We start from the raw sequence: 57,671 nt of genomic DNA on the forward strand, positions 1-57,671 counted from the left end.
TCGTCGTTGTTAAACATTGTAGCCAAGTAGGATAAAAATGACCCCTTTTCTTTTTACACAATTATACGGACTTAATCAATTCCTCCGTCTATTTAAGCCTTTTTTAATAATAATTACTAAATAAGCGGAATTTCTCCGTCTATTTATCAGCTCTGGTCCTTAAACTAACTTGATATCCCCCCACCGATTGTAACTGTCCGCCTGAGGTGGACAGTGTCCACGGACGGTGACAGGCACCGAGAAAGGCACCGAGGCGGCGGACCATAACGGCACCAGCCTATTACCTTTTTAAATATCTATCTTCAACGATTTTTCGGTGATGCATTTCGTGGCCAACTATGATGTAGGCGATGGCTCTGGTGGTGATTTCCATTCCGTTTGCGTTGCCTATATTTGCCCACGCCCCGGCAGGGATGTTTTGGATGAGGGTGATGGCGGCGTTTCTTGTAGCTTTGAAGTCTTCAAGGATTGCCTCCATTGATAGGTTATGGGTTTGGGCTGCTGCAACATAATCGGTTTCATTAAAGCCAGCTAAAGGGGTTTGATCTCCGCGGCTGACACGAAGCAGGCGATAGGTCATGATTCTTTCCGTATCGATAATATGTCCAAGCACTTCTTTCACACTCCATTTTCCCGGAGCATAACGACAGTTAGCCTCTTCTTCGGAAAGCCCCTTAAAAAGCGTAACCACCGCTAAAAGATTTTCCTGCAAAATCTGTACAATCTCACCATTCGGAACCAGTTGAATATAGGGCTGATAATAACTTGGATATTCGTTTTCTATTGGACGTTGAAGCATTGGTTTTCCACTCCTCTCAATTCTGTAGATTTTATTTGGAAATATATTCATTACTAAATTTATCCTATCACATTATTAAAGCTGAATAAATTGATAAACACAGCAGTTCATTTGTTTAAAGAGGGGAAATTCATAAAATGAAAAAAAAAATTGTTTTACGCTTACAATATTTTATTGACGAATTTTGTCGACGGTGATATTCTATGTATACAGTTAATTTGTTAGTTCATTAAACAAATTAATTCCGATATTCAAACACTCTCGAGAAGTTGAAAAATAAACATTGAGTATTTTTGTAAAGGGATTCACAAAATAAGTAACAAATCGTCTTAGCAATTATTTAAAGTTTTTACATTAATTATTTTAGAACGATTTAATAGGAGGGGTAATCATGGCTAGAGCAATACAACAAAAAGTTGAAACCAATAGCGGGGAAGCAAAACGTCCATTCGGCATGAGAGATAAATTAGGTTACTTATTTGGTGATTTTGGAAACGATTTCTTCTTTATACTAGTCGCAGCTTTCCTTATGGTTTATTACACGGATGTCTATCATCTTAATCCAGCTGCTGTCGGGTTCCTTTTCTTAATCGCACGTTTATGGGATGCAGTTGCTGATATTACTTGGGGCCGCTTCATCGATTCAAGGAAAGCAGGAAAGAATGGAAAGTTTAGACCTTGGATCTTTAGAATGTCCTTTCCACTTGTCATTACCGGTGTGTTAATGTTTGTTCATATTCCAGGAATGTCTGATGGATTTTACCTTGCTTATGCATATGTAACCTATATTATTTGGGGAACATTATATTCCACTGTTAATATTCCTTATGGCTCAATGGCTTCTGTAATTACAGCTGATCCTATTGAACGTACTGCATTATCTAGCTGGAGAACATTAGGGGGAAACTTAGCTGGATTAATCATTAATGTTGTTGGACCAATGATTTTGTTTGTTGACAATAAAGCAGATGCTAATCGATTCCTATTAGGTGCAATCATTTTCGGTGTTCTTGCGCTTGCTTGTTATATGGCTTGCTATAAATTAACTGTTGAACGTATTGTCATGGATGAAACAAATAAACCAAAAGCTAACTTTGGCAAAACAGTTAAAGGTCTTGGTAAAAACAAACCACTTATTTGGTTCCTTATTTCTTCATTATTGTTCATGATTTGTTTTATGTTAATTAGTACTGTAAACGTATTCTTATTTAAAGATTACTTTACAAACGCTAAAGCATTAAGTATGGTTGGTCTTCTTCAATCATTAGCGGTATTTGTAGGTATGCCTATGGTCAAACCATTAGTTTCGAAATTTGGTAAAAAAGAAGTGGCTTTAGGTGGTTTATTACTTGCTGCTCTTGTATACGGTGTTTTATATTTCCTACCAAACTTAACAGCCACACAATTTATTGGAATCTTAACTGTTGCTATGTTTGGTTATGGTATTTTCAACCTAGTTATCTGGGCGTTCGTTACAGATGTAATCGATTATCATGAGTATTTAACTGGTTTGCGTGAGGATGGTACCGTTTACTCCATTTACTCAATGGCTCGTAAAATCGGACAAGCTGTTGCTGGCGGCGTTGGGGGTGCAGCGATTGCATCAGTTGGCTACGTTGCAGGTGCCGAAGCACAAACAGCTGAAACTCTATCAGGAATTCATACACTGGCTACTTTAGTTCCGGCGGTTGCACTGATTGTAGTATTCCTAATGATTCTATTCCTATATCCATTAAATAAAAAGCGTACAGAACAACTTACAGCGGATTTAGCTGCGAAAAGAACAGCTAACAAATAATAAAATATAACAAAAAGATAGCTAAGAAATTTTAGCTATCTTTTTTATTGCAGAAAAATAATCCCTTAAGCTATGTAAGCTAAAGGGATTATTGTCAGAAAATAAAGAATTAAATGTTAACGCTTGCATTATTTTTGGTTTCAATTTGATATTTTAAATTTAACATCGGGACATCCAGGAAATGTTTGATTGCAAGCGCGCAAGCACCTAGAACGGCAGAATCCCTGCCAATTGTAGATATCTGAAGTGCACGGTAATGGCTGATGGAAGAATTCAAATTTCCACTAATTTTATCGAGTGAATTTGGATATAAACGCAAGAGCTCACTATCAAGCACCAGTACATCAGGGTTATACATATTGATCATGTTATTTAAGCCAATTGAAAGGTAATAGATAAATTGTTCCATCAATTGAACTACTTCTTCATCGCCTTCGTCAAGCCATTGTTGAATATGCTCATAGGTAATAGGTTTGATATTACGTTTCTCTGATAAAGTATTGAAAATAACATTCTCAGAAGCATATCTTTCCCAGCAGCCTTTATTTCCACAATTGCATTGGATTCCATTTGGTACAACAATCATGTGGCCAATCTCACCAGCGAAGCCATCATGTCCTCGGAAAAACTCATTGTTCATCATCATCCCAAGGCCAATACCAGAATAAAGAGTGGCAGCTAACAAATTATCTGTTTCGTGGTTCACAAATACTCTCTCCGCGAAAGCACTTAGATTCGCATTGTTTTCTAGGTAAACATTGATGTCGATTTGTTTTTCTAAGTCAGTTTTAAGGCTAATATTCTTCCAGTGTAAGCGTGGTACATAATGAATGGTTTCATCTTTTCCGACAAGTCCATGAATAGCAAAAACAATTCCGATAATTCCATATTGACTGAAAGCGTATTCACTTTTAAATATGTTAATTTGCTCTACTAAAAGATTTAATATCTCCTGATAGTCTGAAGTATTTGTTTCAATCCTCTTAGAATGGACAGGATTGCCGATAAGATTAGAAACAGTAAACGAAATATGGTCATAATCAAGGTCAATGCCAAGAGCAAAGCCCACCTCACTGTTTAAGGAAAGCATGATCGGCTTTCTGCCAACAGCATAGTGCTCAAGCTGTGTCTCTATTATTAGACCTTCGTCGATTAAATCTGCTACCTGTGCTGAGATGGTTGCACGTGTGAGAGCAGTAACTTTTGATAAATCTGCTCTAGAAATTAAACCTTCTTTGACTATTTCTCTTAGAATAATTGAGCGATTAATTTTTTTAATGTATGCCGCGTCACCGGTAATCATGTGTGTCCTCCATTTCGAGCAAGCGTTTATACTATAATCCTAGTATAACAGGTTATTAAAGCAAGGTCTCTTTGTTTTTAAAAAAATTCATAATCTTTCAATTGACTTAACAAAATAAACATGATAAGTTGGTAATGTATTTAATTTGTTTACTAAACAAATTAAAAGATGAAGTTTTATTGGAATTTCTTAATATATTTGTAAGGGTTTACAGATAACAATAAAGTAAGTTAATTCAGGAGGGTTTCGAATGAAAAAATTTTTAGACAAAGACTTCTTGTTAAATACTGAAACAGCTATTAAATTATTTGAAAATGCAGCCGATGGACTGCCGATATTTGACTTCCACTGTCACTTAGATCCGCAGGAGGTTTGGGAAAATAAGTCTTATGAAAATATTACCCAATTATGGCTTGGGGGAGACCATTACAAATGGCGTACCATGCGTATGAACGGTATTGGCGAGAAGTACATTACAGGTGATGCATCCGATTGGGAAAAATTCGCTGCGTGGGCAGAAACCGTACCAAACTTAATCGGTAACCCGCTGTATCATTGGACTCACATGGAGTTAAAAATGTTCTTTGGAATCGAAAAGCTGCTAAGCCCTTCGACCGCTCGTGAGATATACGATGAATGTAATGAGAAGTTGAAAACTTCGGATTATACAGCTAGAGCTTTTATTGCAAAATCTAATGTGAAGTTTATCGGCACAACAGATGATCCTAATTCAACATTGGAATACCATCGTTTATTGAAGAATGATGAGACCTTTACTACAATCATTGCACCGACATTCCGTCCGGATGGAGCTTTATTTATTGAGCGTCCTACATTTGTCAGCTGGACCCGGAAATTAGAAGAGGTATCTGGAATTAAGGTTGATTCACTTGATGGATTCTTGAAGGCATTGCAGCAGCGTGTTGATTTCTTCCATGAAAATGGCGGACGTGCATCCGACCATGATATTCAAAAAATGGAATATGTAGAAACAACAAAGGAAGAGATTGAAGCTATTTTCAATAAGCGAGTAAGCGGGGAACAGCTTTCTAATGATGAACTGGTTGCTTACCGTTGGTTCTTATTAACAGAGCTTGGAAAAATGTATGCTCGAAAACAGTGGGTGATGCAGCTTCATATGGGTGCCATTAGAAATAACAATACCAAAATGAAAGAGCTTATTGGTCCAGACACAGGCTTTGATTCTGTAGGTGAATCTAATTTTGCAGAAGGTGTTTCTCGATTCCTAGATACTCTTGAGCAGCAAGATGCATTACCAAGAACCGTATTGTTTAACCTAAATTCTAAGGATAATCCAGTTCTTGCAGGTATGATGGGCAACTTCTATGAAGAAGGCGTTCCAGGTAAAATTCAATTTGGTTCTGGCTGGTGGTTTAATGACCATATCGATGGAATGGAAAGACAAATGAAGGATCTTGCAAACGTTGGTCTTTTAAGCCACTTTATTGGGATGTTAACAGATTCTCGCAGCTTCCTTTCTTATGCTCGTCATGAATACTTCCGTCGAATTCTTTGCAATATACTAGGTGAATGGGCAGAAAGCGGACTAGCACATAATGATATTGAATTCCTTGAGAAAATGGTTAGAAATATTGGCTACAATAATGCAGAGAAGTATTTTTTACAGCGCTAAGAAATTAAGTTAAGATAAAGGGGCGCCCTTTATAAGGCTCACCCCTTTATACATAGTTATTTTGTGTGAAATATTCTGATTTGAGCAAGATAAAGTTGGAGCGAAAAAAATAGGATTAGGGAAGAAAGAGGGATAAAAAATGACTCAACAGCAAATTGGTGTAGTTGGTTTGGCCGTAATGGGTAAAAACCTAGCGTTAAATATTGAAAGCCGCGGTTATTCTGTCGCTGTATTCAACCGTTCTTATGACAAAACGGAAGAATTTCTAAAGAACGAAGCTGAAGGAAAGAACTTTGTAGGCGCACGTACTGTTGAAGAATTTGTAAATTCTTTAGAAAAGCCTCGCAAAATTTTGTTAATGGTTAAAGCAGGTACTGCCACAGATGCAACCATTGACTCATTAAAGCCATTTCTTGAAGAAGGCGATATCCTAATTGATGGCGGGAATACATTCTTCCAAGATACAATCAGACGTAATAAGGAACTAGAAACAGCAGGATTCCATTTCATCGGAACTGGAGTTTCTGGCGGGGAAGAGGGCGCATTAAAAGGTCCTTCTATCATGCCTGGCGGTAAGGAAGAAGCTTATAATCTTGTTAAGCCTATCTTAGAAGCCATTTCTGCAAAAGTAGAGGGCGATGCATGCTGCACATATATTGGCCCAAATGGTGCGGGTCACTATGTGAAAATGGTTCATAACGGAATCGAATATGGAGATATGCAGTTAATTTGTGAAGCTTATTTTATCTTGAAAAATGTCCTTGGTTTAGATGCTAAAGAGCTACATGAGGTCTTTGCTGAATGGAACAAAGGCGAATTAGACAGCTATTTGATTGAAATCACTGCAGATATTTTTACAAAGGTAGATGAAGAAACAGGTAAGCCAATGGTTGACTTAATCCTCGATACTGCTGGTCAAAAGGGTACAGGTAAATGGACAAGCCAAAATGCACTTGATTTAGGTGTTCCACTTCCAATTATCACGGAATCCGTATTTGCCCGTTTTATTTCAGCGCTGAAGGACGAGCGCATTAAGGCAAGCAAGGTTCTTAGTGGGCCAGAGGTTAAAGGCTTTGATGGCAATAAAGAAGAATTAATCGAAGCAGTTCGTAAAGCATTGTATATGAGTAAAATTGTTTCTTATGCACAAGGTTTTGCACAAATGCGCGCTGCATCTGAAGAATATGATTGGAATCTTCGTTACGGTGATATCGCGATGATTTTCCGCGGAGGATGTATCATCCGTGCGCAATTCTTACAAAAAATTAAAGACGCTTATGATCGCGATCCTGAACTAAGAAACCTATTATTAGATCCATATTTTAAAGATATCGTTGAAAACTATCAACAGCCGCTGCGTCAAGTACTTGCTGTTGCCATTGAGCGTGGAATCCCAGTTCCATCATTTGCAAGTGCAATTGCCTACTATGATAGCTATCGTACAGAAACGCTTCCAGCAAATCTTCTGCAAGCACAACGTGACTATTTCGGTGCACATACGTATCAACGTATTGATAAAGAAGGTATCTTCCACACTAACTGGATGGAATAGGATTCCTCGATTTCCCTAATAAGAGACAAAACTGCCAGAAAAGTGGTCGGTTTTGTCTCTTTTTTTACTGGTACAATAAATAAGAAAGCAATATCAGTCAAAAACCTCGAAAATGAAAGCAGTTTCAGAGAATGTTTTTTTACTATTGCAGGGGTAAAATATAAGTAAGCTTTAAATCGCTTAAGGAAGGCGTGAGGGCTGTGGAAGAACTAAATAATTTGCCTAATAAAGGAAGAGTATTGGATGAATGGATTACTGCATTTTATCGTATGCAGGGAGTGGAATTCTATACTTTTCAATTTCACTCACATCACGAATATGAGATTTATTTCTTCTGCGGCGGAGATTGCAAGTATTTAATTAACAATCGGATTTATGAATTGGTGCCTGGTGATATTATTCTCTTGGATGGAATGACCCTTCATAAGGCTAATCCTGGAGGCGAGAGTACCTATACGAGAAGTATGGTTCATTTTTCACCTACCTGGCTGTCCGAGTTGATATCTACACTGGGAATACCGAATTTATTAGATCCTTTTAAAAAACTAAATAATCCGCTTTTGCGTACGCACTACGATGAAAATGGACAATACGTGGATGGGCAGTTAAGAAAAATTTCGGGGCTTTTATCCGAAATCGATGAAGAACATCAGCGTACAGGTAAAAGAAATGAATTATTTGAGGCTGAAGTTAAACTCGAGCTGATTCAACTGTTACTCTGTGTTTATAAAATGAGCCTGCAGAACTTAGCACGAATTACAAGTAAGAAGACCGATAAGGAAGTACATGCGGAGGAAATAGCTTCGTGGATAAGAGACCACTATAAAGAGAAAATTAGCTTAGACCGGATTTCGTCTGAACTTAATTTAAGCAAGTATTATGTCTCGCATGTTTTTAAAGAAGTTACAGGTTTTACTGTAATGGAATATGTAATGGGCTGCAGATTAAACCAAGTGAAGTTTTTATTAGAAATGGAGCCAGACCTTTCCATAGCTGAAGTATCTACCACTTCAGGTTTTGAAAGTCTTGCCCATTTCAGCCGCTACTTTAAAGAGAAAGTTGGGTTAACCCCTTCAAGGTATCGGAAAAATAAACTCACTGCCAGCAGCTAGCAGTTAAGGAGGAATTAGTCTAAATGAATCAAGATTTACTGATTTCAGGATTTTCAGATGAAATTTCATCTGATTTTGATACCCAGCTTGAGGTTGTCTCAAATTTGGGGATGAAATATATTTCGTTACGCGGCATTGATGGGAAAAATATTGGTGATTTTACTGTCGATGAAATCAAGGAAACAGTACAGCCAAGACTGAAAAAAGCTGGAATTGGGGTTTCTTCCATCGGCTCGCCTATTGGTAAGGTATTTATCAATGATGAAGAGGGCTTTGCGAAACAAAAGCTTATGCTGGACACGCTTTGCCAAATTAGCAACTTGCTTGATTGCAAATATATGCGAATCTTCAGCTTCTATATTCCAAAGGGTGAGGATGCAGACCAATATCGTGGTGAAGTGGTTAGTAAACTAAAGGAATATGCTGCTATTGCAGAGAAATACAATGTGATTTTACTTCATGAAAATGAAAAGGATATCTTTGGTGATATCGGTAGACGCTGTCATGAAATTTTAACACAAGTTGGTTCTCTGTATTTTAAAGGGATTTTCGACTTCGCTAATTTCGTACAGTGCGGTGAGGATACACAGGAGTGTTACGATCTCTTAAAGGATGAGATTGTTTATATACACATAAAAGATGCTGTAACATCTGATAGTCAAAATGTTGTCTGTGGAACTGGAGAAGGGAAAATACCTGAATTACTAGCTCAGTTTATTAAGAGCGGCTACAAAGGCTTTTTAACCCTTGAGCCACATCTTGTTCTCTTTGATTCTCTAATGGATTTAGAGCTTGAGGATGCCACCGAGATCATAAAGGACGATAAAGGGCTGGATGGTGCCGGCGGTTACAAGCTTCAATATGAAGCACTTTTAGAAATTCTAAACAAAATTGAAAGCGAGGAAATTTAATTATGGCTGATGTAAGATTAGGGATTATCGGATTAGGTGCAGAAGGCGGTATGTACGCAAATTTTATTACCGAAGGCAAGGTTAAAAACATGGTGATTGGTGCGATCTGTGATAATGATCCTGCTAAAAAACAAGTAGCAGAAGAGAAGTATCCTGGTGTTCCTTTCTACGATAATTATATCGATATGCTTGAAAGTGGTGATGTTGATGCAGTCGTTACCACTGTACCGCATTATCTCCATCCTGAAATGGGAATCGAAGCACTAAAAAGAGACATTCATGCATTAGTGGAAAAACCAGCTGGTGTTTATACAAAACAAGTGAAAGAGCTAAACGACTTTGCAGCTTCAAAGCCTGAGCTTAAGTTTGCAATCTTCTTTAACCAGCGCACAAATCCACTTTATAAAAAAGTAAAAGAAATTATTGATAATGGTGAGATTGGCAGCATTCGCAATACCAACTGGATTATAACTACCTGGTGGAGACCTCAAGGATACTACAATCAAAGTGAATGGAGAGCAACTTGGGGCGGAGAAGGCGGTGGTGTCCTTGTAAACCAAGCGCCGCACCAAATTGACTTGCTTCAATGGATTTGCGGTATGCCGAAAAAGGTTTATGCAAAAGTAAACTTTGGCTCTCAAAGAGATATTGTGGTTGAAGACGATGTGACTGCAGTATTTGATTATGGAAATGGTGCTTCAGGTGTATTTGTAACTCGTACACACGATGTTATGGGGACAGACCGTTTAGAAATATTAGGCGACAAAGGAAAAATTATCGTTGATAACAGTAGTAAAGTAACCATCAAACGCCTGAATAAATCCGAAAATGAAATGAGCTCTACCATGGATATGTCAGATGTTATGAAGCTGTTTATGGGCGGCGGTGCAGGTGAGATTTTCACTGAAGAAGTACTTGATTTTGGCAATGTTTGGGGCGAACAGCACATTGCTGTTTTAGAAGACTTTGCTTCTGCGGTTGTAGAAGGTACACCATTATTAGCTCCAGGCAGCGACGGTATTAATGGTGTTAGACTTGCAAATGCTATGCACCTGTCAAGCTGGTTAGGCAAGGAAATCGAAGTACCATTTGATGAAGATTTATTCCTAGAGGAATTAAATAAACGAATTGCCGAAGAAGGTAAATATCCGGTTAGAAAGTAATAAACATATGAAACGAACTCATCGCTATAGCAGCTTTGAGTTCGTTTCAAAAGGGAGGAACAAATGCTAAAAGTAGCAGTAATAGGACTTGGAGATATTTCAAAAATTCATATTCCAGCTATACAAGCTAACCCAAATGTAGAGCTAGTGGCAGTATGTGATCTTGATGAATCATTTGAAGGAACCGTGCCAGGTGTCAACTTTTATAGCGATTATCACGTGATGCTCGAAAATGAAAATCTTGATGTTGTCCATAATTGCCTCCCTCACTATCTCCACTACCCTGTAACAAGAGATTGTGTAGAAGCGGGAGTAAACGTATTTCAAGAAAAGCCACTGGGGTTGAACACGGAAGAGGGCAAGGCACTTGTAAAACTAGAGGAAGACCACAGTGATGTTAAAATTGGTGTCTGTTTGCAAAACCGTTATAATGAGTCATTTGAAATGCTTCAGGAGATTGTTAAGAGCGGCGAATACGGACAGGTCACAGGGGTAAAAGGTTTGGTGGCTTGGTATCGGCCAAAGGCGTATTATGATGTGAAACCTTGGCGTGGAAAAATGGAGTTTGCCGGCGGCGGTTCCATGATCAATCAAGCGCTTCATACCCTGGATTTAATACAGCTAATGGGCGGAAAAATGGAATCAATAAGAGGTTCAGTGGACCAATTATTGGATTATGGAATTGAAGTAGAAGACACTGCCTCTGCACATATTCTCTTCAGAAACGGAGCAAGAGGATTGTTTTTTTCAACGAATGCCAATGCTGAGAACTCCAGTGTAGAGCTAGAGGTGTATCTTGAAAAAGGTAAATTCATCATTAAAGACAGTATTCTTTCTAAGATAAATGAAGAGGGAAAAAAGGAAGAATTGGTAGAAGACGCTAAGCTGCCTGGCTCAAAATTCTATTACGGTGCCAGCCATGCGAAAACGATCAATCAATTCTATAACTGTATTTTACAAGACAGTGATGATTATGTTCATGCACAGGATGCTCTCGTATCCATCCAAATGATTGATGCGATTCGGCTTTCTTCAGAAACAAAACAAACTATTAAGATGGAGGGATAACGATGAAAAAAGGTAAAATCGGCGTTCAAATGATGATGCTAAAAGGTAAGGTAGAAGAACTGGGTGTTTATGAGACTTTAAGACAAGTAAGAGAGCTTGGTTATGGAGCTGTAGAAGTATCACAAATTCCAATGACTGCTGAAAATGTTGCCGAGTTAAAAAGAGCGAGTGAAGACTTTGATATCAAAATCGCTGCCCTTTCAGCCGCTCTAGAGCCAATGATGCCTGGTATGCCAGGAGAAACCTTATCGAACGATTTCGATAAAATTGTAAGCGATTGTAAGACGTTAAACTGTAACTTCCTGCGTATCGGTATGCTTCCTTTTACAGTAATCGGACATAAAGATAAGATTATGGAGTTTGTACAAAAATGTGATGAGGTTGCACAAAGATTAGCTGAGCATGGTATTGAATTGTACTACCATAACCACCATATCGAGTTCCAAAAATATGATGGGGAATACCTTTTAGATATTATCAAGAACAATACTTCTAAAATTGGCTTTGAAATGGATGTCCACTGGATTCATCGCGGCGGTCTAAATCCTATTGAAGTATTAAAAAATTATGCAGGCCGTATCTCTTTAATCCACTTAAAAGACTACCGCATCGGACAATTTGATGTAAGTGTATTAGAGGGCGGATTTGAGCCTGCTACGTTCTTCCAAGCCTTCAATAATGTAGTACAATTTGCTGAACTAGGTGCAGGAAGCCTGGACCTTAAAGCAATCATTGAAGCTGGCCTAGAAAGCGGCTCACAGTACTTCTTAGTAGAGCAGGATGACTTATATGGACGCGATCCATTTGATTGTCTAAGAGACTCTGCTAATCACTTAAGAGAGCTAGGATATGCTGATTGGTTTTAATATATTGAAAAAGTAAAAAAACAAAAAGGCAGTGGGGGTCCGCTGTCTTTTTGTGTTGGGTGATTTTCACAAGGTAGAGGGTTTCCTGTATATTTATCTAGGAGAAAAGGTATTCTATCAACAAAATATTTAGAAAATTAAAAATCTGTTGACTGGAGATAGAAGAGATGATATTCTTTATTTAATTAATTAGTTCATTAAACTAATTAATTAATTTGATAATTGTTTAATAGGAATTTTTATTTTTCAATCGAAAATGAAAGGGGTTTCACATGTGGGTGTTCCTTAAATCTTCCAGAAAAATTAGTGAAAAAAGTATTGCATATGAAAGCGGATTCAATTATTATAAAAGTGTGGGAATTAGTTAGTTCATTAAACAAATTAAAGGGTAAAATTTCCACAGGGGTATAATTTAACATTAACTTTAATGAAAGCGGTTAAACCGCCTAGGGGAGGATGCTGGGATATGACAACTTCAGCAGTTAATAATCAGCAATACAATCGGGCTAAGCTTTGGGAAATTGGCTTCTTCGCTTTAAATAACACAGCAACCAATCTTTACATGTTTATTTTAGCTTTTGTTTCCTACTACGCAGCGGGAGTTGCGGGTATTGCAGTAGTTGTAGTAAGTACTATCCTAATGAGTATGAGAATTTGGGACGGAGTTACGGATCCCATCATTGGTTTCTTGGTAGATAAAACAGAAGGCAAGTTCGGAAAGTTCCGGCCTTATATGGTGATAGGAAATATCATCTTAGCAGCTACTATCCTCGTATTATATAATGTTACACACTTATTGCCGGAATCATTCAGACTGCTATTCTTTATCTTAATCTATGCCATTCATATTATCGGATATACTTGTCAAACTTCCGTTACAAAGGCTGCACAAACGGTTTTAACAAATGACCCTAAACAGCGTCCTTTATTCGCAGTATTTGATGGAATATACAACACACTGCTTTTCACAGGCGGACAAGTTTATGTAGCATCCTATTTAATTAAAAAACATGGCGATTTTAATATGGGCTTATTCACTGAATTAAACACGCTGGCTCTTATTCTTTCAGGGGTATTTACCGTATTAGCTGTAATTGGAATCTCAAGCAAAGATAAAAAAGAGTTTTTTGGATTAGCAGAGGATACAGTTCAAACGAAATTCAGCGACTTCTGGCCGCTTCTAAAAGGTAATAAAGCGTTACTTAAACTAATTTTTGCTGTAACAGTTGACAAATTAGCATTCTCACTTTTGCGCCATTCCGTAGTAATGGTTATGATATTCGGGATCTTAATCGGCGATTATGCGTTGAGCGGTACAGTATCGATGATTACGATTGTTCCAACCTTATTGATTACATTCTGGGCAGTGGCAAAAGCAAGAAAAACAGGTATGAAAAAAGCATTTCTTTTCTCAACTTGGATTGCATTAGGTGCTTTCGTTGCATTAATTGCAATGTTTACTCTAATAGATGGTTCAAGCATCTCAATGAGCAACCTTGGATTCACAACCATCTTGTTCTTTGTTTTATACACAATGGCAATGGGATTTGGCGGCGTTCCATCAACGCTTGTTAACCCAATGATTGCGGATGTATCCGATTATGAAACAGATAAATCAGGAAGATATGTACCGGGTATGATTGGAACATTGTTCTCTTTCATTGATAAATTAATCACATCTTTAGCACCTGCAATTGTTGGTTTTGCAGTCGCGTTAATCGGATTTAAAGAGGCATTCCCAACTGTAACGGATACGTTAACACCAGAATTAAAACTTGTAACGATTATATTAGCCTTTGTTATTCCAGCTGTTGCATTGACCATTTCTGGACTAACGATGTCTCGCTATGAACTTGATGATCAGAAAATGGCAGAAATACAAGAAAGTATCAATGCGAAGAAATCAAAGAGTAAAGTTGCCTAAGAAGATAGACTATTTCATTTTAAAATGTAAACGTTTAAAAACTTAATTTATTTATTGCTTAAAATTCCCTTTGGCAGTAATCCAAAGGGTTTTTTTTTGCATAAAAAAACCAATTCACTATTATTTGCGTGAATTGGTTTCTTTTTGTTTATGACTTTCTTGTGGAAGGTAGTTAATCCATTCAATTGTCTCTACGATAGCTTGCCATAATTTTTTCATGTTCATTTCCCCCTATTGATTTGTTACCTTTATTATGGGGGATTAGGGTATTTCTAACAATGCTGCTGAAAACGGAAACAACGGGAATGAAAACGAGAACAATGTTGATGAAAACGTAAATCATCGGCAATTTTCTTACTTTTTCACAGTTTTCCTCGTGTTTTCATATTAGTTTATCATTTCACTTCCGTGTTGGTTTCATCAAAAGCTAAGCTTAACTCAGAAACATCCAAAAAGTTCTTAATGGCCAAGGCGCACGCACCCAAACTGCACGCCCTTTTACCGAAGTCAGATATTAAGAGTTTACGATAATGACCAACTGTTGAAGTAAGGAGAACTTTTATCTCAGCTAAAGCGTTCGGATACATTCTTAGCAGTTCACTATTAATCACTAATATCTCAGGATTATAAAGGTTAATAATATTATTTAACCCAACGGATAAATATTTAATATATTGTTCCATTAACTTACAGGTAATTGGGTCCTTCTCCATTAACCAATGTTGGATGTCTTCATAGGTTATATTTGTTTTATGGTGGCTCTCTGTCAATTGACTTACAAAACTCGATTCAGAGGCGTATTGTTCCCAGCAGCCTAGATTTCCACATCGGCAGGGAAGACCGTCAGGAACGATAATCATATGACCAATCTCGCCTGCATAACCATCGCAGCCTTTAAGTAATTTACTATTTACCATAATTCCCAGCCCAATTCCCGAATACAAACTAACAGATAATAAGTTTTCACTTTGATAATGTTTATAGACAATCTCAGCGAATGAACACAGGTTAGCGTTATTTTCGACGAAAATATTGATTTCGGTTTCATTTTTAAGGTCAGTTTTCAAATCTTTATTATGCCATTGATGGTAAGGTACAAAATAAATGGTTTCATCATTATTTACGATTCCGTGAATCCCAATAACTACGCCGATTAAGCCATATCGTGCATGTGAACATTGTTCTTTATAAATAGTAATCTGTTCTGTTAACAATTTTAGAATCAAATTATAATCAGATGTTTCCAACACGATTGAATGGGTGTCGAGGGGAGTACCGCTGATATCAGCTAAGGTAAACGTAATATTATTCTTATCCAGGTCAATTCCTAACGCAAATCCTGCTTGTTTATTAATGGAAAGCATGATAGGTCTTCTGCCTAGGTTTTTATGCTCAGCTTGAGTTTCTATAATTAATTCCTCAGCTAATAATTCAGCTGCCTGCACTGAAATGGTTGCTTTATTTAGGCCGGTAATCTTTGCTAAGTCTGCACGAGATATAAGGCTGTGTTCAATTATTTTACTAATAATTAATGAGCGATTTATCTTTTTTATAAATGAAGCATCTCCGGTGACCATATAAAGCACCTCCTTGGTTAATTTCTAATGAAAAATGGTTAATTGCAGTTCATAACAATTGACGTAAATAATCCATAATGTTATTATACAGGTAATTAGTTTGTTTGGTAAACAAATTAAAATACATTTTTAAATTATTTTCCAAACAAATCATTTTTATTTACTTATGAAAGGGATTACACGCTTTTTTACCAGACAGAAAAAAGTAGATACATGGAATAATATCCCTTGAGGAACACTTAAGTAGAAAAGGAGTGAAACAGATAAATGGGTATTCTGCAGGACTTATTAAAAGATATTCCAGTGCCAAAAATGGCAAAAGTGAAAGTGAAATTTGATGATAAGAAAATTGATAATTTAGAACAGGCTTTGATGGAGAAATTACAGCAGGAGCATATTCGAGCATCGGTTCAGCCTGGAATGGAAATTGCTTTAGCTGTTGGAAGCAGGGGACTTGATCGCCTTGTGGAATTAACGGCAGTGACAGTTAAATTTCTAAAAGAACTTGGAGCAAAGCCTTTTATTGTTCCTAGTATGGGCAGTCATGGCGGTGCAACAGCTGAAGGACAACGCGAGGTATTAGCTCATCTTGGTGTAACGGAAGAAAGTGTCGGCTGTGAAATTCGTTCTTCTATGGAAGTGGTAAAAGTCGGGGAACTTCCTAATGGCTTACCTGTATATGTTGATCAATATGCTGCTAACGCTGATGGTATTGTTGTCATCAATCGAATCAAACCTCATACTGCATTCCGCGGCCCCGTTGAAAGTGGCATTATGAAGATGATTAGTATTGGTTTGGGTAAGCAAAGAGGTGCCGAGGCATGTCATCAATTAGGCTTTAAATATATGGCAGAAAACGTACCGGCGATGGCTAAAATGATCATGGAGAAAAAACCATTTCTTTTTGGTGTGGCAACGGTAGAAAACGCATTCGATAAGGTCGCAGTGGTGGATGTGCTTTCTCCTGAAGAAATTATTAATCGAGAGGCAGACCTTCAGGCAAAAGCGAAAGAATTATTACCAAAACTTTTCTTTGAACAATTAGAGGTCCTTGTTATTGATCAAATTGGTAAGAACATTTCGGGTGATGGTATGGACCCTAATATTACGGGTCGATATCCCACTCCATATGCGCACGGAGGACCAGATGTAAACAAAATGGTCGTGCTCGGTTTAACTCCGCAAACAGAGGGAAATGCCAATGGCGTGGGAACGGCAGATTTTACAACCCAGCGTTTAGTGGACAGAATGGACCTGGAAGTTACCTATGCCAATGGATTAACTTCAACCGTTGTGGCACCAACCAAAATCGCTACTACTTTACCAAATGATCGTGAAGCGGTACAAGCGGCAGTAAAAACAAGTAATATTTTAGATTTCACCAAAGTAAAAATGGTCCGAATTAAAAACACTTTAGAGTTAAGTGAAATCGAAGTATCTGAGGCATTAGTTGAATATGTGAAACAGCATCCAAATATGGAGTTGGCTTCAGAACTTTATGACTTACCATTTGACGAAAAAGGAAACTTATTTTAAAACTAGGGAGAGTTGAAATATGAAAAATTTATTTGATTTAACAGGAAAAACAGCGGTTGCTGTTGGGGGAAATGGCGTATTAGGATCAGCAATGGCGAAAGGTTTGGCTGATCACGGTGCCAAAGTAGCGATTGTTGGCCGTAATTTGGAAACAGCGGAAGCCGTTGTGAAAGAAATTATTGAAAATGGCGGAGAAGCCAAGGCATTCCAAGCAGATGTTAGTTCAAAGGATTCTTTGGTTCAAGCTGCAAACGAAATTGAACAATGGTCTGGCGGCTGGGATATTCTCTTGAATGCACCAGGCACCAACAGCCCAACACCGTTTTTTGATTTAGATATGGACGAGTACGATAAAATTATGGATATTAACTTAAAAGGTATTGTCATGACTTGCCAAATCTTTGCTAAACGAATGATTGAGCAAGAAAGAAAAGGAAGTATTATCAATATTTCATCTGTTTCTTCTACAACTCCTTTATCAAGAGTATTTACGTATTCTGTTTCAAAAGCAGGACTTAATAGTGTCACTCAATTCCTAGCTCGTGAATTTGCAACCAGCGGGATTCGTGTCAATGCCATTATTCCAGGATTCTTCCCGGCAGAACAAAATCGTAAAATTTTGGACAAAGAAAGAATTGCATCCATTATGGGTCATACTCCTATGGAACGCTTCGGGGAGGCTGAAGAACTTCAAGGTGCTACAGTATACCTAGCGTCAGATAAAGCTTCAAGCTTTGTTACAGGTGCTTTACTTCGTGTTGATGGCGGATTTGGAGCTATGACGATTTAATTTACACATATAGACCTATGCCACTCAATATCTTGTATAGTGGGTGGCTTTTAAATGGCTCTTTTCCTAAGGCTCTGATAAAACAGAATGTTGATTTCACTGTGTTTGAAAAATAAGCGGAAGAATTCCGGTTAAATTGGGAAATACCCATATTTCCTTTTAAATAAGCGGAGTTTTTCCGGTTATATAATCAAATTCTATAGATTTTTTCTAATTTTGAGCCGTTAAGCGGAAATTCTACGCTTATATCTGCTTCTTTAGCTTCATCTATATACATTAACCGGAATTTCTCCGCTTATGAATTTCCGAAAAACAGCAGTGAATAATAACAGAGCCATTCTAAAGAAAAGAGCCTTTATAAATGTACGGGGAAGGGAGATTAGACCATGTTAACAGAGAAATATAAGAAATTACAGTCGATTCTCCGAGAAATGGAAACAGTGGTTGTAGCATTCTCAGGCGGTGTGGATAGTACCTTTTTATTAAAAGCAGCTGTGGAGACATTAGGTGAAGATCATGTTCTTGCTGTAACAGCCGACTCGGAAACCTATCCCTCTAGTGAGCTTTTAGAGGCAAAAGCATTAGCTGAAAAAATCGGAGTCAAACACCAAGTAATTGAAACCTCTGAATTAGCGATTCCTGGCTACGCAGAGAATAATAAGAATCGATGCTATTTTTGTAAAAGCAGCTTATTTGATCATTTGATTCCGGTAATGGAAGACAAAGGATTTAATAATGTTATTTATGGTGTTATTGCAGATGACATGAACGAACATCGTCCAGGTATGCAAGCGGCTAAAGAAAAGGGAATACGCGGACCACTTCTTGAAGCGAACCTATTCAAACAAGAAATAAGGGAGCTTTCTCAGCAGTTTGACTTGCCAACCTGGGATAAACCTTCTTTTGCCTGTCTATCTTCAAGAATTGCTTACGGCGAGTACATCACAAAAGAAAAGCTGACCAAGGTTGAAAAAGCAGAAGCTTTCCTAAAGGGCTTGAAAATTCGTCAAGTACGAGTAAGAACGCATCAAGAAATTGCCAGGATTGAAGTAGAGCCGAATGATATGAAGGTCGTGCTCGAACATCACGATTCAATTGTCAAAGAACTCCAAGATTACGGCTATAAATATATAACATTAGATTTAATCGGATACAAGAGCGGCAGTATGAATAAAGTTCTAACTAATCTAGGTTAGTATGGTACTTAATATTAGGGTGTGTTAAAGGTAAATGTTGATTCTAGAACTCGTTGATTTGTGCGGAAGGCGCGAGACTCCTGCAGGAGGACGGGACAGGGGAGACCCCGCAGGCGCTTTAGCGCCGAGGAGGCTTCCCGAACCGCCTGCGGAAAGCGAAGCGCCTGGAGCACAAATCAACAGACTAATTTAACACAGCCTAATTTTAATGGTGGCTTTGGGGAAAATCCAAAGCCTTGTCTATTAATGTAATAGATATGACAATAATAGACAATTATAATTGACAACATATATATTGTTATTTGAAAAGGAAGATGAGTATGCCAAGAGAGTTTGTAATTGGGCTTGATATTGGAACAACTAGTGTAAAAGCCTGTGTATTCCACTTAAATGGAAAATTAGCTGCAGAAGCAGAAAAAATGAACAGCTTTCAATATCCTCAACAAGGCTGGTCAGAACAAGATCCAGTTGAAATTGAACGGTCAGCTGTCCTCGCCATTCGGGAAGCGATTAATAAAGCAGGTGTTGAAAAGGATGAATTGATCGCTTTAGGATTTTCAGCTGCGATGCATTCCCTTATTTGTGTTCACGAAAACGGAAAACCTCTTTCTCCAGCAATCATTTGGGCTGATGGCAGAAGCACAGGGCAGGCAGAAACCATAAAGAAAACGATTGGAAGCAGTGTTTACGCAAAAACAGGTACACCGATCCATCCGATGACTCCGTTTTTAAAATTATTATGGATGAAAGAAACAAATTATCAGCCTTACCAAGAGGCAGCTTTCTTTATGTCGATAAAAGAGTATTTAATTCAGTGCTGGTTTAATGAACGTGTCATCGATTATTCCATGGCGTCTGCGACAGGATTGTTCAATCCTCAGACTCTTGAATGGGAACATGAATTGCTCGAGTTAACAGGTATTAGGAAGGAACAGTTATCCGAGATTGTTCCCCCAACAAAAGTGTTAGCGGGCCTTAAACGAGAAATTGCTGATGAAATGGGAATTAATCCAGAAATGCCATTTGTAATGGGTGCTGCGGATGGTCAGTTGGCGAACCTTGGGATTGGTGCGATTCTGCCTGGAGAAGTTGCGGTTTCCGTTGGGACAAGTGGTGCCATCAGGCAAATCAATCAAGGTGTAAAAATTGATGAAAATCAAGAAACATTTTGTTACTCCTTTACAGCAGAGTCATCGATTGTAGGCGGCCCGACAAATAATGGCGGCATCGTTTTACAATGGTTAAAAGATCTTTTAAATGACCAAAGGGATTTTTCAGATTTCTTAGGGGACGCAGAAAAGGTTGCTCCGGGTGCGGAGGGAATACTATTCCTGCCATACTTAAATGGTGAAAGAGCGCCAATCTGGAATCAGCAGGCGAAAGGCAATTTTTATGGAGTTTCGATTACTCATAAAAAGGAGCATTTTATCCGTGCAGTTCTGGAAGGAATCACTTTTAATCTCTATCAAATCGGGAAAGCGCTGGAAAGACTGGCGGGCGAGCCTAAGAAAATTTACGTTAACGGTGGATTGGCAAGATCACCACTCTGGCTGCAAATGATGGCTGACATTTTTGAAGCGGAAATCTATGTCTCCGAAAGTCATCACAGTGCCGCATGGGGAGCAGCATGGACTGCTTTAGTCGGTATAGGAAAAGTGGATTCCTTTGAAGAAATCAAAAAGAATATCCCAATGGGCAGTGGTGTTGTACCTAATAAAGAAAATAGTTTACGATATAAAGCGATCTATGAAAACTATGAAAAGCTTGCTAAGGATATGGTAAAGTACTTTTAATATAGGTCTCTGAAGGACAAATCCGGTGGAGGAACCAGAAGATTTGTCCGTCATCAAGGCAATGAAGGACAAAACTGATGGTGGAACCAGAAGATTAGTCCGTCATCAAGGCGATGAAGGACAAATCTGGTTAAGGAACCAGGAGATTTGTCCTTCACCAAGAATATGGGATAGAATCATAATAGAAATAAAAGGGGGGAATTGAATGCTTGAAGAGATTTTAAAGCAAGTTCAAAAAGGTACCCTCAGTATTGACGAAGCCAAAGACCAATTAGCTACGTTTGAAAATCTAGGCTTTGCAAAGGTAGACCATCATCGCAAGAAACGACAGGGCTTTCCGGAAGTCGTCTATGGTGAAGGGAAATCGGCTGATCAAATTATTTCGATTATCCAAGCACTTAGGGCAAGGAATAATCAGGTAATGGTAACTAGAATTTCGGAGGAAAAAGCAGCAATCGTCCAACAATCTTGCCCTGAATTTACTTATCATGAAATCGCTCAGATCCTATTTTGGAAGGAGCAAACAACAAAAGAAAATATGCATGGATACATAGCAGTCGTTGCTGCAGGAACCTCCGATTTAAGGGTAGCAGAGGAAGCAGCAGTTACAGCCGAAATCCTAGGAAGTAATGTCCACCGTATTTACGATGTAGGTGTAGCTGGGATTCATCGTTTACTTAGTCATGCTGAAGAAATTCAAAAGGCGACGGTGTCTGTTGTGGTAGCAGGGATGGAAGGAGCACTTCCGAGTGTTGTGGGAGGACTCGTTTCCCATCCTGTAATTGCTGTCCCTACAAGTGTCGGCTATGGTGCTAACTTTAACGGGTTATCGGCTTTACTGACGATGCTCAATTCATGTGCTTCCGGAATTAGTGTTGTCAATATTGATAATGGTTTTGGCGGAGGGTATAACGCCGTATTAATTCATCAACTTGCACAAAAAGGGGAAAGAAATGAAGACACTTTATTTTGATTGTTTTTCAGGAGTAAGCGGGGATATGGTCATTGGGGCTCTCATTGATGCAGGTGCAAACCCAGACAAATTAGTAGCAGAATTAAAGAAGTTAAATATTGAAGATGAATATGAATTGACATGGAAAAAGGTCATCAAGAATGGAATTACGAGCACAAAGTTTGATGTGATTCTAGTTAATCATAAGCATGGCCACACGCATAGCCATAACCACGAACATGAGCATGGCCACACGCATAGCCATGACCACGAACATGAGCATGGCCACACGCATAGCCATGACCACGATCATGAACATAGCCACATGCATAGCCATGACCACGATCATGAACATGTACATACGCATAGCCATGACCACGATCATGAGCATGGACATACGCATAGTCATGACCACGATCATGAGCATGAACACACACATACACATGATCATCACCACCATCATGATCACCGCTCGTATAAAGATATTGTTAAACTAATTGAAGAGGCTGATTTTTCCCAACAAGTGAAAGAGACTGCCTTGAAGATTTTTAAAAAAATCGGTGAAGCGGAAGGGCACATTCATGGAGTACCTTTAGAGAATGTTCATTTCCATGAGGTGGGTGCTGTAGATTCAATTATCGATATTGTTGGAGCAGCTATTTTAATCCATCAGTTGGAAATATCCGTAATTAAATCCTCACCCATTCCGGTGGGAACCGGGAAAATCCGTATCGACCATGGTATCTATCCAGTACCTGCACCTGCAACTCTCGAGATTTTAAAAGGAATCCCTATTGAACACTCTGAGGTGAGATTCGAGCTTACCACTCCAACTGGAGCAGCGATTATCGCGGTTCTAGCCGAGGAATTTTGCGCTATTCCTTCGATGAGAGTTAACTCAATAGGTTATGGTGCCGGGACCAAAACGTTTAAAGACCGTCCTAATGTTGTTCGGGTTATCATAGGCGAATAGAAATGGAGGAGCATACCAATGAGTTCTCACCCTCCTAATTATGAACATCTTGACGACCAAATGATTAAAATGGAAGTTAACCTAGACAATATTCCTGGAGAATGGCTGGGTTACGTAATGGACTTGCTATTTGAAGCGGGGGCAAATGACGTTTTTTATACCCCGATCTATATGAAAAAAAACAGACCAGGCATCTTGCTTCAGTTGCTCTGCTCTAATCAAAATCTTAATAAAATGAAGGAAATACTTTTTAAGGAAACAACAACACTTGGTGTGCGCTATTATCCGTTAACGGTTCACCGGTTAGAAAGAGTATTCAAAAAAGTGGAAACGGAGTGGGGTACTGTAACTGTAAAAGAAGGTATCCTCAATGGCCAAGTTGTGCAGCGGGCACCGGAGTATGAGGAATGTAAGAGCCTTGCACGACTTCACGATATTCCGTTAAAAAAGGTCTATGAAAAGGTTTGGAAGGAAATAGATAGCTAGAAGTAAATGTTTGCCTATCAATTTACCGCTTTTGAAGGGTCTATTGCCAGATAATTTCGGAAATCGATAGCGATATCCGTCCTTGTTGGCTGCTTTGTACGTTTATTATGGCTTGAAATTTACAATTGATGGGTTTTTAGAGGAATATGAATGATTTTGAACGACCTAAATTGGGTCGTTTTTTGTTATGGACTTTTTTTAGGGTGTTATGGACTTTTTTTGATAGGTTATGGACTTTTATCTTAGGGTTATGGACCATTCTAAAGTGGTTTTGGACTATTATCAATAGCTTTTGGACTATTAGACATTTTTTGGAAACTCTAACTCTAACTCTAAAAATAGTTCCCGTCAGACCATATTGACGGTATAGAGCGTGAATGTTAAACTGAATTAAAATTAATTAGTTTATTAAACAAACAAAATAGCTACTTAACATCTCGATTCTTGAAAAAGTATGATTCATAAATATGAAAGGGCTTACCTGAAATTCGTAATCCTAAAAAAATCACAAATTTATCTAAAAAAACAACATTTTAAATCATCCTCCCGATTCGTAAAATTATAGGTGAGAAAACGTTTTCAAAAAAGGGGGGATTCACTTGTATTATATTAAAAAGGTGCTTAAAGCTATCGACTCTATTTTCGAAAAATTCACTTTACTATTTTTAGTAGCGTTGATTTTCGTTGTAACAACACAAGTCATGACACGGAAATTATTTAATTTTGTATTCTTTTGGTCCGAAGAAATTACACTGTTACTGCTTGCATGGTTCGCATTCATGGCCATTGCGATAGGGTTTAGGGAGTATATTCATTTAGGTATTGATTCATTTACCAACCTGTTTCCTAAATCTTTTAATAAAGTCTTAGATAAAATCATTAATGCATCTGTTTTTGCTTTTGGTTTTTACCTCGTAGTCCAGGGGTGGGAATTTACATTGTTGACGTCGGAATCGACTCTGCCAGCAACAAAACTTCCTAGTAGTATCACATATTTGGCGATGCCAGTCACAGGTATTATGATTTGCGGTTACTCTCTCCTGCAATTCTTCAATATTAATACTACAAGACATAAGGATTTGGAGGAGGAACTGTAAAATGGACACGAACACAATCGGAATTATCATACTACTTTCAAGCTTTGTTATTCTAGTCCTGCTGCGTTTTCCGATTGCTCTTACGCTTGTGGCATCGTCCTTGCTAACAGTAATCTATATGAAAATCCCGCTTCCGGTTATTGGTCAGCAAATGGTTCAAGGAATGAACTCCTTTTCCCTGCTAGCTATCCCATTCTTTATCCTGACAGGACAAATTATGAGTGAAGGTGGACTAGCCACAAGGATCGTGAATTTTGCGAGTTTACTAGTAGGAAGAATACGCGGTGGACTTGCAATGGTAAATAGTGTGGCTGCCTTGTTTTTTGGGAACATCTCAGGATCTGCGGTAGCAGACGTTTCATCTGTTGGGTCTGTCATGATTCCGATGATGAAAAAGAAAGGATATGAAGCAGATTATGCTGTTGGTGTTACCATTGCTTCTGCTATCCAAGGTGTAGTTGTACCTCCGAGTCATAACTTGGTCCTTTACTCGTTAGCTGCCGGGGGCGTATCCATCGCAAGTCTTTTTATGGCAGGTGTTGTGCCTGGATTCATTATGTTAATTTCACTTATGATTACAAGTTATATTATTGCTAGAAAACGAGGTTACGGAAAAGCAGATCCAGTGCCTAGATCACAAATCGGCGGAATTCTCATACACGGTCTTTTATCGTTAAGTCCTGCCGTTATTATCCTAGGGGGAATTATGAGTGGTTGGTTTACGGCCACTGAGTCAGGTGCGTTAGCTTGCTTGTATTCTTTTATTCTAGCATTTGTCATTTATAGAGAAGCACCAATCTCAAGTGTTTGGAAAATACTAACAAATACAATGAGAACGGTTTCGATGGTATTTTTCTTAATTGCAGCATCTGCATCATTTGGATGGATACTTGCTTATTTGCAGATTCCTGCTATGGTAACCGACCTGTTCTTAAGTATTTCCGATAATCCACTTATCATTTTATTGATCATTAATATCTTATTACTGCTTCTTGGTGCGCCAATGGATATGGCACCAATGATTTTAATTATGACACCAATCCTTCTTCCTGTTGTAACGAGCTTTGGTATGGATCCTGTCCATTTCGGGATTGTCCTAATCTTAAACGCTGGAATTGGCCTATTGACACCACCAGTTGGAACCGTTTTATTTGTCGGCTGTGCGATAGGTAAGGTCTCAATCCAGCAAGGTACAAAAGCCATGATGCCATTTTTCTATGCTTTACTAGTTGTTCTGTTAATTATCACCTATATTCCAGAGGTTGTTATGTGGCTTCCAAATATGTTAGTCAAGTAACCTGTGGAATGGTGAAGATTATATAAAAATTAAAAGGGGTGTAGATTTTGATAAGTAAAAAGTTTACAGGTATTTTAGCCGCAACACTTTTAATGGGCACAATCCTTGCTGCATGCAGTGGGAAAGAAACAACTAACACAAAAAGCGGGGGTAACAAGGAAGAAGAAAAACCATCCTATACGTTCCGCTTAGCCGACAATCAGCCGCCAGATTATCCAACTGTCCTTGGTGACAAAAAGTTTGCTGAATTAGTAGAAGAAAGAACAGATGGTCGTATCAAAATTGAAGTCTATCCATCTGCACAATTAGGCGATGAAAAATCAGTTCTAGAACAGGTGCAGCTTGGAGCCATTGAGTTTACTCGAATCAACTCCAGTCCACTTGCTGAATTCAATGATCAGTTTACGCCGCTAGGACTTCCTTATGTATTTGAGAGTGAGGATCATCTTTGGAACTTCTTAAATGGAGACATGGGAACGAAATTACTAGATGGACTTGAGCAATCGAAGATGAAAGGATTAGCCTATTACGATTCTGGTTCACGTAGTTTTTACTCAACAAAACCTCTTGAAAATGTAGAGGATTTAAAAGGACAAAAGATTCGTGTTCAACAAAGTAAAATCAATATTGATTTCATGGCTGCATTAGAAGCTAGTGCTACTCCGATGCCTTATGGAGAAGTATTTAGTGCCCTTCAGACTGGAATTATTGATGGTGCAGAAAATAACCTGCCAAGTTTAGATTCATCTAACCATTATCAAGAGGCTAAAAACTTGATACTTGACCATCACCAACGTATACCTGAGGTTCTCTTAATTAGTAAAGTAGCATGGGATAAGCTTTCTGAAGAAGACCAAAAGATTATTAAACAAGCTGCTCTTGATTCTGTTGAAACACAAAGAGCAGAGTGGGATAAATATGAAGAACGTTCAGAAAAGAAATTAAAAGATGCAGGTGTAACATTTACCGAAGTCAAAGATCTTAAACCTTGGACAAATGCTGTAAAGCCTATGGTTGACGAGTATACAAAAGAGTATAAAGAAGTAATGGATGCTATTGATAAAGCACGTCCATAATCTCTAGGAACAAAAAACACCTAGCTGGTAGGTTTATCCATTTACCAGCTGGGTCTTTTCTGTTTTGATCATAGGTAAAAATCAGAAAACTTATTAGGAAGTGGAAGAATGCAGCAGCGATGGAGAAAAGCAGAAGAATTTATTGCACGATATATTCTCTTAAAGAATCAATCACTAATGATGAAGCTTTGCATTTTTTCCAGCTTTCTCGTTATCATTCCTTTGCTTTCAGTGGGAATTATATCCTATAACCGCTCTTCCGTAGAATTGGAAAATGAGCTCCGCCAACATAGTGGACAGGTTATTGATCAAGTAGAATCACATATTGAATATTATTTACAAGATTTTGAGATTACAAGTTTAAAAATTATCAACTCCCCTGAATTATCCAGCCTTTTTAAAAATGAAAAAAGTGATCATGTGGTGGAATCAGCCAGGAACACACTAAGAAATGCTGCGTATTCTCGAGCAGATATTTCCAATATAACGGTGTTGGTGGATGATGATATTGTCATTGATACTTTGGGGCTGCGGAATTACTATCCTTCGACCAAAATAAAAGAAGAATATTGGTATTCATCCGTACCATTAAACGGAATGACCATGCTAGTAACGAGAACACTTAAACTTAAAAATAAAGAGCAGCCGGTTATATCACTAGTCAGGAGGTTATACAATCCGGATACTCTACTGCCTGTCGGAATGCTCATTATAGATATAAATTTCAGAAGGATTGAGGAAATTTCAAATAAAGTAACAGTTAGCAGGAATGGCTATTTTTTCATTTTAGATTCAAAAGGGCATTATGTATATCATCCCGATTATTCAAAGCTTGGAAAAGAGGTAGAATTTAGCCAGCTATCACAACTCCAAAATAACGAAAGCAGTACACAAATATTAAAGAACGACCGGAAGGATTTTGTAACCTACACTTATTCCCCGAATATAGGCTGGAGTTTCTTTACGGCGGTGCCCTATAAAGATTTAACGGGGGGAATTATTCAAATTGGAAGAACGATCGTTATGACAATCATCATCTCATTAATGATTGCCTACACAGTGGGATTCGGTTTTGCAACAAGTTTGATCCGCCCGATACGACGACTCCAGAGGTTTATGAAGGAAGTTGAAATCGGAAATCTTAGCGGTAGAGTACCAGTGGAATCGAATGATGAAATTGGTCAGCTTACGGCTGGTTTTAACAAGACAGTTGAAAAACTATCCAATTTATTGGAAGAGGTTTATGTCTCAAAATTAAAAGAAACAGAAATGTCACTCAAACAGAAAGAAATTGAAATAAAGATGCTGCAGTCTCAGATGAACCCTCATTTTTTATATAACTCCCTTGAGACGATTAGGGGGATGGCATTAGAAGAGGGTAAGGAAAATATTGCAACCATGTCCTATTCTCTGGGAATGCTGCTCCGCTATAATCTTAAAAATGATTCAGCCACCGTAAGTCTGGGGGAAGAAATTAAGTTTTGTCATACGTATCTTCAGATTCAGAAATTCCGTTTTGAAGATCGATTCGAGTATAAGATTGATATTCCTCCATGGGCAATGGAACAAGAGGTAGTTAAGTTTTCACTTCAGCCGTTAGTTGAAAATTGCTTCGTTCATGCCTATGGGCAAAGCTTTCAAAAATTTAAAATTACCATATCAGTAGTTCCCCATTCAGAATCTTCTTTTAAGATTCGAGTAGAAGATACAGGTGCTGGTATTCCGAATCACAAGTTAGACGAACTTATTAGGAAGCTTGAACAGAAAATGACAAACTCAGATGGGAAACATATTGGATTATTAAATGTCCACCAAAGGATTCATTATGTATTTGGCGCAGAGTATGGACTTGGAATTAGAAGTCAATTGGGATCCGGCACAGTAGTCGAGATGCAGCTGCCAATGAAGGATATGACAGAGGGAAGGGAAATTGGATGAAAAAAGTCTTGTTAGTTGATGATGAGAGATGGGTACGAACCGCTCTTAAGTGGACGATAAATAAATTGAATCTTCCCTTGCAGGTTGTCCATGAAGCCCAAAATGGATTAGAAGCATTAGATTGGATAAAGATGAATGATGTGGACCTGATATTAACAGATATCCGAATGCCGATTATGGACGGACTTGCTTTGGTTAAGGAAATTAGTAGTCTAAACGGGACATATGATGTGATTGTTATTACTGTCCATGATGAGTTTCAGTTTGTCCAGCAAGCTATTCGGAGCGGTGTTACAGACTACCTTCTTAAGCCGATTGAGGAGAATGAGATAAAAGTTTGTCTAGAGAAATGGTTAAATCAAAAAAGTAACGAAGATAATACGAATAATCAACCTCTTCCTGACAATGATAATGTACCGTTATCAACGATTGAACGAGTACTGGATTATATAAATAAAACGCCTCTTGATCAAATAACATTAAAAGAAGCAGCAGAGAGTATTCACATCAATCCAAGTTACCTCAGTCAATTGTTCAAACAACAGCTCAATAAAAAATTTGTTGATTATATAACGGAGCTGAGAATTGAGGAAAGTAAACGTTTACTGCACAATACAACATTAAGAATGTCGGAAATTGCTGAAAGAGTCGGATATTCTGATTTAGCCTACTTTAGTAATAATTTTAAGAGAATAGTGGGATGTTCTCCATCAGAGTATCGGAATATCAATATCAAAACCCGCGATGATAAATTAATAAAAAGATAAGATGAATCAGAAACTTTTTATTTCTGATTCTTTTTTTGTATAAGAAGGAAGAAAGTTGTAGGTATTTTTAACTGAAAATTCTAAATATAAAAAAATTACAAATATACCTAAAAAAACTCACTATTTGGTAGACTATTTTGAATTATATCATTAAACATAGAAACGCTAACTTAGTTTTGTAAACGCATTCAATTTAAAAAAGGAGGAAGAAAAATGGCATCAATATCAAAACAGTTTAGAAAATCTTCAAAACTAAGAAAAACAGTCATAACAAGTGCTCTTGCTTTATCGCTATTAGCTCCAGTCATGGTCCCACAGGTAAACGCAAATGAAGATTTAGGGTATGTAGACCCAACTACGACTACTAATCCTGGCAACTCTGGGGCAAACACAGTGACATATCGTGTACAAGCTGATCCGGCTACTGGGCAACCGGAAATCGAAGCGGCAAAAAAAGGTGTCCTTAAAATTGATGGAAAGCAGTTCAGAGATTTGGATGGAGACAGGGTCCTAGATATATATGAGGACTGGAGATTACCTATTAATCAGCGGGTAGCCGATCTAGTATCAAAGATGACACTTGCTGAAAAAGCAGGATTAATGCTGATTAACACACATACTCCAATCTCGAATCCAGCAGATGGCAGATATGTAAAAGCAGATGATTCGATGATTGTCGGCAAAAACATGCGCTACGTCATCTTCCGTCAAACCCCGACTGTAGATGTGATCGCAAAATATACGAATCAGCTCCAAGAATTAGGAGAGGCATCAAGATTAGGAATCCCGGTTGTTGTTACATCGAACCCACGGAATCATGCCTCCACAGATTACACGAATATTGCTGCAAGTGAGGGTCAACATTCTTTTTGGCCAGGACCATTAGGTTTTGCAGCAGCAGGTGATACGGAAGCTGTAAATGAATTCTCTGAAATTGCTGCACAGGAATGGAGAGCTGCCGGAATTCGCAAAGTCTATGGGTATACGGCAGATATCGCTACAGACCCACTATGGGCAAGAATTGAAGATACATTCGGTGAGGATCCAAAAGTTGCTTCAGATATGATTTATAACGTTATCAAAGGATTTCAAGGAGAAAAACTTGGTAAAGACAGTGTGGCAATAACCGTAAAGCATTTCCCAGGTGGCGGAGCACGTGATAATGGTTTGGATCCTCATTTTATTGAAGGTAAATTCAATCCATATCCAACTGAGGGAAGTCTGCTTAAGTATCACATTCCTCCTTTCGAGGCAGCTATCGCAGCGGATGTATCGTCTATCATGCCTTATTACGCTTATCCAAGCAATGATAGTGCTGATCAAGGATTGCCATGGTACAGTGAAGACAAGCAATTTGAAGAAGTTGGCTTTGCATTAAACAAAGCAATCTTAACAGATTTCTTACGCGGCCAGCTTGGTTTCAAAGGATATGTTAACTCCGATACGGGTGCTGTTGGAAATAATGCTTGGGGTGCAGAAGCTTTAACACCGGTAGAAAAAATGGCGAAAGCAATAAAAGCAGGCACAGATATTATCTCTGGATCTTCTAATCCACAGCTCATTATTGATGCAGTTAATTCTGGTATCCTTTCAGAAGAGGAAGTTAACGAATCTGTATCCTTATTGCTAACAGAAATGATGAATTTGGGTCTATTTGAAGACCCATATGTAGATCCACAAAATGCTCTAGATGTGGTAGATAATCCAGATGTACAGCAACTAGCAGATGAAGCACATCATAAGTCCATTGTTCTATTACGCAATGATAAAAATCTATTGCCTTTGAAAGATGCAAAGCTTAAAGGCGTAAAACTATATGTCGAGATGTTCCCTGGTGGAACGGATGGAGCGAGCACTAAGGGATTAATCGAGACCATTAAAAAGCACGATCCTTCTATTACCATTACTAATAATCTTGCAGAGGCTACACATGCATATGTTTATGTTAAACCAGTTCAGTCAAACTGGGATAATAATCCAAGAATCACTGTGGGTCCTGAGACAGGAATCACTAATGTCGATAGAATTATCGATATTCAAAAAACGGTTCCGACTATCACAGCTGTAAACATGACCAATCCATGGATACTTGATGAAATTGAACCAAATGCAGCAGCATTAATCGGCACTTTTGGTACAAAGGCTGAGGCTATCGTTGATGTTATTCGTGGAGAATTTAATCCTATCGGAAAACTTCCATTTGCGCTTCCTGCTAGTATGACAGCAGTAGACAACGAAGTCGGAGATGTTCCTAGTTTTGCACCAGAAGAAGATCCTGCATATGCTTATGTAAATAAATCTGGTAACGCATATAAGTATGGATTTGGTCTTTCCTACAATCAAGGTAAAGCGATAGGAAAGCCCGATCATGGTGGCGAAACAGGAAAACCTGATTATGCCGGAAAATCCTCGAAAGAATAAAAATTTGCACAATTTAAGATTGATATAAAAAGAGATGCTGCTTGATTCCCTCAAGCAGCATCTCTTTTATCTATACTCTTTTTTCGAAATTAACTCGTTTGTTAATGAAATAAATAATCGGCATACCTACTGCCATCACAACAAATTCCCCTACAGCCACAGTCAGCCAAGTAAATAAGAATGGCAATTCGAAGGCAAGGTTTAATTCCCAAGCAATCAAGAACATAGTGAAGGTGAAGACAACGGTATTCACAATCATACGAGCCCAGATTCCTTTAATGAAACGTGCGGATAAAATTGTAATCGATAAGGCTAATAGTGATTGGCCGACACCGAAAACAAGGTCATAGGCGACCATCGGTGAAAAGAATAGGTTTGATAAAAATACTCCAATAATGATTCCGAAGATATACTTCTTATTGAAAACAATAAGATGATTGAACATTTCGGAAACACGGAATTGGATATTTGTGAAACCAAAGGGTGCGATTAAACCGGAAACAGCAATGTATAAAGCTGCCAGTATCGCGTTAACAACAAGTGTTTTTATTTTCATATTCAGTTCTCTCCTTAGTTTTTTTACGTGGGAGGTTTTCGAACCACGTTTTTCTGACAAAATAATATATTAATCTATCACAATAGACTCGTCAATACAAAGCAAGCACTATCGCCTGTGATTAATAAATTATTATCAGTAAAGTATATATTTATGGATAATATTTCCCTTTTTGCACATTCTAATAGTAAAAAAAGGGAAGTCTACTTTATGGATAATAAAAAAAAGTATTTATTAGTTATTATGTTATTGCCATGGCTGACGGTACCATTCCTTGGAAAAAAAGCGATAAAACGCTTTTCCATAACCTCTCTGTTTATTGGTCTCTTGGTAGGTGCACAGTCTGTTTACGCCCATAAAAAAGGCTGGTGGCGAGTTTATCCACAATTATTTCCAAACATGATAGGTGAACTTCCATTTATTATCGGACCCTTTTATGTTGGAGCTATTTGGATTTTGAAATTTACATATGGTAAATTCCTGCGGTACACTTTAATAAATCTTGTTGTAGATACTTTCCATATTTATATATTTGCGGTTTGGTTAAGAAGAATGGGAATTGCTTCGCTTATCCGATTGAAAAATTATCAGGGGTTACTTTTATTCTCGGTAAATGCAGTCATTATGTATGGAGTTCAGCGGCTGATTGATAAAAAAGTAAATCCAGAAAAACCTAGATCATTAATAAAAAGAATTTTATCCTAAATAATTTACGAAAGGCCAGACTCTGTAATTGTGTTCTGGCCTAGATTTATTATAAAAATAGATAAAATAATGCTAGAGGATATCCCCATCTAAAACTTCATGCTATTATATTTCTTGTATATCCAATACTATGGTTGAATAATATTCAGAATATTAATAAAATAGAGTGTGAGGGGGGTTTGGATGAAACCCATTATTGCTTTAGAAAATGTATCATTTTCATATAAAATCAATGAGAATAGTTCGGTAGAAGTTCTAAAAGATATCTCTTTTTCTATTTTCCCAGGTGAATATGTTGCTATTATAGGACATAATGGTTCGGGAAAATCAACATTATCCAAGCATTTTAATGGACTCCTGACACCTGGCTCAGGGGATGTTTGGGTTCATGGGTACAATACGAAGGACGATAGCAAGAAGCTTGACATTCGTAAAGGAGTTGGGATGGTCTTTCAACATCCCGACAATCAAATTGTTGCGACCATTGTCGAGGAAGACGTAGCTTTCGGATTAGAGAATATCGGAGTACCGAGAGCAGAAATGAAGCAAAGAATCGATGAGGCTTTAGGGGTCGTGAAGATGTCGGAATTTCGGAAAAGACCTCCACACCACCTATCAGGAGGACAAAAGCAAAGAGTGGCCATTGCTGGAGTGCTGGCAATGCGGCCAGACTGTATTGTTTTCGATGAGTCCACGAGTATGCTTGATACCTTTGGCAGAAACGAAGTCCTTCAGGTTATGAGAAAAATGAATGAAATGGGCATGACGATTATTACGGTTACCCATCGTATGTCAGAAGCGGCAGAAGCAGACCGTATTATCGTAGTGGAAGACGGGAAAATTGTGATGGATGGAATTCCTCGTGAAATTTTTAAACATAAAGAGGTTTTAATGCAATTGCAATTAGATATTCCCGCTGTTAGTCAGATGGCTGAAATTATTCATAATAAAATTCCAACATTTTCGAAAGAGTTAATCCATGAGAATGAACTGATTAATGAAGTTAAGAGAGTTTCAAAAGAGAGGACCGGGGAGGTAGTATAATGCCGATCATCGAAATAGAAAACCTATCTCATACATACATGAAGGGAACTCCAATGGAGCATAAAGCTTTAAGGGGGACAAGCATGGTGGTAAATGAGGGGGAATGTATCGCCATTATTGGGCATACCGGTTCAGGGAAATCTACCCTTATCCAGCATTTTAATGGCCTGATTCGGCCAGATTCGGGGAAAGTCACCATTGATGGAGTAGATTTATCGAAGAAACGAATGGATATAAAAGCCTTGAGGAGAAAGGTTGGCCTCGTTTTTCAAAACCCGGAGGATCAAATTTTTGAAAAACTAATTGGCGATGATATTGCATATGGACCTTTTAAGCTTGGTTTGCCTTTAAAAGAGGTAAGGGAGCGGGTTAAATGGGCAATGGATATGGTTGGGTTGGATTTTGAGGAAATGAAGGATCGACAAACCTTTGCTTTAAGCGGCGGACAGAAGCGAAAAGTTGCACTTGCCGGTATACTGGCGTTAAAGCCGAAGATACTTGTTCTTGATGAACCAACAGCAGGACTTGACCCAAGGTCCCGCAATGAATTGTTGGATAAAATAAAATCCCTTAATAAACTGGAAAATTTAACGGTTATTTTCGTTTCGCACAATATGGAGGAAGTTGCCTATTTGGCGGACAGAATTTATGTAATGGCAAATGGGACGGATGTGCTAAATGGTTCTCCAGAGGATATTTTTACAGACAAGGTAAGTCTGCAGCGTTATGAAATCGGAACACCTGAAACGGTACAAGCTTTATACAGGCTGAAAGACCTTGGATACAATGTAAATACTTCTGCGTTCGCGATTTCGGAAGCAGCTAATGAAATCATAAAGGTTCTTGCCAATGGAGAGGGGGAGAATCGTGGCTAGTGAATTTGAGTTATCAAGAAATATTACGATTGGTCAATACGTACCAACGGGTTCCTTTATACATCGTCTTGACCCTAGAATAAAGCTGTTAGTGTTCACTATACTTGTATTAGCTATTGCCCTAAACACTAGTTATCTAGGGAATGCTCTTGGACTCTTATTATCCATTTATTTATTCTGGACATCCAAAATCCCTGTCAGTTATGGGTTATCGGGCATTAAACCTGCTATTCCCTTTATCATTATATTGGCTGTGCTGCAGCTTATCTTCCAAGGGAATGTATTTTCTGGCGGGACGGTATTTTTTGAGTATGGATTTATCTTGATTACGAGTGAGAGTATTCGACTTGTGATCGTTTCAGCCGTACGTTTTGTGGAAATTATTTTATTAAGCAGTGTTCTTACGCTATCCACATCAACAACGGAGTTAACCCATGCCATTCAAAGTCTTTTAAGTCCATTAAAAAGAATAAAATTTCCTGTCCATGAAATTTCATTAATTATTACCATTGCGATTCGCTTTGTACCAACCTTTGCGATTGAAATGGAGAAAATGATTAAAGCACAAGCCTCAAGAGGGGCGGATTTCGGATCGGGAGAATGGTGGAGAATTATTCAGAGGACCAAGGATATGCTGCCAATTATTATCCCCTTATTTAATATTGCGTTATCTAGGGCAGAGGATTTAATTTTGGCGATGGAATCTCGGTGCTATACTCCTGGGAATGATAGGAGTTCCTATTCCGTTTACAAAGCAATCGGACGAGATTACTTAGTATTAATGATTGGGCTATTATTTTCAGCACTACTACTTTTTTATCACTTTCCATATTAGATAAATAAAAGGGGGAGAAATAGAATGAAAGGTTCATTAAGTGTTCGTAATATTGTCATTGCTGGGGTGCTTGGGGCAGTTGCTATCCTTTTAGGTGTCACTCGGTTAGGATATATTCCCGTACCTACTGCTGCTGGAAATGCAACAATTATGCATATCCCTGCGATTATTGGCGGAATCATGCAGGGGCCGGTTGTAGGAGCCATCGTCGGAGTTATCTTTGGTGTTTCCTCTTTCTTAAATGCTACCGTTCCGCTGTTCAAAGATCCATTAGTAGCTATTCTTCCTAGACTTTTTATTGGTATTGTCGCGTGGCTTGTATATGTGGGGATTCGTAGAAAGAGTGAATACCTTGCGATTGGGACTGCAGCATTCTTAGGGACCTTGACTAATACCGTCCTTGTTTTAACCATGGCCGTAGTTAGAGGTTACATGGGTGCTGAAGTAGCTTGGACGGTTGCGATCACGAGTGGAATTCCAGAAGCAGTCGTTGGGACGGTTGTGACATTAGCAGTTGTTTTAGCATGGAAGCAAATTGGTAAAGGCAAGAAATCTAAGATATCAGAAGATCTATAGCCTTATTACATTGAAATCAACCCATTGAGGCTTAGGCATCAATGGGTTGATTTAATTAAGTACATTGTAAAGGGGAATAATATGTTACATCATGTTGAGATATATGTTTCAAACCTTTCTAAAAGTGTAGAATTTTGGGGCTGGCTGCTGCCTGAATTGGGATATGAACAGTATCAAAAATGGGATTCCGGTATTAGCTGGAAGTATCAAGAAACCTACCTTGTATTCGTACAAGCCGAAGAACGATATTTGGATGTTCCTTTCCATCGTTGCAGAGCAGGGCTGAATCATCTTGCCTTTCATGGCAAATCAAGGGAACATATTGATGAAATAACACAGGCTCTACTTGAGAAGGGAATACAAATTTTATACAAAGACAAGCATCCGTATGCCGGTGGAAAAGACTATTATGCTGTTTTTTTCGAGGACCCGGATCGTATTAAAGTAGAACTAGTTGCACCAAGCATGGCTTAAGGATTTTTCGAAAGTGTGATATACATCACGAAAGTCCATCGCTTTTATCTTTATAATCGAAAGAAAGTAAAAGGGGTGTAGGAATGGAATATAACTTTAAATCACTTTATAGTGAAATTGGCGGTCAGGAAACGATTGATAAGCTCGTTGCAGCCTTTTACCCTCGGGTATATGCAGATCCAGAATTAAGACCATTGTTTGAAGGGGACATGGAGGAAATTATGAGGAAGCAAAGAATGTTCCTTCCACAATTCTTAGGAGGTCCAGCGCTTTACAGCCAGGAATTCGGCCCGCCGGCAATGCGGCATCGTCATCTTCCTTTTGAAGTAACACCAAGAAGAGCACAGTGCTGGCTTCGTTGTATGAAGGAAGCCTTTCAAGAGATTGGTCTTTATGATACACCAGCAGGGCTTGCTTTTTATGATCGGTTAACACAAGTTGCTGGGATAATGGTTAATAGTCCGGATAGAGAGTAGAGCAGCAAAAGGGTGTCCACAAACTGGGCACCCTTTTGCTGCTCTTTTTTTTACAATAGGAAAAAGAATGAAACTTTTGTAAATTTATATATGAATATTTCACTATCTTTATTTACAGAATGTTAACCAAGTCTAAATGGTGACTACATATGGGCTAAACAATTTCCCTATACAATTTTATTTGTAGTAACAGACATATAAAAGGGAGATGGAGAAAAATGAAAAAGGCATTTGTGATTGGAGCAGGCCTGGCTTTTAGTTTATTATTTAGTCCTTTTCAACAGGCTTTTGCAGCAGAAACAACTGGGGAGCTGCGAAAAGTGGATAATGTTGCTCACCGTGGTGCAACAGGTTATGCACCGGAAAATACGATTGCCGCTTTTGATAAAGGCGTGGAAATGAAAGCTGATTACATTGAAATTGATGTCCAAAGAAGTAAGGATGGGGAATTGGTCATCATTCATGATAATACGGTTGACAGAACAACAGATGGTACTGGCTATGTGAAAGACTTAACCTTTGAACAGATTAGAAGTCTTGATGCAGGCAGTTGGAAGGGCGAGCAATTTACAGGTGAGAAAATTCCTACATTTGATGAAATTCTTGACCGCTATCATGGTAAAACTGGTATTTTAATAGAATTAAAATCACCTGAACTTTATCCTGGAATTGAAGCACAGGTTGCGCAGAAACTAATAGAGCGAAACCTCGATAAACCGCAAAATGAAAAAATTATTATTCAATCCTTTAATTTTGAATCTATGAAAATAACAAACAGCTTACTTCCAAAAGTGCCGATTGGTGTCCTAACATCCAATAGAGCCCACACAACAGAACAAGCTTTGAAAGAATTTGCAACGTATGCGGATTACTTTAACCCAAGCTACGGAATCGTAACAAAAGAATTGGTTGATCAAGTGCACGCGCTTGGAATGAAAATTCAATCTTGGACAGTTCGCAGCCAAGAAGCAGCTGATTTTCTTTTAGAAATGAACGTAGATGGAATTATTACCGATTATCCTGATTACGTAGATCCAAGAAAATAGGACAAACTATCACCAAAAGAGGGAAAGCTTTCATTCCTCTTTTTTCTATTATTCCAGACATCTGTATTGCTCAGGAGCAACACTATACCTATTATGAAATACGTATCCATTTATGTGATACGAATGGCCGCAAACTAAAATATTTGTTGCCATAAAAATCTACCAAATGATAGAATTTTGGCTCGACAAAGGAAGCGCCTGAAGCACAAATCAACAGCCCAATTTAACACAGCCAATAAATATAAAAGGAAAGGGCTGCTAGAGCTCTTTCCTTTTTACTTAGGCTGTGTTTTTATTCATTGTTGATTTTCGTGTAAGGTTGATCATTCATAGGCGGAGAATTTCCGGCTATTGTAGATAAAGGAACCTTTAGAAGCCGATATAAGCGGAAATATTCCGGTTAACTGCTTTAAATAAGACAAAATCCAATGATTTGGATACCATAAGCGGAAAACCTCCGCTTATTATGAAGGTAAAAATGGCTATTTCCCAATTTAAGCGGAAATTCTCCGCTTATTTTCCAAACACAGTAAAATCAACAACCAGCTTTAACACAGCCTTTACTTATATTCCAAAATTGCAAATCCATTGCCCTGCAGCTGGATAGTATCATTTGATAACTGTACTTCCGTATCATCCCAAAGGTTTTTAACTGTTTTTCCAGTTAACTGTTCAGGCAGTGGATATTCCACCGAATTCTCACTCGTATTAAGGATGACCAAGATAGTATTATCATCATTTGACTTCATATAGGCCAGGCATTTATCGTGGTTTCCAGGGTCAATAAAGGTAAGTTCACCGGCATTTCTTAGTAAAGGATGCTCCTGACGCAGTTGAATTAGTCTTTGTATATGATGAAACAAATCAGTATTTTGATTTTCCTTATCCCATTCCATACATTTTCGGCAGCCTGGATCCTGAGAGCCGCTCATTCCTATTTCATCCCCATAATAAATACAAGGAGTTCCGATGAAGGTTAACAACAAGGTAAATACTTGCTTAACCCTGTCCATATCCTCCTCGCATTCCGTTAAGATTCTAGGAGTATCGTGACTGCCAACTAGATTAAATGCCACTTCGTTAATATTCCTAGTGTACATATGAATCACACCGGTCATGCTCTCAACAAATTCTTTTGCCGTAATGGTTTGCATTGCCAGGAGCTTAAGGATATTCGTTGTAAAAGGATAATTCATGACCGCATCAAATTGGTCTCCCCGGAGCCAGGGCATCGAGTCATGCCATATTTCCCCTAATATATATAGGTCCGGCTTGATAGTCTTTACCTCTTTTCGGAATTCTCTCCAAAAGGCGTGGTCCACTTCATTCGCCACATCGAGCCTCCAGCCGTCAATATCAAACTCTCTCACCCAATAACGCCCAACCTCTAACAAATATTCCTTTACCTCTGGATTCTCCGTTTTCAGTTTAGGCATAAAGGGTGTAAAGGCAAAAGTATCATAGTTGGCTTGTGGTTCAGTGATAACCGGAAACTCATGGATATGGAACCAATCCTTATATAATGACTGTTCTCCTTTTTCCAAGACATCTTGAAAAGGAGGGAAGTAAAACCCACTATGGTTGAATACGGCATCCAGCATTACTTTAATTCCATTTTGATGACAAGCAGTCACTAATTCCTTAAAGGTTTCCTTTGTTCCGAACTGTGGATCTATCTCCATGTAGTCAATCGTATCGTATTTATGGTTGGAATATGCTTTGAATATAGGAGTAAAGTATATCCCTGTAATACCTAGTTCTTTTAGGTAAGGGATATTTTGAATCACTCCTTCTAGATCACCCCCGAAAAAATTCGTGGGTGTTGGATCTTCACTGCCCCAATCTAGCACACCTTCAGGATCATGCTTTGTATTTCCATTTGCAAATCTTTCAGGGAATATCTGATACCAGACAGTATCCTTTACCCAAGAAGGTGCTTTGAAGATATCTGCACTGTTCATATAAGGAAAACAGAAATAGTATGCAGTATCATCTAATGGAGGTTCAGAATAAAAACCCTTTTCAGTAAAACATACAGTTTCAGTGCCATCATCCATAATAAATCCATAGCGGAGGCGTCTGAACGGTGGATTTATAGCTGCAAACCAATAATCAAATAACTGGTCTGATCCACTTTTCCTCATAGGAGCAGTTGTTGGCTGCCATTGATTTTTCTTCCAATCATAGGGATCCCCATGTACTAGAGTGACCGTTTTAAGGTCATTCTTTTTTGTGCGAACTGTAATGTGTAGTTCATTATTTGCGCAAACGCATGCATAATTATCTTTAGGTCGATGATATATCGCTTCCTTTAACAATTGAGACAGCTCCTTCTTGATTCTTATTTATTTAAAGGTTATTGCACCCGTATAAGCTTGTCAATAGTATAAAAATAAGATTGTTGAGTCACCTGAGTATATTGGAATTCTGGAAATTTATGAACGAGCTTATAAAAAAAGTAGTTGTAAAATTGAAAAATGGGCTTATAATGAAATTATGTTGCGCAAACGCTTTCGCAAATGAAAGCGCTAACGAATACTTGTGCGATGTGCATGTTTCCTATTCAAATTACAGGAGGAGAAAAAATGAAAAAAGCACTTTCGATTTTCATGATGGTTGTTTTAGTGTTAGGTGTTCTTTCAGCTTGCGGACCAAAAAGAGAAACAGCAGGCACGAATGACACTGGGAAAAAGGAAGAAACAGTAAAACCAGAAAAACTAGTAGTTTGGGAAGATAAAGATAAATCAGGCTGGTTAGAAAAGGTAGCAGCTGATTTCGAAAAAGAATATGGAATTAAAATTGAGTATAAAGAAGTTGAAATGGCAACAAAAATGCGCGATCAGCTGCGACTTGACGGCCCAGCCGGGACTGGCCCAGATATCGTAACATTACCTCACGATCAAATTGGTCAAGTGGTAACAGAAGGGCTTCTTGCAGAACTTAAATTAGATAAAGAAGTTACGGATAAATTCTCGCAATCATCTATTGATGCACAAACATATGATGGGAAAGTTTATGGACTTCCAAAGTCCTCTGAAACACCAGTATTTGTTTACAATAAAGATTTAATGAAGGAAGCTCCAAAGACAATGGATGAGCTTTACGCATTCTCAAAAGATTTCACGAAAGATGGAAAGTTCGGTTTCTTAGGACTTTGGGATAACTTCTATTTCGCTTATGGAATCATCGGCGGTATGGGAGGATATGTTTTCAATAATAACGGTGGAACGCTTGATCCTGCAGACATCGGCTTAAATAACAAAGGTGCTGTTGATGGTACTGAATATATCCAAAAATGGTACTCAGAAGGATTATTCCCTAATGGTATCATCGGTGAAAATGGCGGATCTGCAATGGACGGTCTTTTCACAGAAGGTAAAGTGGCTGCTGTTATGAACGGACCATGGTCCTTCCAGCCATACAAAGATGCTGGTATTAATATCGGTGTTGCAGCTCTTCCAACTCTTCCAAACGGCGACCATGTAAAAACATTTATGGGTGTTAAAGGATGGCATGTATCTGCTTACTCTAAAAACCAAGAATGGGCTGCTAAATTCTTAGAGTTTATTACGAATGATGAAAACGCGAAATACCGTTTTGAACAAACTGCTGAAGTTCCAACAAATACAGCTTTAGTTGATGATCCGGCAATCAAGGAAAATGAAGGTGCAAAGGCAGTTGCTGAGCAATCACAATATGCTCTTCCAATGCCAAACATTCCAGAAATGGGTCAGGTTTGGGATCCAATGGCCAAATCACTGCAAACAGTTGTAACTGGTAAAACAGAACCAAAAGCAGCTCTTGATTCTGCTGTTGAACAAATAAAAGCCAATATTGCCTCTACAAAGTAGTAGTTTAATAGATAAATCGGCAGTACCTCAGAGAGTTTGGGGTACTGCCGAAAAATTATAGTGGTTTTGCTGCTTTATGAAGGAAAAATAAATCTTTTCCTTGATAAAGCATTGAAGCTTATAAAATGACATTAGAAAGGGGAGTTTAGGATGTCTAAAGATTTATCCTATGCAGCCAGTCACCGTAAGAAAGCATTGATTCTTTCCGTTATTCCTGGGTTAGGACAGCTTTATAACAAACAGTTTTTAAAAGGAGCCTCCTTTCTCATTATGAGTGCAGCTTTTTTCTATGTTTTCTATGATTTATTAAACATAGGATTATGGGGTTTAGTTACATTGGGGGAAATTGCATTTACAGATCATTCTATTTTCTTATTGGTTTACGGAATTCTAGCACTTATTGTTTTAGTATTTGGGATTGGTTTTTATTTATTTAACCTCCGAGATGCCTATAAGGTAGGGGCAAGTCGCGATAATCATGAACCTATTAGTACTGTAAAGGAACAATATAGAAATCTTATTGATAATGGTTTTCCTTATTTAATCATGTCTCCTGGATTTTTATTGCTTGTTTTCGTAGTTGTTTTTCCGATTCTATTCGTATTATTACTGGCATTCACAAATTACGACCTTTATCATTCTCCGCCTGCTAAGCTTGTGGATTGGGTATTATTTAAAAACTTTGTTGAGATCTTTAAGGTTGATATGTGGCGTCAAACCTTCTTCTCCGTTTTATCTTGGACCTTGGTTTGGACCTTCGTCGCAACTACCTTTCAAGTAGCATTGGGGATATTCCTAGCCATTATCGTTAATCAAAAGGATTTGAAAGGAAAAGCAATTATCCGTACCGTCTTTATACTGCCTTGGGCAGTACCGGCATTCGTTTCTATTCTTGTTTTCGCAGGAATGTTCAATGAATCATTTGGTGCGATTAACAGAGACATTCTAGGGTTCTTCGGTATTGAAGGTCTCCCATGGATGACAGAGCCGATATTCACAAGAATAGCACTAATTCTTATGCAAACCTGGCTTGGCTTCCCATTCATTTTCGCAATGACCACAGGTGTCCTGCAGTCCATTTCACAGGATCTTTATGAAGCCGCTACGGTTGACGGTGCATCCAATTTCCAAAAGTTTAAAAACATCACATTGCCGCTTGTTTTATACGCAATTGCACCGGTTTTAATTACACAATATACGTTTAATTTTAACAATTTTAATATCATTTATTTATTTAATGGCGGCGGACCAGCGATAACTGGCCAAAACGCCGGCGGAACAGATATCTTAATTTCTTGGATTTACCGCCTGACTATGACTTCAGCGCAATACTCAAAGGCAGCAACGTTAACCATGCTGTTATCGATTATTGTTATAACAGTTGCCATCTGGCAGTTTAAAAGAACAAAATCATTCCAAGAAGAGGATATGATGTAATATGAAAAAACAAAATTTTGCAAGACTCACCCTTACGTATTTAGTTGTCCTAATTATGTTTGTTATTATCCTATATCCACTCGCATGGATCATCGGGTCATCGTTTAACCCAGGACAAAGTTTATCTGGATCAAGTATCATTCCAAAGAATGCAACATTAGCCCATTACAAAGAGTTATTTGATACCGATCAAAGTAACTATATTTTTTGGTATATCAATTCTCTAAAGGTTAGTATTCTAACTATGATTTTCACAGTCATTTTAGTAAGCTTTACGGCGTACTCTTTCTCAAGATATCGTTTTGTGGGGCGTAAAAATGGGTTGATGACCTTTTTAATTTTGCAAATGATCCCTAACTTTGCTGCCTTAATAGCGATTTATATTTTGGCGACTTTAACGAAATTAATCGATACACATTTAGGATTAATCCTTGTATATGTCGGTGGACAAATACCGATGAACACCTGGTTAATGAAGGGATATTTAGACACGATTCCAAAGGAATTGGACGAATCTGCAAAAATTGATGGAGCGGGACATTTACGAATCTTTTTCCAAATTGTTATGCCGCTAGCCACACCTATTCTTGCAGTTGTAGCCCTATTTTCGTTCATTGCACCATTTGCTGATTTTATTATCGCGAGTATTTTACTTAGGACAGAAGAAAATTACACCTTGGCTGTTGGTTTATATGAAATGGTGGCAAAGCAGTTTGGAGCTGAATTTACCACGTTCGCAGCAGGAGCTGTTCTAATTGCAGTCCCAATAGCAATTCTATTCTTATCTTTCCAACGCTTCTTTGTGTCAGGTTTAACGGCTGGCGGAACAAAAGGCTAAGGCTGGAACAAGAGGGGTAGAAAATAAAAACCTTTTTCTACTATAATAAAAACAAAAACCCTTTGAGAGGGGTCAGGAATATGGCAGTAACCATTAAGGATGTAGCAATGCTTGCGAATGTTGCTCCATCAACGGTTTCTAGAGTAATCGCAGACAGCTCTAGAATTAGTGAAGAAACGAAGCGCAAAGTGAAAAAAGCAATGGAGCAGCTTGGCTACCACCCGAATTTTAATGCAAGAAATCTAGCAAGCCAATCCACTAAGGTGTTAGGCCTTGTTATGCCGAGCTCTAAGGATGTTGGATTTCAAAATCCCTTTTTCCCTACAGTATTGCAGGGAATCAGTGAAGGAGCACAAGAGAAAAATTATGCCTTGCATATGTCAACGGGAAAATCAAAAAAAGAAGTGCTTGATGCCGTGATTCAAATGGTGCAAGGGAAAAGAGTAGACGGGGTTATACTTCTTTATTCTAATGTTAATGATCCAGTTATATCTTATCTTAAGGAGCAGAGGTTTCCTTTTGTTCTGATTGGGAAACCTTATACAGATATTGAGGAAATTACTCATGTTGATAATGATAACGTCCGTGCAGGGAAAGATGCAACGGAGTATTTAATAGGCCATGGACACGAGAAAATTGGTTTTATCGGCGGAAGTGCAGAGCTTATGGTCACAGTCGATCGTATTGCGGGTTATCAACAAGCTTTGAAAAATGCTGATCTTACTATTAGCAACGAATATATGATTCATGAAGAGTTTCTAAGAGAAGGTGGTCAAGGAGCTGTCCGTGAATTAATGGCACTTGAGCAGCCGCCTACAGCCCTGGTTGTAGCCGATGATTTTATGGCTTTAGGTGTTCTCAATAAACTGGATGAACTCGGAATTAAAGTACCAGATGACGTATCTATTGTCAGCTTTAATAATGTGCTGCTTGCAGAATTGGCGAGACCGCCTCTGACCTCAGTGGATATCAATATATTTGAACTTGGCTATCAGGCATCGAAAAATTTAATCGTTATGGTGGAAAACAACAATGAGCCTACTAAACGCTTAATCATTTCTCATCAAATAATTGAACGTTCATCATGCACAAAGCCAAATCCAGATGGGATTAGAAAGGACATAACATGAAAAAAATATGGTGGAAAGAAGCAGTTGCCTATCAAGTGTATCCCCGCAGCTTTATGGATTCGAACGGGGATGGAATAGGTGATATTCAGGGAATTATATCTAAGTTAGATTATTTACAAGAGTTGGGAATTGATGTAATTTGGATTTGTCCAATGTATCAATCACCGAATGATGATAATGGGTATGACATTAGTGATTATCAAGAAACAATGAAGGAATTCGGGACCATGGCTGATTTTGACCAGCTGTTACATGAGACACACCAACGCGGTATGAAACTGATTCTAGATTTAGTGATCAATCATACGAGTGATGAGCACCAATGGTTTATTGAATCCCGCTCCGGTAAGGAAAGTCCAAAGCGGGACTGGTATATTTGGAGAGACGGTAAAGATGGGGAAGAGCCGAATAATTGGGAGAGTATTTTTGGCGGTTCTGCTTGGGAGTATGATAAAGAAACCGGCCAATACTTTTTGCATATTTTTTCGAAAAAGCAGCCCGACCTTAATTGGGAGAATAAAGAGGTTCGACAATCACTTTATGACATGGTGAATTGGTGGCTTGATAAAGGTATCGACGGATTCCGTGTAGATGCTATCAGCCATATTAAAAAAGAAGATGGACTAGAGGACATGCCAAATCCTAAAGGGTTAAACTATGTTCCTTGTTTTGATAAGATGATGAATGTTGATGGAATTCATACGTTTTTGGAAGAGTTAAAGGAAGAGACTTTCTCGAAGTATGACATCATGACTGTAGGCGAAGCGAATGGTGTAACGGTAGATGATGCAGCTGATGTTGATCAGTGGGTCGGAGAAAAGCACGGAAAATTCAATATGGTTTTTCAATTTGAGCACCTTAATCTTTGGGATGCAGAAGTGAAAAAAGAACTTAATATTATTGAACTGAAAGATGTTTTATCCCGCTGGCAGAAGGGGCTTGAAGGTAAAGGCTGGAATGCCCTGTTCATTGAAAATCATGATAAGGCTCGTGTGGTCTCCACTTGGGGGAATGACAAGGAATACTGGCGCGAAAGTGCAACAGCGTTTGCAGCCATTTATTTCTTGATGCAGGGTACACCTTTCATTTACCAAGGACAAGAAATTGGTATGACAAATGTCCAATTTGATTCTATTGATGACTATAATGATGTTTCTGCAAAGAATATGTACCGTTTGAAAAAAGCAGAAGGAGTTTCCCATGAAGAAATCATGGAAGTAATTTGGGCTTCAGGCCGTGATAATTCTCGGACTCCAATGCAATGGTCAGATGAAGTAAATGCTGGTTTCTCTACAGGCAGTCCATGGATTAAAGTGAACCCAAACTATAAAAGTATTAATGTTGAATCCCAGAAAAAAGATGAGACATCCATACTGAATTTTTACAAAAAGATGATTCAGTTAAAAAAGGATAATGAAGTGTTTACCTATGGCACTTATGATTTGCTGTTGGCTGAAGATCCACAGGTTTACGCTTACACTAGAAAGTTAAACCAGGATAAGGTACTGGTTATAGCAAACCTTTCTGTAAAACCGGTTAAGGTTAAAGATATTAGTGTAGATATTCACAATCTTTTTTTAAGTAACTATGATGTGAATGAGCAAGAAACGACAGTTAACTTGCAGCCATATGAGGCGCGAGTATATAGAATGAAATAGCTTAACAAAACGAAGGACGATTTCAATATTGAAATCGTCCTCAGATTGTCGAGAAAGGGTAATTTTCTCGGCAATTTTATATTTTATCAGAGTCTAACCTACGATTTTTAAAAAAATCGTGTCTGCTCAATGGCCTGTTGATTTCCACTCCAGGTGCTTCGCTTTCCGCGGGCGTGCCGGGAAGCCTCCTCGGCGCTGAAGCGCCTGCGGGGTCTCCCCCTGCCCCGTACTCCCGCAGGAGTCTTCGCACCTTCCGCTCCAATCAACAGGGGAGCATTAAATTAGAATTGCCACACACTTTCTCTAGCCTCGTTAAGTCTGTGGCAATTTTTTCATGTTTTGGCATGCTGCGGTGAGTAACACTTGTTCACTCGCATTATGCAACCCCCGTAACCTACAAGAGCAAAGCCCATGCAGTTCTTTCGAATCTGCGAAGCTTCGCTCTACTTTTTCTTTTCTAAATTTGTAAAGTACTTTACCTGACTTCGAAAGTCGGTTAAGTTGAACCTTCTCTTTATGTTCCTCCAAAAACATGGTCCAATTAATATAAAAAATATTATATCGAATTAGCGCGGTGAATCGTTAAAGTTTTTGAAAATAAAGTCTTCTTTTCTGAAAGATTGTGCCATTATCAATATTGATAGCAAGGAGTGGATTGGAGCGAAAGGTGCTTGACTCCTGCGGGATGTAGAGGAAAGGTCGAGACCCCACAGACGCACAGCGTCGAGGAGGCTCGACTTCCTCCCCGCGGAAAGCAAGCACCTGTAGCGGAAAGGAACGGTCCATTTGTATACAAAAAACAACATTCTATTAGAGAAGAGCCAAAATCACGTATGACTCTATTATATCGGAATGTTGATATCAACGTGCAGGAAGAATAAACGGCAAATAGTAATTTCACAAAGAATTCTAATGTGTTCTTTTTGGGGTGAAAGTTCTTCGAGAAATTCGTTATTAAAAAGTATTGTGATTCTAGTTATGCTGTGTTAATATAAATTCATTCACTTAATGCAAACGTTTTCGTAAATTTTTATATTGGTAAATTGGTGTGAATTACTAGATTTATATAGGGTTCCCAATTTACTTTAAAATATTACTAGTTTTGAAAACGGTTACTCTAGGTGGTTGTGCATAAATTTATGCAAACGAATTCATAGTAAAAAATGAATTAAAGACTTTCATTTTAGGAGGAAAAAAGAATGAAGAGTAAAAAATTTTATGCGGGAATTCTATCAACACTTTTAGCATCTAGTGTTGTATTAGGAGGATGTGCAGCTGGTGATGAAAAAGACAACGCAGATTCAGGGGATAAGGTAACAGTTGATGTTTTTCAATTTAAGGTCGAGTTTAAAAACCAATTTGAAGAACTTGTAAAGAAGTATGAAGAAGAAAACCCTGGTATAGATATAAATGTAAAAACAGTTGGCGGCGGTAATGACTATGGTGCATCATTAAAGTCAGCATTTTCTGCTGGAGATGAACCGGACATTTTTAACGTAGGCGGTCCGTCAGATGTTGAAGATTATAGAGAATGGCTGGCAGATATGTCAGAAACAAAAGCAGCACAGGCAGCTTTAGAAGGTACACTTGACAGCGTTAAGGATGGCGAAGAGACTCTTGGATTACCATTTAACCAAGAAGGTTACGGATATATTTACAATAAAAAGGTTTTTAAAGATGCAGGTATAGACCCAGCAGCAATTAAAACATATGAGGATTTAGAAAAAGCAGTTAAAACATTAGACAGCAAAAAGAAAGAACTTGGTCTTGATGCAGTATTCGCGCTGGCGGCTAAAGAAACATGGGTGATTGGTAATCACTTAGCGAACGTTTTCATGGCTCCTGATTTCAACCATAGTGTACTAGAAGCATTTAATGCAAAATCAGTACCATTCACAAAATCAGAAGAATTAAAGAGAATGCTTGACCTGCAAGCTAAGTACTCTGTACAGCCTGTATTAAGCCTAGACTATTCTCAACAAGTTGAGCAATTATTCTCATTAGGAAAAGTTGCGATGATTCAGCAAGGAAACTGGACTTATAACTCTATCTTAGATATCGATCCAGAACATGCTGAAAACAATATTGGTATGATTCCAATTCCTGTTGAAGGATTTGAAGGAAAACTTCCTGTAGGCGTTCCAATGTACTGGGCAGTAAACAAGAAGAGTGATGAAAAAGTAGTACAAGCTTCTAAGGACTTCTTAGATTGGATGTATACATCTGATACAGGTAAGACAGCTGTAATGGAAGACTTTAAATTTATCCCTGCATACGAAGGTTATGATACATCGAAGATTGCTGACCCACTTTCACAGGAAATTTACAAATATTCTTCTGAAGGCAACACAATTGGCTGGGTATTCTTAGGATCACCTATCGGTTGGCAGGAAGAAGTATTAGCTGTTAACATGCAGAAATATTTAAGCGGCGAAGGTTCTTGGGAAGAGGCAATAAAGTCTGCTCAAGAATCTTGGGAAAAATCACGTCAATAATCTCGGCTCATGATTTGACTGTATTTTCTAAAATAGATTGAACAAGCTAGTAATGGAATATAAGCTAACGGAGCATAACCTTAATGCTTCGTTAGCTTCTTTAAAAAAAGGCTGTGTTATTATTCATTGTTAATTTTCGTGTAGGGTTGATTATTCATAAGCGGAGAATTTCCGTCTATTGATATAAAGAAAGATTAAAAAGTCGATATAAGCGGAAATATTCCGGTTAACTGCTTTAAATAAGACAAAATCCAATGATTTGGATACCATAAGCGGAAAAACTCCGCTTATTATGAAGGAAATAGGGGGATTTCCCAATTTAAACGGAAATTCTCCGCTTATTTTCCAAACACAGTAAAATCAACATTTAGCTTTAACACAGCCTAAAAAAACGTGTTTATCTGGTTTGTTAGAGAATGAATCAGCTTTTAAAAGTACTTTTTTAAAATACTGCCGACACATACATATGTCGGGAAATGTATCGGGGGGTTTCAGGTGAGAAATCGGGATATATCGTTTTGGATTTTTGTGACACCGGTTCTTTTAGCTTTAGGGCTAGTGGTCATCATCCCATTACTCTATGGATTTGTTTATTCCTTCACAAATTGGAATGGTCTTACTGCAGATGAGTTTTTAGGTTTTGGCAACTACATTGATTTATTTAAAGAAGAAGAATTCAGAGCTTCACTATGGTTTACGATTAAATTTGCTGTTGTATCAGTCATTTTACTTAATGTCCTTGGTATGGGACTCGCTTTACTTGTTACACAAGGATTAAAATCAAGCAACTTCTTAAGAACCGTATTCTTTATGCCGAACTTAATCGGCGGGCTAATTCTTGGATTTATTTGGCAGTTTATTTTTGTCAGTGCTTTTAGCAGTTTAGGCGATTTGCTGGGAATTGAAGGTTTGAAGGGCTGGTTATCTACCACAGAAACAGGCTTTTGGGGACTTGTCATTCTTAATTGCTGGCAATGGGCTGGATATATTATGATTATTTACATTGCCTATTTGGAGAATATACCGGGTGACTTACTTGAAGCAGCGGAAATTGATGGGGCTAATAGCTTCCAACGATTTAAAAATATCATTTTCCCATTAGTAGCTCCTGCATTTACAGTAAGTATGTTTTTAACAGTATCTCACTCCTTTAAAATATATGATCAAAACTTATCATTAACAGGCGGCGGACCGTTCAACTCTACACAGATGGTAGCGATGGAAATTTATAAAACGGCCTTTAATGAAAACCAAATGGCTTTAGCACAATCAAAAGGGGTTATCTTCCTTATCCTTGTAGCAGCCGTAGCGTTAACACAGGTTTACTATAACAAGAAACGGGAGGTCGACTTGTAATGCAGCAAAAGAAAAGAAGTCGTTTTTTATTCGAAATTTTCGGCCTTCTATTAGCTATTCTTTGGTTATCACCCTTTTACTTAATGCTTGTCAATGCCTTTAAAACAAAAAGGGAGATTTTCACAGATGTTCTTGGGATGCCGGATGAATTTACCTCAGATAACTTTGTTGAAGCTTTTGATCATTTAGATTTTATTAGCTCTCTCATTAACTCCCTTCTTATTTCCATTTTAGGTGTAGGGGTTATTATCCTGTTTTCATCGATGGCAGGCTATGCTTTAGCAAGAAATAAAAGTAAACTGAGTGGTATTATCTTTTTCCTTTTTGTTGGTGCGATGCTTATTCCTTTCCAATCCGTAATGATTCCCCTTGTCTCAATTTTCGGTCAAGCTGAAATGCTCAATCGAGTTGGATTGATCTTTATGTATTTAGGATTTGGAAGCAGTCTTTCCATATTCTTATATCATGGCGCCATGACAGGTATTTCTAATTCACTAGATGAAGCTGCATACATTGATGGTGCGAACAAATTCCAAGTGTTTTGGCATATTATTTTCCCATTGTTAAAACCAATTTCAGTTACCGTTGGAATTCTAAATGTAATCTGGATTTGGAATGACTTCTTATTGCCATCACTTGTACTGAAAGAAGAGTCAGCGACGATTCCTTTAAAAATGTTCTTCTTCTTTGGACAATTTACAAAGCAATGGCATTTAGCCTTAGCAGGATTGACAATTGCTATTATTCCGGTCATTATCGCGTACTTCTTTGCACAAAAACAAATTATTAAAGGTGTTTCCGAAGGGGCTGTCAAATAGTAATATAATAAGGGAATGGTATATGTTGTTTTTTTGAAGAGATAGAATGAACAACTTAGAGAAGAGAAAATGATTATCCCTATCTTCATTGAGCACAATAAAAGGGGAGAAGAGAAATGTCGGTCACGATTAAGGATGTTGCTAAAAAAGCGAATGTGGCACCCTCTACTGTTTCACGTGTTATGTCTGATAGTCCAAATATTAGTGAAAAAACAAAACGGAAAGTTCGTAAAGTTATGGAAGAAATGGGCTATCATCTTAATCTTAATGCCAGAACTCTTGTCCAAAGATCAACACAGACAATAGGAATTGTCATGAAGAATTCAACAAGCCAATCTCTCCTTAATCCTGTTTTTCCTGAAGTGTTAAGTGGAATAAGTGCTTATTGCCATAAACAAGGATATAGTATGCTGCTTACCACAGGGGAGACAGAGGATGACATTTTTGTTGATACGGAAAAAATGGTCCAAGGGAAAAGAGTGGACGGAGTTATTGTATTATATTCAAAAAAGGACGATAAAGTGGTCCCCTTTCTCATGAGCTCCGGAATTCCTTTTGCCGTTATCGGAAAACCTGTATTCGATTCTAATAAAATAATGTATGTTGATAATGATAATTTACAAGCCGCGAAGGATGCCACTGACTATGTAATAAAACGAGGGCATCAGCGGATTGGATTTATTGGTGGAGATCCTAGGTTTGAAGTAACACAAGCGAGATTAAGCGGATATAAAGAGGCAGTAAGAGAGAGTAATTTGGAAATTCATGATGATTATATAAAGAATTTTCCTTACGATCGGGATCTGGGTACACTAGCGATTGATGAATTGTTGAATTTAACAGAACCTCCAACCGCATTCGTCATTACAGATGATTTAAATGCACTAATTGTAGTATTAGCATTAAAAGAACGCAATATTAAGGTTCCTGATGACATAAGTATTGTGAGCTTTAACAATACGATGATTTCAAGACTATCAACCCCTCCTTTGACTTCGGTAGATATCCAAACCTTTCAATTGGGGTATGAATCAGCGCGATGCTTGATTGAACAGATAAAAGAACCAGAAACGATCAATAAAAGAATTATTATTCCTGCACTTATTGTGGAAAGAGAATCATGTAAAGTGTATGGACATGAAGAAGTCTCTATTTAATTAAGAGAGGCATTCGTGCACAAAATAGTGCAAACGTTTGCCTTACATAAAATTTCTTTAATATAAGGAGAGAACATATATGAAGGTATTAGTATGGAATGAAAACCGACATGAAAAAACAAATCAAGTGGTTGCAGAAAATTACCCTAACGGGATTCATGGTACAATTGCCGAATTTTTAAAAGAAGACCAAATTACGGTTAAAACCGCAACGTTAGATGAACCTGAACACGGTTTAACGGATGAAGTATTGAATGAAACAGATGTGTTAGTATGGTGGGGACATAAAGCACATGAAGACGTTAAGGATGAGATTGTTGAAAAAGTTCACAAAAGAGTTCTAGAAGGTATGGGATTAGTTGTCTTGCACTCAGGGCATTTCTCCAAGATTTTCAAAAAGTTAATGGGTACTGGATGTGACCTTAAGTGGCGTGAGGCTGGCGAAAAAGAGCGTCTTTGGGTTGTAGATCCAACACATCCAATTGCGGAAGGACTTGGACAATATATAGAATTAGAGCAGGAAGAAATGTATGGTGAGCATTTTGACATTCCAACACCAGACGAACTTATTTTTGTAAGCTGGTTTGAAGGTGGAGAGGTATTCCGCAGCGGCTGCACGTTCAAACGCGGACAAGGGAAAATTTTCTACTTCCGCCCTGGACATGAGACATATAAGACTTATCATAATGCAGAAATTCAGAGAGTGATTAAAAACGGTGTAAACTGGGCTAAGCCTTCTAAAACTGCTGTCCCTGTATACGGAAATTCAAAGCCATTAGAAAAAATCTCAGAAAAAGCAAATGTTTAAATTTACGCGGAGCTAAAAGGAGAGAGAAACCATGTCATTGAAAGTTGCTGTTATTGGTTGTGGAAGTATTGCAAGACACCGCCATTTAGTCGAATACGATTCTCATCCAGCTGTAGAAATCACTGCAGTTTGTGATATTGTTGAAAATCGTGCAAATGAAATGGCAAAAAAATATAATGCAAAAGCATACACAAGTTATGAGGAATTATTTGCAAATGAAAAGATAGACGCAGTAAGTGTTTGTCTTCCGAATGCACTTCACGCGCCCGTATCGATAGCTGCATTAACCGCAGGATGCCATGTTTTATGTGAAAAACCGATGGCAACTTCGAGAGAAGAAGCGGATCAGATGATTGAGGCCGCAAAGAAAAATAATAAAAAATTAATGATTGCACATAATCAACGATTTGTCCCTTCACATGTTAAAGCAAGAAAGTTAATCGAAGATGGTGAAGTAGGAAAAATTTACAGCTTTAGAACAGCATTTGGTCACGGCGGTCCTGAAGGCTGGAGTGCAGATGGGAAAGAAAGCTGGTTCTTTAAAAAGGAACAAGCCTTTATTGGTGCAATGGGTGACTTGGGTGTCCATAAAGCCGATCTTCTTCGTTATTTGTTAGGAGAAGAATTTGTTGAAGTTGCCAGCTTTGTTGAAACAAGTGCAAAAGAAGGCTCTGATGTAGATGACAATGCTGTTTTCATTCTAAAATCAGAGAGCGGAATAATTGGCACACTTGCCGCTAGCTGGGCTTACACGGCGGGTGAAGATAATTCAACTATTATTTATGGTGAAAATGCCATCTTACGTCTAGAAGATGATCCAAATTATTCCTTGATTGTTCAATATAAAAATGGTGAAGTCGTCCGTTACGAATTAGGGAAGATTCAGTCTAATGATGAGGGCGGACAAAAGAATACTCATGTGATTGAAAACTTTGTTCATGCGATTGAAACGGACACTGAACCTCCTATTAGTGGTGAGGAAGGCAAAAAGTCATTAGAAGTGATTATTGCAGCAATCGAGTCAAATGAATCCAAGCAAATTACAAAGGTTAGTAAGGTGTAAGCATGAGTAAGATTAGAATGGGAATCATCGGGGTCGGAGGAATCGCCCAGATTAGACATATTCCAGTATATTTAAAAATGGCAGATAAAGTGACAATCACTGCGGTCAGTGATTTAAATGTGAGCAGGGCTCAAGAAGTTGCTGAGAAGAATGGCATTCCACATGTATTTACGGATTATCGACAAATGTTTGATTTAGTAGATGCTGTTACCATTTGTACACCTAATAAGTCCCATGCTGAAATTGTTACCGCTGCGCTTGAAGCGGGCATTCATGTCCTGTGTGAAAAACCAATGGCAATTACCACGGAAGAATGTGAAGCAATGATTGCGGCTTCCAAAAAAAATAATAAAGTTTTATCCATTGCCTATCATTATCGTCATAAAAAACAATCGCAAGCTGCAAAGGAAGCGATGGTTAATGGCGATGTAGGTGAGCCGCTTGTAACGAGAGTACAGGCATTAAGACGTAGAAAAGTACCTGGCTGGGGTGTATTTACAAACAAAGAATTGCAGGGAGGCGGAAGCTTAATTGACTATGGCTGCCACCTTCTTGATTTAGCATTATGGTTATTAGGCGACCCAGAACCGGTGCAAGTAATCGGTAAATCCTATAACCGTTTAAGCAAAATACCGAATCAGGTAAATGAATGGGGCTCATTCGATCCAGAAACATTCGATGTGGATGATCATGTGACAAGCTATATTACCTTTGAAAATGGATCATCGCTTCTATTTGAATGTTCATGGGCAGCAAATATAAAGGAAGATAAAGAGCATTTAAGTATTTCTGGAGTTAATGGTGGTATCAATGTATTTCCTTTTGAGCTGTATCAAGCTAAAAATGGAATGCTTTTAAATACAGAAGCAGCTGTCATCATTGGGGAAGAAGATGCAGGAGTCCCGCAAGCAGAAAACTTTATTGATGCGTGTCTGGGTATTGCTGAAATTGTGGTGAAGCCGGAAGAGGCATTAAAGGTAAACAAAATCATCGAATCGATTTATATTAGCAGCGAAACAGGGAAGAGTGTTCAATATAACAAATAGAATGGAGGTTGGCGGAATTGAAATTAGGCGTTTTTACCGTTTTATTTTCTAGCAAATCATTTGAGGATATGCTTGATCATGTCCAAGCTTCAGGTTTAAAAGCCGTTGAAATCGGAACTGGCTGTTATCCTGGAAATGCCCACTGTCCGTTAGAAGAATTACTTGAAAGTGAAGAAAAGCGAGCGGAATATCTTGAAAAAGTCCATTCCCGTGGTTTAACGATCAGTGCATTCAGCTGTCATGGAAACCCGATTTCACCTGACGAGCAATTTGCGAAAGAATCTCATGATACCTTAACCAAAACAATTAAGCTGGCAGCACTGATGAGTGTACCAGTAGTGAATACTTTTTCGGGAATACCTGGAGACCAGGAAGGAGCTAAGTTTCCTAACTGGCCTGTAACGCCATGGCCAAATGAGTATTCTGACCTTTTAACCTGGCAATGGGAGGAAAAACTAATCCCGTATTGGAAACAGCAAGGTGAGTTTGCTAAAGAAAATGGGGTAAAGATTGGCTTGGAGCTTCATGCAGGTTTCCTTGTTCACACCCCTTATACCATGTTGAAATTACGAGAAGCAACTTGTGATGCAATCGGCGCCAACCTTGATCCTAGTCATTTATGGTGGCAGGGAATTGATCCTGTTGCAGCGATAAAAATACTAGGCAAGGAAAATGCCATCCATCATTTCCATGCGAAAGATACATACATCGATCAAGAAAATGTAAATATGTATGGATTAACGGACATGCAGCCATATTCGAACGTACAAACTCGTGCTTGGACTTTTCGTTCAGTAGGATATGGGCATAGTATTCAAGAGTGGTCAAATATCGTAAGTGCCCTTAAGACATATGGGTACGATTACGTGATCAGCATCGAGCATGAAGACCCAATCATGTCAATTGATGAAGGCTTCAGCCGGGCAGTGAAAAATTTAAAAAGCGTGATTATCGAAGAAACCCCAACCGATATATGGTGGGCTTAGGACCCCTATAAAAAAGTGCCTCCCTTTAAGTAAACTTGTGTTAAGACACGAGCCATCTATACTTAAAGGGTTTTTTTAAATTGTTGGGAGTAAAGGAGGAGGAAAATGAAAGGATCTTCTGATCTAATGGGGGGATTATACCGCCTATGTGAATGGATTATGAGATTTACTGTAATCAATTTATTATGGTTCCTATTTAATATTCCTATTGTTTTCATATTATTGACAATCATATTTGTTGAGCAAAAAGTGGTCTTGGTCGTTTTACTCGTGCCGCTTATCATTTTGCTGCCTTTATTATTTTTTCCGGCAACGACCGCGATGTTTGCTTCAGCAAGGGATTGGGTTATCCAGGAAGAGAGTACCTCTATCAGGCAATATTGGCGTTACTA

Annotated in this window: 48 protein-coding genes, 2 pseudogenes and 1 riboswitch (1 of these 51 running past the window's edge); of the genes and pseudogenes, 44 read left to right on the plus strand and 6 right to left on the minus strand. The window is 38.3% G+C overall.

Going from position 1 to position 57,671, the window contains the following annotated elements:
* Nucleotides 1-280: 280 nt before the first annotated feature.
* Entirely contained in the window at nucleotides 281-799 is a 519-nt protein-coding gene (locus tag ACY3XC_RS26270; RefSeq protein ID WP_464871180.1) for a DinB family protein, read from the minus strand.
* A gap of 391 nt (nucleotides 800-1,190) precedes the next feature.
* Here ACY3XC_RS26270 and ACY3XC_RS26275 point away from each other — a divergent pair, with 391 nt between their 5' ends.
* The gene (locus tag ACY3XC_RS26275) at nucleotides 1,191-2,597 is read left to right on the plus strand and encodes an MFS transporter (protein ID WP_464871181.1); all 1,407 of its coding nucleotides are present in this window, start codon (nucleotides 1,191-1,193) and stop codon (nucleotides 2,595-2,597) included.
* A gap of 109 nt (nucleotides 2,598-2,706) precedes the next feature.
* Here the strand turns inward: ACY3XC_RS26275 and ACY3XC_RS26280 are convergent, their stop codons facing one another.
* Nucleotides 2,707-3,900, minus strand: a complete 1,194-nt coding sequence (locus ACY3XC_RS26280; protein WP_464871183.1) for an ROK family transcriptional regulator — start codon at nucleotides 3,898-3,900, stop codon at nucleotides 2,707-2,709.
* A 250-nt stretch (nucleotides 3,901-4,150) separates the two neighbouring features.
* Between ACY3XC_RS26280 and uxaC the strand changes: the two genes are divergently transcribed.
* The 8 genes from uxaC to ACY3XC_RS26320 all read left to right on the plus strand — a co-directional run bounded on the left by uxaC (nucleotide 4,151) and on the right by ACY3XC_RS26320 (nucleotide 14,150).
* Nucleotides 4,151-5,554 carry a glucuronate isomerase gene (gene uxaC, locus ACY3XC_RS26285; protein ID WP_464871184.1) on the plus strand — a complete coding sequence of 468 codons (1,404 nt, stop codon included), beginning with the start codon at nucleotides 4,151-4,153 and terminating at the stop codon, nucleotides 5,552-5,554.
* Between the two features lie 139 nt (nucleotides 5,555-5,693).
* Nucleotides 5,694-7,106, plus strand: coding sequence for an NADP-dependent phosphogluconate dehydrogenase (gndA, locus tag ACY3XC_RS26290; RefSeq protein WP_464871185.1), 1,413 nt, complete (start codon nucleotides 5,694-5,696; stop codon nucleotides 7,104-7,106).
* A 200-nt stretch (nucleotides 7,107-7,306) separates the two neighbouring features.
* Nucleotides 7,307-8,218 carry an AraC family transcriptional regulator gene (locus ACY3XC_RS26295; RefSeq protein WP_464871186.1) on the plus strand — a complete coding sequence of 304 codons (912 nt, stop codon included), beginning with the start codon at nucleotides 7,307-7,309 and terminating at the stop codon, nucleotides 8,216-8,218.
* A gap of 23 nt (nucleotides 8,219-8,241) precedes the next feature.
* A complete protein-coding gene (locus ACY3XC_RS26300; RefSeq protein ID WP_464871187.1) occupies nucleotides 8,242-9,129 on the plus strand; it encodes a sugar phosphate isomerase/epimerase family protein in 888 nt (295 codons plus the stop codon).
* 2 nt (nucleotides 9,130-9,131) lie between these two features.
* A complete protein-coding gene (locus tag ACY3XC_RS26305; protein WP_464871188.1) occupies nucleotides 9,132-10,292 on the plus strand; it encodes a Gfo/Idh/MocA family protein in 1,161 nt (386 codons plus the stop codon).
* A gap of 63 nt (nucleotides 10,293-10,355) precedes the next feature.
* Nucleotides 10,356-11,360, plus strand: coding sequence for a Gfo/Idh/MocA family protein (locus tag ACY3XC_RS26310; RefSeq protein ID WP_464871189.1), 1,005 nt, complete (start codon nucleotides 10,356-10,358; stop codon nucleotides 11,358-11,360).
* A 2-nt stretch (nucleotides 11,361-11,362) separates the two neighbouring features.
* Nucleotides 11,363-12,226, plus strand: coding sequence for a sugar phosphate isomerase/epimerase family protein (locus tag ACY3XC_RS26315; RefSeq protein ID WP_464871190.1), 864 nt, complete (start codon nucleotides 11,363-11,365; stop codon nucleotides 12,224-12,226).
* Between the two features lie 466 nt (nucleotides 12,227-12,692).
* Entirely contained in the window at nucleotides 12,693-14,150 is a 1,458-nt protein-coding gene (locus ACY3XC_RS26320; protein ID WP_464871191.1) for an MFS transporter, read from the plus strand.
* A gap of 395 nt (nucleotides 14,151-14,545) precedes the next feature.
* Here the strand turns inward: ACY3XC_RS26320 and ACY3XC_RS26325 are convergent, their stop codons facing one another.
* Nucleotides 14,546-15,727 (minus strand): ROK family protein, encoded by a 1,182-nt coding sequence (locus tag ACY3XC_RS26325; RefSeq protein WP_464871192.1) that lies wholly within the window; start codon nucleotides 15,725-15,727, stop codon nucleotides 14,546-14,548.
* A 267-nt stretch (nucleotides 15,728-15,994) separates the two neighbouring features.
* Here ACY3XC_RS26325 and ACY3XC_RS26330 point away from each other — a divergent pair, with 267 nt between their 5' ends.
* From ACY3XC_RS26330 to ACY3XC_RS26390, 13 genes and pseudogenes are all read left to right on the plus strand, one after another.
* Nucleotides 15,995-17,263 (plus strand): nickel pincer cofactor-dependent isomerase, group 22, encoded by a 1,269-nt coding sequence (locus ACY3XC_RS26330; RefSeq protein WP_464871194.1) that lies wholly within the window; start codon nucleotides 15,995-15,997, stop codon nucleotides 17,261-17,263.
* Between the two features lie 19 nt (nucleotides 17,264-17,282).
* Nucleotides 17,283-18,053 carry an SDR family oxidoreductase gene (locus ACY3XC_RS26335; RefSeq protein ID WP_464871195.1) on the plus strand — a complete coding sequence of 257 codons (771 nt, stop codon included), beginning with the start codon at nucleotides 17,283-17,285 and terminating at the stop codon, nucleotides 18,051-18,053.
* Nucleotides 18,054-18,439: 386 nt separating this feature from the next.
* Nucleotides 18,440-19,249: an ATP-dependent sacrificial sulfur transferase LarE gene (larE, locus tag ACY3XC_RS26340; RefSeq protein ID WP_464871196.1), complete on the plus strand. Its 810-nt coding sequence runs from the start codon at nucleotides 18,440-18,442 to the stop codon at nucleotides 19,247-19,249.
* Nucleotides 19,250-19,569: 320 nt separating this feature from the next.
* Nucleotides 19,570-21,042 (plus strand): gluconokinase, encoded by a 1,473-nt coding sequence (locus ACY3XC_RS26345; RefSeq protein WP_464871197.1) that lies wholly within the window; start codon nucleotides 19,570-19,572, stop codon nucleotides 21,040-21,042.
* A gap of 25 nt (nucleotides 21,043-21,067) precedes the next feature.
* Nucleotides 21,068-21,247: a hypothetical protein gene (locus ACY3XC_RS26350; protein ID WP_464871198.1), complete on the plus strand. Its 180-nt coding sequence runs from the start codon at nucleotides 21,068-21,070 to the stop codon at nucleotides 21,245-21,247.
* Complete coding sequence (larB, locus tag ACY3XC_RS26355; RefSeq protein ID WP_464871199.1) at nucleotides 21,248-22,015, plus strand: nickel pincer cofactor biosynthesis protein LarB; 768 nt, start codon at nucleotides 21,248-21,250, stop codon at nucleotides 22,013-22,015.
* Between the two features lie 25 nt (nucleotides 22,016-22,040).
* Nucleotides 22,041-23,453 (plus strand): annotated as a pseudogene (gene larC, locus ACY3XC_RS26360) (nickel pincer cofactor biosynthesis protein LarC).
* 599 nt (nucleotides 23,454-24,052) lie between these two features.
* The gene (locus ACY3XC_RS26365; protein WP_464871200.1) at nucleotides 24,053-24,550 is read left to right on the plus strand and encodes a TRAP transporter small permease; all 498 of its coding nucleotides are present in this window, start codon (nucleotides 24,053-24,055) and stop codon (nucleotides 24,548-24,550) included.
* Between the two features lies 1 nt (nucleotide 24,551).
* Nucleotides 24,552-25,847 carry a TRAP transporter large permease gene (locus ACY3XC_RS26370; protein ID WP_464871201.1) on the plus strand — a complete coding sequence of 432 codons (1,296 nt, stop codon included), beginning with the start codon at nucleotides 24,552-24,554 and terminating at the stop codon, nucleotides 25,845-25,847.
* Between the two features lie 47 nt (nucleotides 25,848-25,894).
* Nucleotides 25,895-26,923, plus strand: coding sequence for a TRAP transporter substrate-binding protein (locus ACY3XC_RS26375; RefSeq protein ID WP_464871202.1), 1,029 nt, complete (start codon nucleotides 25,895-25,897; stop codon nucleotides 26,921-26,923).
* A 108-nt stretch (nucleotides 26,924-27,031) separates the two neighbouring features.
* Nucleotides 27,032-28,861, plus strand: coding sequence for a sensor histidine kinase (locus ACY3XC_RS26380; RefSeq protein ID WP_464871203.1), 1,830 nt, complete (start codon nucleotides 27,032-27,034; stop codon nucleotides 28,859-28,861).
* On the plus strand, nucleotides 28,858-29,628 hold the full coding sequence (locus ACY3XC_RS26385) for a response regulator transcription factor (RefSeq protein WP_464871204.1): 771 nt from the start codon (nucleotides 28,858-28,860) through the stop codon (nucleotides 29,626-29,628). The genes ACY3XC_RS26380 and ACY3XC_RS26385 overlap by 4 nt, the downstream gene beginning before the upstream one ends.
* A 213-nt stretch (nucleotides 29,629-29,841) precedes the next feature.
* A complete protein-coding gene (locus ACY3XC_RS26390; protein WP_464871205.1) occupies nucleotides 29,842-32,049 on the plus strand; it encodes a glycoside hydrolase family 3 protein in 2,208 nt (735 codons plus the stop codon).
* Between the two features lie 70 nt (nucleotides 32,050-32,119).
* On the opposite strand, the gene ACY3XC_RS26395 is transcribed toward ACY3XC_RS26390, so the two are convergent.
* Nucleotides 32,120-32,605, minus strand: a complete 486-nt coding sequence (locus ACY3XC_RS26395) for a QueT transporter family protein (protein WP_464871206.1) — start codon at nucleotides 32,603-32,605, stop codon at nucleotides 32,120-32,122.
* 8 nt (nucleotides 32,606-32,613) lie between these two features.
* Nucleotides 32,614-32,658, minus strand: a riboswitch (PreQ1 riboswitch).
* A 157-nt stretch (nucleotides 32,659-32,815) separates the two neighbouring features.
* Between ACY3XC_RS26395 and ACY3XC_RS26400 the strand changes: the two genes are divergently transcribed.
* The 8 genes from ACY3XC_RS26400 to ACY3XC_RS26435 all read left to right on the plus strand — a co-directional run bounded on the left by ACY3XC_RS26400 (nucleotide 32,816) and on the right by ACY3XC_RS26435 (nucleotide 38,636).
* Nucleotides 32,816-33,310 carry a hypothetical protein gene (locus ACY3XC_RS26400; RefSeq protein ID WP_464871208.1) on the plus strand — a complete coding sequence of 165 codons (495 nt, stop codon included), beginning with the start codon at nucleotides 32,816-32,818 and terminating at the stop codon, nucleotides 33,308-33,310.
* Nucleotides 33,311-33,493: 183 nt separating this feature from the next.
* On the plus strand, nucleotides 33,494-34,354 hold the full coding sequence (locus ACY3XC_RS26405; protein ID WP_464871209.1) for an energy-coupling factor transporter ATPase: 861 nt from the start codon (nucleotides 33,494-33,496) through the stop codon (nucleotides 34,352-34,354).
* Nucleotides 34,354-35,229 (plus strand): energy-coupling factor transporter ATPase, encoded by an 876-nt coding sequence (locus ACY3XC_RS26410; RefSeq protein ID WP_464871210.1) that lies wholly within the window; start codon nucleotides 34,354-34,356, stop codon nucleotides 35,227-35,229. The genes ACY3XC_RS26405 and ACY3XC_RS26410 overlap by 1 nt, the downstream gene beginning before the upstream one ends.
* Complete coding sequence (locus tag ACY3XC_RS26415) at nucleotides 35,222-36,064, plus strand: energy-coupling factor transporter transmembrane component T family protein (RefSeq protein ID WP_464871211.1); 843 nt, start codon at nucleotides 35,222-35,224, stop codon at nucleotides 36,062-36,064. The genes ACY3XC_RS26410 and ACY3XC_RS26415 overlap by 8 nt, the downstream gene beginning before the upstream one ends.
* Before the next feature lie 24 nt (nucleotides 36,065-36,088).
* A complete protein-coding gene (locus ACY3XC_RS26420; RefSeq protein ID WP_464871212.1) occupies nucleotides 36,089-36,640 on the plus strand; it encodes an ECF transporter S component in 552 nt (183 codons plus the stop codon).
* 81 nt (nucleotides 36,641-36,721) lie between these two features.
* Entirely contained in the window at nucleotides 36,722-37,114 is a 393-nt protein-coding gene (locus ACY3XC_RS26425; RefSeq protein WP_464871213.1) for a VOC family protein, read from the plus strand.
* A gap of 83 nt (nucleotides 37,115-37,197) precedes the next feature.
* Nucleotides 37,198-37,590 (plus strand): globin domain-containing protein, encoded by a 393-nt coding sequence (locus ACY3XC_RS26430; RefSeq protein WP_464871214.1) that lies wholly within the window; start codon nucleotides 37,198-37,200, stop codon nucleotides 37,588-37,590.
* A 218-nt stretch (nucleotides 37,591-37,808) separates the two neighbouring features.
* Entirely contained in the window at nucleotides 37,809-38,636 is an 828-nt protein-coding gene (locus ACY3XC_RS26435) for a glycerophosphodiester phosphodiesterase (RefSeq protein WP_464871215.1), read from the plus strand.
* A gap of 560 nt (nucleotides 38,637-39,196) precedes the next feature.
* Here the strand turns inward: ACY3XC_RS26435 and ACY3XC_RS26440 are convergent.
* Nucleotides 39,197-40,954: an alpha-glycosidase gene (locus tag ACY3XC_RS26440; RefSeq protein WP_464871216.1), complete on the minus strand. Its 1,758-nt coding sequence runs from the start codon at nucleotides 40,952-40,954 to the stop codon at nucleotides 39,197-39,199.
* 267 nt (nucleotides 40,955-41,221) lie between these two features.
* Between ACY3XC_RS26440 and ACY3XC_RS26445 the strand changes: the two genes are divergently transcribed.
* The 5 genes from ACY3XC_RS26445 to ACY3XC_RS26465 all read left to right on the plus strand — a co-directional run bounded on the left by ACY3XC_RS26445 (nucleotide 41,222) and on the right by ACY3XC_RS26465 (nucleotide 47,550).
* Nucleotides 41,222-42,487 carry an extracellular solute-binding protein gene (locus ACY3XC_RS26445; protein WP_464871217.1) on the plus strand — a complete coding sequence of 422 codons (1,266 nt, stop codon included), beginning with the start codon at nucleotides 41,222-41,224 and terminating at the stop codon, nucleotides 42,485-42,487.
* A 150-nt stretch (nucleotides 42,488-42,637) separates the two neighbouring features.
* Nucleotides 42,638-43,924, plus strand: a complete 1,287-nt coding sequence (locus ACY3XC_RS26450) for an ABC transporter permease subunit (RefSeq protein WP_464871218.1) — start codon at nucleotides 42,638-42,640, stop codon at nucleotides 43,922-43,924.
* Nucleotide 43,925: 1 nt separating this feature from the next.
* Nucleotides 43,926-44,762, plus strand: coding sequence for a sugar ABC transporter permease (locus tag ACY3XC_RS26455; RefSeq protein ID WP_464871219.1), 837 nt, complete (start codon nucleotides 43,926-43,928; stop codon nucleotides 44,760-44,762).
* 80 nt (nucleotides 44,763-44,842) lie between these two features.
* On the plus strand, nucleotides 44,843-45,892 hold the full coding sequence (locus ACY3XC_RS26460; RefSeq protein WP_464871220.1) for a LacI family DNA-binding transcriptional regulator: 1,050 nt from the start codon (nucleotides 44,843-44,845) through the stop codon (nucleotides 45,890-45,892).
* Complete coding sequence (locus tag ACY3XC_RS26465; RefSeq protein ID WP_464871221.1) at nucleotides 45,889-47,550, plus strand: glycoside hydrolase family 13 protein; 1,662 nt, start codon at nucleotides 45,889-45,891, stop codon at nucleotides 47,548-47,550. Before ACY3XC_RS26460 ends, ACY3XC_RS26465 begins: the two co-directional genes overlap by 4 nt.
* 312 nt (nucleotides 47,551-47,862) lie before the next feature.
* Here the strand turns inward: ACY3XC_RS26465 and ACY3XC_RS26470 are convergent.
* Nucleotides 47,863-48,075, minus strand: a pseudogene (locus ACY3XC_RS26470) (transposase); the annotation flags it as partial.
* A 674-nt stretch (nucleotides 48,076-48,749) separates the two neighbouring features.
* Between ACY3XC_RS26470 and ACY3XC_RS26475 the strand changes: the two are divergent.
* The 9 genes from ACY3XC_RS26475 to ACY3XC_RS26515 all read left to right on the plus strand — a co-directional run.
* Complete coding sequence (locus ACY3XC_RS26475) at nucleotides 48,750-50,045, plus strand: ABC transporter substrate-binding protein (protein WP_464871222.1); 1,296 nt, start codon at nucleotides 48,750-48,752, stop codon at nucleotides 50,043-50,045.
* Between the two features lie 495 nt (nucleotides 50,046-50,540).
* Nucleotides 50,541-51,401, plus strand: coding sequence for a carbohydrate ABC transporter permease (locus ACY3XC_RS26480; RefSeq protein ID WP_464871223.1), 861 nt, complete (start codon nucleotides 50,541-50,543; stop codon nucleotides 51,399-51,401).
* Nucleotides 51,401-52,219: a carbohydrate ABC transporter permease gene (locus tag ACY3XC_RS26485; protein WP_179160169.1), complete on the plus strand. Its 819-nt coding sequence runs from the start codon at nucleotides 51,401-51,403 to the stop codon at nucleotides 52,217-52,219. The genes ACY3XC_RS26480 and ACY3XC_RS26485 overlap by 1 nt, the downstream gene beginning before the upstream one ends.
* 116 nt (nucleotides 52,220-52,335) lie before the next feature.
* Complete coding sequence (locus tag ACY3XC_RS26490) at nucleotides 52,336-53,376, plus strand: LacI family DNA-binding transcriptional regulator (protein ID WP_464871224.1); 1,041 nt, start codon at nucleotides 52,336-52,338, stop codon at nucleotides 53,374-53,376.
* A gap of 79 nt (nucleotides 53,377-53,455) precedes the next feature.
* Nucleotides 53,456-54,184, plus strand: a complete 729-nt coding sequence (locus ACY3XC_RS26495) for a ThuA domain-containing protein (RefSeq protein WP_464871225.1) — start codon at nucleotides 53,456-53,458, stop codon at nucleotides 54,182-54,184.
* Between the two features lie 31 nt (nucleotides 54,185-54,215).
* A complete protein-coding gene (locus ACY3XC_RS26500) occupies nucleotides 54,216-55,247 on the plus strand; it encodes a Gfo/Idh/MocA family protein (RefSeq protein WP_464871226.1) in 1,032 nt (343 codons plus the stop codon).
* Nucleotides 55,248-55,249: 2 nt separating this feature from the next.
* On the plus strand, nucleotides 55,250-56,293 hold the full coding sequence (locus ACY3XC_RS26505; protein WP_464871227.1) for a Gfo/Idh/MocA family protein: 1,044 nt from the start codon (nucleotides 55,250-55,252) through the stop codon (nucleotides 56,291-56,293).
* Between the two features lie 17 nt (nucleotides 56,294-56,310).
* Complete coding sequence (locus tag ACY3XC_RS26510) at nucleotides 56,311-57,279, plus strand: sugar phosphate isomerase/epimerase family protein (RefSeq protein WP_179160164.1); 969 nt, start codon at nucleotides 56,311-56,313, stop codon at nucleotides 57,277-57,279.
* 105 nt (nucleotides 57,280-57,384) lie between these two features.
* Nucleotides 57,385-57,671, plus strand: partial view of a YesL family protein gene (locus ACY3XC_RS26515; protein WP_464871228.1) — the 5' portion only. Its footprint extends 394 nt past the window's final position; the window shows 287 of its 681 coding nt (coding positions 1-287); its start codon is at nucleotides 57,385-57,387; the stop codon falls past the right edge of the window.

Source organism: Bacillus sp. CZDM1, assembly GCF_055502545.1.

Excerpts from the sequence above, each read along its gene's own strand:
- ACY3XC_RS26270 (WP_464871180.1), bottom strand. The coding sequence starts at position 799 with ATGCTTCAACGTCCAATAGAAAACGAATATCCAAGTTATTATCAGCCC.
- ACY3XC_RS26275 (WP_464871181.1), top strand. The coding sequence starts at position 1,191 with ATGGCTAGAGCAATACAACAAAAAGTTGAAACCAATAGCGGGGAAGCA.
- ACY3XC_RS26280 (WP_464871183.1), bottom strand. The coding sequence starts at position 3,900 with ATGATTACCGGTGACGCGGCATACATTAAAAAAATTAATCGCTCAATT.
- uxaC (WP_464871184.1), top strand. The coding sequence starts at position 4,151 with ATGAAAAAATTTTTAGACAAAGACTTCTTGTTAAATACTGAAACAGCT.
- gndA (WP_464871185.1), top strand. The coding sequence starts at position 5,694 with ATGACTCAACAGCAAATTGGTGTAGTTGGTTTGGCCGTAATGGGTAAA.
- ACY3XC_RS26300 (WP_464871187.1), top strand. The coding sequence starts at position 8,242 with ATGAATCAAGATTTACTGATTTCAGGATTTTCAGATGAAATTTCATCT.
- ACY3XC_RS26305 (WP_464871188.1), top strand. The coding sequence starts at position 9,132 with ATGGCTGATGTAAGATTAGGGATTATCGGATTAGGTGCAGAAGGCGGT.
- ACY3XC_RS26310 (WP_464871189.1), top strand. The coding sequence starts at position 10,356 with ATGCTAAAAGTAGCAGTAATAGGACTTGGAGATATTTCAAAAATTCAT.
- ACY3XC_RS26315 (WP_464871190.1), top strand. The coding sequence starts at position 11,363 with ATGAAAAAAGGTAAAATCGGCGTTCAAATGATGATGCTAAAAGGTAAG.
- ACY3XC_RS26320 (WP_464871191.1), top strand. The coding sequence starts at position 12,693 with ATGACAACTTCAGCAGTTAATAATCAGCAATACAATCGGGCTAAGCTT.
- ACY3XC_RS26325 (WP_464871192.1), bottom strand. The coding sequence starts at position 15,727 with ATGGTCACCGGAGATGCTTCATTTATAAAAAAGATAAATCGCTCATTA.
- ACY3XC_RS26330 (WP_464871194.1), top strand. The coding sequence starts at position 15,995 with ATGGGTATTCTGCAGGACTTATTAAAAGATATTCCAGTGCCAAAAATG.
- ACY3XC_RS26335 (WP_464871195.1), top strand. The coding sequence starts at position 17,283 with ATGAAAAATTTATTTGATTTAACAGGAAAAACAGCGGTTGCTGTTGGG.
- larE (WP_464871196.1), top strand. The coding sequence starts at position 18,440 with ATGTTAACAGAGAAATATAAGAAATTACAGTCGATTCTCCGAGAAATG.
- ACY3XC_RS26345 (WP_464871197.1), top strand. The coding sequence starts at position 19,570 with ATGCCAAGAGAGTTTGTAATTGGGCTTGATATTGGAACAACTAGTGTA.
- larB (WP_464871199.1), top strand. The coding sequence starts at position 21,248 with ATGCTTGAAGAGATTTTAAAGCAAGTTCAAAAAGGTACCCTCAGTATT.
- ACY3XC_RS26370 (WP_464871201.1), top strand. The coding sequence starts at position 24,552 with ATGGACACGAACACAATCGGAATTATCATACTACTTTCAAGCTTTGTT.
- ACY3XC_RS26380 (WP_464871203.1), top strand. The coding sequence starts at position 27,032 with ATGCAGCAGCGATGGAGAAAAGCAGAAGAATTTATTGCACGATATATT.
- ACY3XC_RS26385 (WP_464871204.1), top strand. The coding sequence starts at position 28,858 with ATGAAAAAAGTCTTGTTAGTTGATGATGAGAGATGGGTACGAACCGCT.
- ACY3XC_RS26390 (WP_464871205.1), top strand. The coding sequence starts at position 29,842 with ATGGCATCAATATCAAAACAGTTTAGAAAATCTTCAAAACTAAGAAAA.
- ACY3XC_RS26395 (WP_464871206.1), bottom strand. The coding sequence starts at position 32,605 with ATGAAAATAAAAACACTTGTTGTTAACGCGATACTGGCAGCTTTATAC.
- ACY3XC_RS26400 (WP_464871208.1), top strand. The coding sequence starts at position 32,816 with ATGGATAATAAAAAAAAGTATTTATTAGTTATTATGTTATTGCCATGG.
- ACY3XC_RS26405 (WP_464871209.1), top strand. The coding sequence starts at position 33,494 with ATGAAACCCATTATTGCTTTAGAAAATGTATCATTTTCATATAAAATC.
- ACY3XC_RS26410 (WP_464871210.1), top strand. The coding sequence starts at position 34,354 with ATGCCGATCATCGAAATAGAAAACCTATCTCATACATACATGAAGGGA.
- ACY3XC_RS26420 (WP_464871212.1), top strand. The coding sequence starts at position 36,089 with ATGAAAGGTTCATTAAGTGTTCGTAATATTGTCATTGCTGGGGTGCTT.
- ACY3XC_RS26425 (WP_464871213.1), top strand. The coding sequence starts at position 36,722 with ATGTTACATCATGTTGAGATATATGTTTCAAACCTTTCTAAAAGTGTA.
- ACY3XC_RS26430 (WP_464871214.1), top strand. The coding sequence starts at position 37,198 with ATGGAATATAACTTTAAATCACTTTATAGTGAAATTGGCGGTCAGGAA.
- ACY3XC_RS26435 (WP_464871215.1), top strand. The coding sequence starts at position 37,809 with ATGAAAAAGGCATTTGTGATTGGAGCAGGCCTGGCTTTTAGTTTATTA.
- ACY3XC_RS26445 (WP_464871217.1), top strand. The coding sequence starts at position 41,222 with ATGAAAAAAGCACTTTCGATTTTCATGATGGTTGTTTTAGTGTTAGGT.
- ACY3XC_RS26450 (WP_464871218.1), top strand. The coding sequence starts at position 42,638 with ATGTCTAAAGATTTATCCTATGCAGCCAGTCACCGTAAGAAAGCATTG.
- ACY3XC_RS26455 (WP_464871219.1), top strand. The coding sequence starts at position 43,926 with ATGAAAAAACAAAATTTTGCAAGACTCACCCTTACGTATTTAGTTGTC.
- ACY3XC_RS26460 (WP_464871220.1), top strand. The coding sequence starts at position 44,843 with ATGGCAGTAACCATTAAGGATGTAGCAATGCTTGCGAATGTTGCTCCA.
- ACY3XC_RS26465 (WP_464871221.1), top strand. The coding sequence starts at position 45,889 with ATGAAAAAAATATGGTGGAAAGAAGCAGTTGCCTATCAAGTGTATCCC.
- ACY3XC_RS26475 (WP_464871222.1), top strand. The coding sequence starts at position 48,750 with ATGAAGAGTAAAAAATTTTATGCGGGAATTCTATCAACACTTTTAGCA.
- ACY3XC_RS26485 (WP_179160169.1), top strand. The coding sequence starts at position 51,401 with ATGCAGCAAAAGAAAAGAAGTCGTTTTTTATTCGAAATTTTCGGCCTT.
- ACY3XC_RS26490 (WP_464871224.1), top strand. The coding sequence starts at position 52,336 with ATGTCGGTCACGATTAAGGATGTTGCTAAAAAAGCGAATGTGGCACCC.
- ACY3XC_RS26495 (WP_464871225.1), top strand. The coding sequence starts at position 53,456 with ATGAAGGTATTAGTATGGAATGAAAACCGACATGAAAAAACAAATCAA.
- ACY3XC_RS26500 (WP_464871226.1), top strand. The coding sequence starts at position 54,216 with ATGTCATTGAAAGTTGCTGTTATTGGTTGTGGAAGTATTGCAAGACAC.
- ACY3XC_RS26505 (WP_464871227.1), top strand. The coding sequence starts at position 55,250 with ATGAGTAAGATTAGAATGGGAATCATCGGGGTCGGAGGAATCGCCCAG.